Annotated in this window: 50 protein-coding genes and 7 pseudogenes (2 of these 57 cut by a window edge); 30 read left to right on the top strand and 27 right to left on the bottom strand. The window is 67.5% G+C overall.

What is annotated here, in order from left to right; translation table 11 throughout:
• The 3 genes in view from BLW27_RS02140 to BLW27_RS02150 are tightly spaced (each overlapping or abutting the next) and all read left to right on the top strand, a layout consistent with a single transcriptional unit that may run on beyond the window.
• Nucleotides 1–79, top strand: partial view of an IclR family transcriptional regulator gene (locus tag BLW27_RS02140; RefSeq protein ID WP_089878491.1) — the 3' portion only. It extends 746 nt beyond the left edge of the window; 79 of the gene's 825 nt are visible here — the last part of the coding sequence; its start codon lies beyond the left edge, outside the window; its stop codon occupies nt 77–79.
• A complete protein-coding gene (locus tag BLW27_RS02145; RefSeq protein ID WP_089878495.1) occupies nt 76–1,365 on the top strand; it encodes an aspartate aminotransferase family protein in 1,290 nt (429 codons plus the stop codon). The genes BLW27_RS02140 and BLW27_RS02145 overlap by 4 nt, the downstream gene beginning before the upstream one ends.
• Nucleotides 1,362–2,300 (top strand): phosphotransferase enzyme family protein, encoded by a 939-nt coding sequence (locus BLW27_RS02150; protein WP_089878500.1) that lies wholly within the window; start codon nt 1,362–1,364, stop codon nt 2,298–2,300. The genes BLW27_RS02145 and BLW27_RS02150 overlap by 4 nt, the downstream gene beginning before the upstream one ends.
• 101 nt (nt 2,301–2,401) lie before the next feature.
• Here the strand turns inward: BLW27_RS02150 and pqqE are convergent.
• The 7 genes and pseudogenes from pqqE to BLW27_RS02185 form a co-directional block, all read right to left on the bottom strand.
• Nucleotides 2,402–3,511, bottom strand: a pseudogene (gene pqqE, locus BLW27_RS02155) (pyrroloquinoline quinone biosynthesis protein PqqE).
• Nucleotides 3,512–3,531: 20 nt separating this feature from the next.
• The gene (gene pqqD / locus BLW27_RS02160) at nt 3,532–3,807 is read right to left on the bottom strand and encodes a pyrroloquinoline quinone biosynthesis peptide chaperone PqqD (RefSeq protein WP_089878503.1); all 276 of its coding nucleotides are present in this window, start codon (nt 3,805–3,807) and stop codon (nt 3,532–3,534) included.
• Nucleotides 3,807–4,570: pseudogene (gene pqqC / locus BLW27_RS02165) on the bottom strand (pyrroloquinoline-quinone synthase PqqC). Before pqqC ends, pqqD begins: the two are co-directional and overlap by 1 nt.
• Nucleotides 4,567–5,135: pseudogene (locus tag BLW27_RS02170) on the bottom strand (MBL fold metallo-hydrolase). The pseudogenes pqqC and BLW27_RS02170 overlap by 4 nt, the downstream one beginning before the upstream one ends.
• A 24-nt stretch (nt 5,136–5,159) precedes the next feature.
• Nucleotides 5,160–5,258, bottom strand: a complete 99-nt coding sequence (pqqA, locus tag BLW27_RS02175) for a pyrroloquinoline quinone precursor peptide PqqA (protein WP_089878506.1) — start codon at nt 5,256–5,258, stop codon at nt 5,160–5,162.
• Between the two features lie 123 nt (nt 5,259–5,381).
• The gene (locus BLW27_RS02180) at nt 5,382–6,053 is read right to left on the bottom strand and encodes a response regulator transcription factor (protein WP_089878509.1); all 672 of its coding nucleotides are present in this window, start codon (nt 6,051–6,053) and stop codon (nt 5,382–5,384) included.
• Nucleotides 6,050–7,639: a sensor histidine kinase gene (locus BLW27_RS02185; RefSeq protein WP_245710742.1), complete on the bottom strand. Its 1,590-nt coding sequence runs from the start codon at nt 7,637–7,639 to the stop codon at nt 6,050–6,052. Before BLW27_RS02185 ends, BLW27_RS02180 begins: the two co-directional genes overlap by 4 nt.
• A 175-nt stretch (nt 7,640–7,814) precedes the next feature.
• Between BLW27_RS02185 and BLW27_RS02190 the strand changes: the two genes are divergently transcribed.
• Nucleotides 7,815–8,027, top strand: a complete 213-nt coding sequence (locus BLW27_RS02190; RefSeq protein ID WP_089878513.1) for a hypothetical protein — start codon at nt 7,815–7,817, stop codon at nt 8,025–8,027.
• 7 nt (nt 8,028–8,034) lie between these two features.
• On the opposite strand, the gene BLW27_RS02195 is transcribed toward BLW27_RS02190, so the two are convergent.
• Both BLW27_RS02195 and BLW27_RS02200 read right to left on the bottom strand, forming a co-directional pair.
• Complete coding sequence (locus tag BLW27_RS02195; RefSeq protein ID WP_089878518.1) at nt 8,035–8,823, bottom strand: ABC transporter permease; 789 nt, start codon at nt 8,821–8,823, stop codon at nt 8,035–8,037.
• A pseudogene (locus BLW27_RS02200) lies at nt 8,820–9,544 on the bottom strand (ABC transporter ATP-binding protein). Before BLW27_RS02200 ends, BLW27_RS02195 begins: the two are co-directional and overlap by 4 nt.
• A gap of 245 nt (nt 9,545–9,789) precedes the next feature.
• Here BLW27_RS02200 and gfa point away from each other — a divergent pair.
• The 6 genes and pseudogenes from gfa to BLW27_RS02230 form a co-directional block, all read left to right on the top strand.
• A pseudogene (gfa, locus tag BLW27_RS02205) lies at nt 9,790–10,419 on the top strand (S-(hydroxymethyl)glutathione synthase).
• A 217-nt stretch (nt 10,420–10,636) separates the two neighbouring features.
• Nucleotides 10,637–11,362 carry a LuxR C-terminal-related transcriptional regulator gene (locus BLW27_RS02210; protein WP_089878520.1) on the top strand — a complete coding sequence of 242 codons (726 nt, stop codon included), beginning with the start codon at nt 10,637–10,639 and terminating at the stop codon, nt 11,360–11,362.
• Nucleotides 11,363–11,366: 4 nt separating this feature from the next.
• Nucleotides 11,367–12,533, top strand: coding sequence for an FIST N-terminal domain-containing protein (locus tag BLW27_RS02215; RefSeq protein ID WP_089878522.1), 1,167 nt, complete (start codon nt 11,367–11,369; stop codon nt 12,531–12,533).
• Nucleotides 12,530–14,791 (top strand): ATP-binding response regulator, encoded by a 2,262-nt coding sequence (locus BLW27_RS02220; protein WP_089878524.1) that lies wholly within the window; start codon nt 12,530–12,532, stop codon nt 14,789–14,791. The genes BLW27_RS02215 and BLW27_RS02220 overlap by 4 nt, the downstream gene beginning before the upstream one ends.
• Nucleotides 14,792–14,879: 88 nt before the next feature.
• Entirely contained in the window at nt 14,880–15,476 is a 597-nt protein-coding gene (locus tag BLW27_RS02225; RefSeq protein WP_245710743.1) for a hypothetical protein, read from the top strand.
• Nucleotides 15,473–15,820 (top strand): annotated as a pseudogene (locus BLW27_RS02230) (hypothetical protein); the annotation flags it as partial. The gene BLW27_RS02225 and the pseudogene BLW27_RS02230, both read left to right, overlap by 4 nt.
• Before the next feature lie 19 nt (nt 15,821–15,839).
• Here the strand turns inward: BLW27_RS02230 and BLW27_RS02235 are convergent.
• Nucleotides 15,840–16,646 carry a quinoprotein dehydrogenase-associated SoxYZ-like carrier gene (locus BLW27_RS02235; protein WP_089878525.1) on the bottom strand — a complete coding sequence of 269 codons (807 nt, stop codon included), beginning with the start codon at nt 16,644–16,646 and terminating at the stop codon, nt 15,840–15,842.
• 121 nt (nt 16,647–16,767) lie between these two features.
• Between BLW27_RS02235 and BLW27_RS02240 the strand changes: the two genes are divergently transcribed.
• The gene (locus tag BLW27_RS02240) at nt 16,768–17,700 is read left to right on the top strand and encodes an MBL fold metallo-hydrolase (RefSeq protein ID WP_245710744.1); all 933 of its coding nucleotides are present in this window, start codon (nt 16,768–16,770) and stop codon (nt 17,698–17,700) included.
• Here BLW27_RS02240 and BLW27_RS02245 read toward each other — a convergent pair.
• Both BLW27_RS02245 and BLW27_RS21905 read right to left on the bottom strand, forming a co-directional pair.
• Complete coding sequence (locus BLW27_RS02245; RefSeq protein ID WP_177177796.1) at nt 17,697–18,296, bottom strand: hypothetical protein; 600 nt, start codon at nt 18,294–18,296, stop codon at nt 17,697–17,699. The two genes, BLW27_RS02240 and BLW27_RS02245, sit on opposite strands and share 4 nt — an antisense overlap.
• Nucleotides 18,296–18,427 (bottom strand): hypothetical protein, encoded by a 132-nt coding sequence (locus tag BLW27_RS21905; RefSeq protein ID WP_281242698.1) that lies wholly within the window; start codon nt 18,425–18,427, stop codon nt 18,296–18,298. The genes BLW27_RS02245 and BLW27_RS21905 overlap by 1 nt, the downstream gene beginning before the upstream one ends.
• Nucleotides 18,428–18,593: 166 nt before the next feature.
• Here BLW27_RS21905 and BLW27_RS02250 point away from each other — a divergent pair, with 166 nt between their 5' ends.
• The 7 genes and pseudogenes from BLW27_RS02250 to BLW27_RS02280 all read left to right on the top strand — a co-directional run bounded on the left by BLW27_RS02250 (nt 18,594) and on the right by BLW27_RS02280 (nt 23,914).
• Nucleotides 18,594–19,721: an S-(hydroxymethyl)glutathione dehydrogenase/class III alcohol dehydrogenase gene (locus BLW27_RS02250; RefSeq protein WP_089878527.1), complete on the top strand. Its 1,128-nt coding sequence runs from the start codon at nt 18,594–18,596 to the stop codon at nt 19,719–19,721.
• Between the two features lie 9 nt (nt 19,722–19,730).
• Nucleotides 19,731–20,555, top strand: a complete 825-nt coding sequence (fghA, locus tag BLW27_RS02255; RefSeq protein ID WP_089878529.1) for an S-formylglutathione hydrolase — start codon at nt 19,731–19,733, stop codon at nt 20,553–20,555.
• Nucleotides 20,556–20,582: 27 nt separating this feature from the next.
• The gene (locus BLW27_RS02260; protein WP_089878531.1) at nt 20,583–20,894 is read left to right on the top strand and encodes a c-type cytochrome; all 312 of its coding nucleotides are present in this window, start codon (nt 20,583–20,585) and stop codon (nt 20,892–20,894) included.
• A 168-nt stretch (nt 20,895–21,062) separates the two neighbouring features.
• Nucleotides 21,063–21,961, top strand: a pseudogene (locus tag BLW27_RS02265) (ABC transporter substrate-binding protein).
• A 12-nt stretch (nt 21,962–21,973) separates the two neighbouring features.
• Nucleotides 21,974–22,726, top strand: coding sequence for an ABC transporter permease (locus BLW27_RS02270; RefSeq protein WP_089878533.1), 753 nt, complete (start codon nt 21,974–21,976; stop codon nt 22,724–22,726).
• Complete coding sequence (locus BLW27_RS02275) at nt 22,723–23,313, top strand: ABC transporter ATP-binding protein (protein ID WP_177177797.1); 591 nt, start codon at nt 22,723–22,725, stop codon at nt 23,311–23,313. Before BLW27_RS02270 ends, BLW27_RS02275 begins: the two co-directional genes overlap by 4 nt.
• 259 nt (nt 23,314–23,572) lie before the next feature.
• Entirely contained in the window at nt 23,573–23,914 is a 342-nt protein-coding gene (locus tag BLW27_RS02280) for a DUF2794 domain-containing protein (protein WP_089878741.1), read from the top strand.
• Nucleotides 23,915–23,940: 26 nt separating this feature from the next.
• On the opposite strand, the gene BLW27_RS02285 is transcribed toward BLW27_RS02280, so the two are convergent.
• From BLW27_RS02285 to BLW27_RS02295, 3 genes are all read right to left on the bottom strand, one after another.
• The gene (locus tag BLW27_RS02285) at nt 23,941–24,768 is read right to left on the bottom strand and encodes a C40 family peptidase (RefSeq protein ID WP_089878537.1); all 828 of its coding nucleotides are present in this window, start codon (nt 24,766–24,768) and stop codon (nt 23,941–23,943) included.
• Nucleotides 24,765–26,159 (bottom strand): leucyl aminopeptidase family protein, encoded by a 1,395-nt coding sequence (locus BLW27_RS02290; RefSeq protein WP_089878539.1) that lies wholly within the window; start codon nt 26,157–26,159, stop codon nt 24,765–24,767. The genes BLW27_RS02285 and BLW27_RS02290 overlap by 4 nt, the downstream gene beginning before the upstream one ends.
• A gap of 67 nt (nt 26,160–26,226) precedes the next feature.
• Nucleotides 26,227–26,604 (bottom strand): hypothetical protein, encoded by a 378-nt coding sequence (locus BLW27_RS02295; RefSeq protein WP_089878540.1) that lies wholly within the window; start codon nt 26,602–26,604, stop codon nt 26,227–26,229.
• Between the two features lie 149 nt (nt 26,605–26,753).
• Between BLW27_RS02295 and BLW27_RS02300 the strand changes: the two genes are divergently transcribed.
• Nucleotides 26,754–27,398 carry a carbonic anhydrase gene (locus tag BLW27_RS02300; RefSeq protein ID WP_089878544.1) on the top strand — a complete coding sequence of 215 codons (645 nt, stop codon included), beginning with the start codon at nt 26,754–26,756 and terminating at the stop codon, nt 27,396–27,398.
• Here BLW27_RS02300 and BLW27_RS02305 read toward each other — a convergent pair.
• Together BLW27_RS02305 and BLW27_RS02310 are read right to left on the bottom strand one after the other, a co-directional pair.
• Entirely contained in the window at nt 27,395–27,730 is a 336-nt protein-coding gene (locus tag BLW27_RS02305) for a hypothetical protein (protein WP_089878547.1), read from the bottom strand. The genes BLW27_RS02300 and BLW27_RS02305 overlap by 4 nt on opposite strands.
• A 478-nt stretch (nt 27,731–28,208) precedes the next feature.
• On the bottom strand, nt 28,209–29,231 hold the full coding sequence (locus BLW27_RS02310) for an aspartate-semialdehyde dehydrogenase (RefSeq protein ID WP_089878745.1): 1,023 nt from the start codon (nt 29,229–29,231) through the stop codon (nt 28,209–28,211).
• Between the two features lie 287 nt (nt 29,232–29,518).
• Between BLW27_RS02310 and BLW27_RS02315 the strand changes: the two genes are divergently transcribed.
• Nucleotides 29,519–31,393 (top strand): polysaccharide biosynthesis protein, encoded by a 1,875-nt coding sequence (locus tag BLW27_RS02315; protein ID WP_089878549.1) that lies wholly within the window; start codon nt 29,519–29,521, stop codon nt 31,391–31,393.
• A gap of 24 nt (nt 31,394–31,417) precedes the next feature.
• Here BLW27_RS02315 and BLW27_RS02320 read toward each other — a convergent pair whose 3' ends face one another.
• Complete coding sequence (locus BLW27_RS02320) at nt 31,418–32,269, bottom strand: LOG family protein (protein WP_089878552.1); 852 nt, start codon at nt 32,267–32,269, stop codon at nt 31,418–31,420.
• Between the two features lie 138 nt (nt 32,270–32,407).
• Here BLW27_RS02320 and dapD point away from each other — a divergent pair, with 138 nt between their 5' ends.
• The 7 genes from dapD to BLW27_RS02355 all read left to right on the top strand — a co-directional run bounded on the left by dapD (nt 32,408) and on the right by BLW27_RS02355 (nt 39,465).
• Nucleotides 32,408–33,235 (top strand): 2,3,4,5-tetrahydropyridine-2,6-dicarboxylate N-succinyltransferase, encoded by an 828-nt coding sequence (gene dapD / locus BLW27_RS02325; protein WP_089878556.1) that lies wholly within the window; start codon nt 32,408–32,410, stop codon nt 33,233–33,235.
• A 60-nt stretch (nt 33,236–33,295) separates the two neighbouring features.
• A complete protein-coding gene (locus tag BLW27_RS02330) occupies nt 33,296–33,550 on the top strand; it encodes a GlsB/YeaQ/YmgE family stress response membrane protein (protein WP_089878559.1) in 255 nt (84 codons plus the stop codon).
• Nucleotides 33,551–33,609: 59 nt separating this feature from the next.
• Nucleotides 33,610–33,954: a hypothetical protein gene (locus tag BLW27_RS02335; RefSeq protein ID WP_089878562.1), complete on the top strand. Its 345-nt coding sequence runs from the start codon at nt 33,610–33,612 to the stop codon at nt 33,952–33,954.
• 63 nt (nt 33,955–34,017) lie between these two features.
• Nucleotides 34,018–35,160, top strand: coding sequence for a succinyl-diaminopimelate desuccinylase (gene dapE, locus BLW27_RS02340; protein WP_089878565.1), 1,143 nt, complete (start codon nt 34,018–34,020; stop codon nt 35,158–35,160).
• On the top strand, nt 35,157–35,588 hold the full coding sequence (locus BLW27_RS02345) for a GNAT family N-acetyltransferase (protein ID WP_089878570.1): 432 nt from the start codon (nt 35,157–35,159) through the stop codon (nt 35,586–35,588). The genes dapE and BLW27_RS02345 overlap by 4 nt, the downstream gene beginning before the upstream one ends.
• Before the next feature lie 108 nt (nt 35,589–35,696).
• On the top strand, nt 35,697–37,991 hold the full coding sequence (rnr, locus tag BLW27_RS02350; RefSeq protein WP_089878573.1) for a ribonuclease R: 2,295 nt from the start codon (nt 35,697–35,699) through the stop codon (nt 37,989–37,991).
• A 112-nt stretch (nt 37,992–38,103) separates the two neighbouring features.
• Nucleotides 38,104–39,465, top strand: a complete 1,362-nt coding sequence (locus BLW27_RS02355) for a lytic murein transglycosylase (RefSeq protein ID WP_089878577.1) — start codon at nt 38,104–38,106, stop codon at nt 39,463–39,465.
• Nucleotides 39,466–39,554: 89 nt separating this feature from the next.
• Here the strand turns inward: BLW27_RS02355 and BLW27_RS02360 are convergent, their stop codons facing one another.
• The 7 genes from BLW27_RS02360 to carB form a co-directional block, all read right to left on the bottom strand.
• Complete coding sequence (locus tag BLW27_RS02360) at nt 39,555–40,037, bottom strand: RNA pyrophosphohydrolase (protein WP_089878579.1); 483 nt, start codon at nt 40,035–40,037, stop codon at nt 39,555–39,557.
• Complete coding sequence (locus tag BLW27_RS02365) at nt 40,034–40,489, bottom strand: SRPBCC family protein (RefSeq protein ID WP_089878583.1); 456 nt, start codon at nt 40,487–40,489, stop codon at nt 40,034–40,036. Before BLW27_RS02365 ends, BLW27_RS02360 begins: the two co-directional genes overlap by 4 nt.
• Nucleotides 40,490–40,557: 68 nt before the next feature.
• Nucleotides 40,558–41,901: a S41 family peptidase gene (locus BLW27_RS02370; protein WP_089878586.1), complete on the bottom strand. Its 1,344-nt coding sequence runs from the start codon at nt 41,899–41,901 to the stop codon at nt 40,558–40,560.
• 7 nt (nt 41,902–41,908) lie between these two features.
• Entirely contained in the window at nt 41,909–43,027 is a 1,119-nt protein-coding gene (locus BLW27_RS02375) for a murein hydrolase activator EnvC family protein (RefSeq protein WP_089878589.1), read from the bottom strand.
• The gene (gpmI, locus tag BLW27_RS02380) at nt 43,024–44,583 is read right to left on the bottom strand and encodes a 2,3-bisphosphoglycerate-independent phosphoglycerate mutase (protein ID WP_089878592.1); all 1,560 of its coding nucleotides are present in this window, start codon (nt 44,581–44,583) and stop codon (nt 43,024–43,026) included. Before gpmI ends, BLW27_RS02375 begins: the two co-directional genes overlap by 4 nt.
• A gap of 164 nt (nt 44,584–44,747) precedes the next feature.
• Nucleotides 44,748–45,341, bottom strand: a complete 594-nt coding sequence (locus BLW27_RS02385) for an EF-hand domain-containing protein (protein ID WP_177177798.1) — start codon at nt 45,339–45,341, stop codon at nt 44,748–44,750.
• Between the two features lie 316 nt (nt 45,342–45,657).
• Complete coding sequence (gene carB / locus BLW27_RS02390) at nt 45,658–48,999, bottom strand: carbamoyl-phosphate synthase large subunit (RefSeq protein ID WP_089878599.1); 3,342 nt, start codon at nt 48,997–48,999, stop codon at nt 45,658–45,660.
• Nucleotides 49,000–49,225: 226 nt separating this feature from the next.
• Here carB and BLW27_RS02395 point away from each other — a divergent pair, with 226 nt between their 5' ends.
• Nucleotides 49,226–50,053 carry a manganese catalase family protein gene (locus BLW27_RS02395; RefSeq protein ID WP_089878602.1) on the top strand — a complete coding sequence of 276 codons (828 nt, stop codon included), beginning with the start codon at nt 49,226–49,228 and terminating at the stop codon, nt 50,051–50,053.
• Nucleotides 50,054–50,170: 117 nt separating this feature from the next.
• On the opposite strand, the gene BLW27_RS02400 is transcribed toward BLW27_RS02395, so the two are convergent.
• Nucleotides 50,171–51,400, bottom strand: a complete 1,230-nt coding sequence (locus tag BLW27_RS02400) for an SAM-dependent methyltransferase (protein ID WP_089878605.1) — start codon at nt 51,398–51,400, stop codon at nt 50,171–50,173.
• Between the two features lie 166 nt (nt 51,401–51,566).
• On the opposite strand from BLW27_RS02400, the gene aspS reads away from it, so the two are divergent.
• On the top strand, nt 51,567–53,348 hold the full coding sequence (gene aspS, locus BLW27_RS02405) for an aspartate--tRNA ligase (protein ID WP_089878608.1): 1,782 nt from the start codon (nt 51,567–51,569) through the stop codon (nt 53,346–53,348).
• A gap of 79 nt (nt 53,349–53,427) precedes the next feature.
• On the opposite strand, the gene BLW27_RS02410 is transcribed toward aspS, so the two are convergent.
• Nucleotides 53,428–54,141 carry a response regulator gene (locus BLW27_RS02410; protein ID WP_089878611.1) on the bottom strand — a complete coding sequence of 238 codons (714 nt, stop codon included), beginning with the start codon at nt 54,139–54,141 and terminating at the stop codon, nt 53,428–53,430.
• Between the two features lie 132 nt (nt 54,142–54,273).
• Here BLW27_RS02410 and mce point away from each other — a divergent pair, with 132 nt between their 5' ends.
• Nucleotides 54,274–54,517: the 5' portion of a methylmalonyl-CoA epimerase gene (gene mce, locus BLW27_RS02415; protein WP_089878615.1), read on the top strand. It continues 161 nt past the right edge of the window; only the first 244 of its 405 coding nucleotides appear in the window; the start codon lies at nt 54,274–54,276; its stop codon lies beyond the right edge, outside the window.

The raw sequence follows: 54,517 nt of genomic DNA on the forward strand, positions 1-54,517 counted from the left end.
GCCGCCCGCGCTGGCCGAGATCTGGGACCGCGACCTGGCCGGTCCGGGCCAACCGCACGACAGGGGATCCGCTGCATGACCAGAAGCACCGGCAAGATGCTGGCCGATCGCGCGCGCCTTTTGGGGCCGAACGTCTCGACCTTCTACGAAGACCCGGTGCACTTCGTGAAGGGCGAGGGCGTCTGGCTGTGGGACGCTGACGGGCGCCGCTACCTCGACTGCTACAACAACGTGCCCCATGTCGGGCACTGCAACCCGCGCGTGGTCGAGGCGATCTGCCGGCAGGCGGGCACGCTCAACACCCACACGCGCTACCTGCACGACATGATCCTCGACTATGTCGAACGGCTGACCGCGACGATGGACGTCGCGCTGGAATCGGCGATCCTGACCTGCACCGGGTCCGAGGCGAACGACATCGCCCTGCGCATGGCCGAGGGCATGACCGGCAAGCGCGGCATCATCGCCACCGACGCGACCTATCACGGCAACACCGCGCTGGTCTCGCAGCTCAGCCGGTCCAACGTGCCGCGCGTGGGCTTCGGGCTGGAGGGCTACGTCCGCTTCGTCGACGCGCCCGACAGCTATCGCAATCCCGATCCCGACGGCACGCTGTTCGCGCAATCGGTCGCCCGCCAGATCGCCGCGCACGAGGAGGCGGGCACCGGCTTTGCCGCGCTGATCGTCTGCCCGTATTTCCTGAACGAGGGCTTTCCCGACCATCCCGACGGTTGGCTGAAACCCGTGGCCGAGGTGGTGCGCGAGGCCGGCGGCCTGCTGATCTGCGACGAGGTGCAGTCGGGCTTCGGCCGGACGGGCACGCATTTCTGGGCGCACCAGAAGATGGGGATCGTGCCGGACATCGTGACGCTGGGCAAACCCATGGGGAACGGCCATCCGGTGGGCGGCGTCGTCACCCGGTCCGAGATCCTCGCCACCTTCCGAAAGGGCTATCGCTATTTCAACACCTTCGGCGGCAACCCCGTGTCCTGCGCCGCCGCGCTGGCTGTCTTGGACGAGATCGAGGCCGAAGGGCTGGTGGAGAACGCGCGCAAGGTCGGCCTCTACGCTGGCGAGCAGCTGGAACGCCTGCGCGACAAGCACGAGGTGATCGGCGACATCCGCGGCTCGGGGCTGATCTTCGGGGCGGAAATGGTGCTCGACCGCGACTCGCGCGAGCCCGCCAGCGACTTCACCGACCGGATCATCAACGCGATGCGTCACCGGGGCATCATCCATTCCAAGCTGGGCCGCCACAAGAACACGCTGAAGATACGCCCGCCGATGCCGTTCTCGCGCGAGAATGCCGATCTCCTGTTCGACACGCTCGACGCGGTCCTGGCCGAGACGCCGCTGCACCCATGAGCGATGTGGTCGACAAGGCGCTGTCCCTGTGGGGGATGGCGGGGGCGCATAACCGCCTGATCGCCGCGCGCGAAAACAGCGTGTTCCGCGTGGACCACGGCGGAGTCTCATTCGCCCTGCGCCTGCACCGGCAAGGCTACCGCAGCGACGCCGAGCTCTGGTCCGAACTGGAGTGGATGGCGGCGGTGGCCCAAGGCGGCCTGCTGGTGCCGTCGCCGGTCCGCTCGGCCTCGGGGCATCTGCTGGAAGATGTGAGCGGCGTCCAGGTCGACATGCTGTCCTGGCTGCCGGGGCAGCCGCTGGGCGAGTCCGGTCTTCTGGACGATCCGCAGGCGCGCCGCGACGTCTTCAGCCGGATCGGGCACGAGATGGCGCGGCTGCACGCGATCTCGGACAAGTGGAAGGCGCCCGAGGGGTTCACCCGCTGTGCCTGGGATCGCGACGGCTTGCTGGGCGCCGATCCGCTCTGGGGCCGGTTCTGGGACAATCCGGCGCTCTCCGAAGGGGAGCGCACGCTGTTCCGACGTGTACGAGACGAGGCCGACCGGCGTCTTGAGAGCATCGAGGACGGGCTCGACTATGGCCTGATCCACGCCGATCTCGTGCGGGAGAACGTCATGGTCGACGGAAGCCGCGTGCAGCTGATCGACTTCGACGATTCCGGCTATGGCTTCAGGCTCTTCGACCTGGCGACGACGCTGGTGAAGTTCACCGACGCGCCGGATTATCCGGCGCTGCGCCACGCGCTGGTCGAGGGCTATCGTTCCCAACGGGGCATCGATACGACGCACCTGGATTTCTTCGTGCTGTTGCGCGCGTTGACCTATGTCGGCTGGATCATCGACCGCATGCACGAAGGCGGCGCGAGCGAGCGCAATACCCGCTACCTAGGAGCCGCGCGCGCGCTGGCGGATCAAGTCCTCGGGATTCGGTAACGGGCGCATCCAAAGTGTCGTTGGACGAAGGGTTCGCCTAGGCCTCCGACTATTTCGCATTCGCGCGGTCTTTCGCGAAGCCCTGTCGCAGACCGTCGCTGCTAACCGCCTGAGCCGAGCTTTCGGTACGTCATCAGCTCGGCCGTGGAGACGCGTTCGGCGGGTGCGGCGACGGCCTGATCATCGGCCTCGTGGGCCTCGCTTTCCGCCCGTTCCTTCAGCCATGCATGATGCTCGGATTTCGTGCAGACCGGATCGGTGGCCGTGGCATTGCCCAGCAAGGCGAAGGTCTGGCAGCGGCAGCCGCCGAAATCCTTGGTCTTGCGGTCGCAGGACCGGCACGGCTCTTCCATCCAGTCGGTCCCGCGATAGGCGTTGAAGGCGCGTCCGTTGTACCAGATGTCCGATAGTGAGCCGTCCTGCACGCAGTCGAATTGCAGGTGAGGGATGGTCTGCGCGGCGTGGCACGGCAGGACCAGCCCCTCGGGCGTGATGTTCAGCCCGGTGCTGCCCCAACCGCCCATGCAGCGTTTCGGAAAATCCTCGTGATAATCCGCCGGCACGTAATCGATCACCAGCGTACCCTTCAGTGCCGCGCGCGCCTCGGCCACGATGCGGGTGGCTTCCTATGCCTGCGCGCGGGTGGGCATCAGGGCGGCGCGGTTCTTCAGGGCCCAGCCGTGGAACTGGACGGTCGCCGCCTCGATCCGGCGCGCGCCCATCTCGACGGCCATCTCGAGCGCGCGCGGCAACTGGTGCAGGTTGTGCCGGTGCAGCACCGCGTTGAGCGTGAGCGGAAAGCCGATGGCGCCGATCCATTCCGCCACCTGCATCTTGCGGGCGAAGCCGCCCCTGTAGCCGCCGACGGCGTCGGCCATCCCGGCGGTGGTGCCTTGCAGCGAAAGCTGGACATGATCCAGCCCCGCCTCGTCCAGTTCTTCGAGGCGGCGGCGGGTCAGCCCGATGCCGGAGGTAATGAGATTGGTGTAAAGGCCCGCCTCGCGGGCAGCAGCCACGAGCTAGGTCAGGTCGCGGCGGGAAGCGGGTTCGCCCCCCGAGAGGTGAAGTTGCAGGACGCCAAGATCGGCCGCCTCTCGAAAGACGCGCGTCCAGGTCTGCGTGTCGAGTTCTTGCGCCTGCCGCGTCAGCTCGACGGGGTTCGAGCAGTAGGGACACGACAGCGGGCAGCGATGGGTGAGTTCGGCAAGCATCGCGACAGGGGGCTGGATCGTCACGGGGCGATCTCCAGAAAGCGGCGGGCGCGCAGCGCGTTCAGGAAGCCCGCGCTGTCCTCGGCAATCTGGCTAGCCGGTGCATCGTATCTTGCGGCGAGCGACGCGGTGATCTCGCCGAAGCTGCGGATGCCGTCGACCTCGGCCAGGACGGCGTGTCCCACCATGTCGAGCGTGATGGCCCTTTCCGGGGCCAGAAGCACCCAGGTGTCGCGTACCCTGTCGTGGTGCAGGCGGACGCCGCGTGGCAGAACAGGGATCTCGGCAGGCTGCATCACGAAGCCAGCCGCTGTCGAAGACCCGTGCCCGGCTGCCATGCGCCGGGCGGGATGCGCCCCGGCTCGACATAGGCGCCCCACAGAGCGTCGAGCTGGGACCAGAGCACGTCGGTCTTGAAGGTCAGCGCCCCCGCCGCCGCGTCCTGCCGTTCCGCCGTGTCAGCGTGGTCGAGCACCCACGCCAGCTTGAAGGCCACGTCCTTCGGCGCCTCGGTCAGCCGGTTGCGGAAGTAAGACAGCGCGCTGTCATCGGCGAAGGCATAATTCCGCAACAGCCCTCGATCCTGTTTGCGTGGATCTTCGGCGCGAAAAGCTCAGTCAGCGATGAGGCCACCGCCTCCAGTAGCGTCTTTTCGCGGACGTATCTGACATAGGCATCGACGGCGAAGCGCGTGGTGGGCAGAACCCCGTCGCACGAGGCGACGTAGTCCGGGTCGAGCCCGACCGCCTCGGCCAGCCGCAGCCACCGGCGAATGCCGCCCTCGTTCTCGTCCGTGCCGTCATGGTCCTCGATCCGCGAGCGCCAGGCGCGGCGCAGCGCCGGGTCGTCCACGCGGCTCATGAAGGCGGCGTCCTTCTTGGGGATCGAATGCTGGTAGTAATAGCGGTTGATGACCCAGGCCCGCACCTCGTCCGGTGTGCAGCCACCGCCGTGCAGCCGATCGTGAAAGGGGTGCAGATCGTGATAGCGTTCGGCCCCGATCCGGCGCAGGCGGGCCTCGAATTCGTCGCGGGACTGGGGGGTTCGCTGTGGGCTCATGCCGTCATCTCCATGCCATCGCGTCCGACGATCCAGCCGGCGGCCTCGGCTTCGGCGCGTTGCTCCGAGTCCGGGCGCAGGACGGGGTTGGTGTTGTTCATGTGGACAAAGACCTTTCGGCCGATCGTCATGTCCGCGAAGGACGCGATCGAGCCGTCTGCGCCCGAGATCGACATGTGCCCCATGCGCTGCCCGGTCTTCTGTCCCAGCCCGGCGCGGATCATCTCGTCGTCCTGCCAGAGCGTGCCGTCGAAGAAGAGCAGATCGGCGCCTTCCAGTCGCGCGCGCAGGTCATCGGTCAGAACGGCGCAGCCCGGCACGTATTCGGCGCGCTTGCCGCCCGACCGGAGCGAAACGCCCACGGTCGTCTCGCCGATCAGCCCGGTTTCCACGGCGAGGCGTTGAGGATCGCCCAATCCGCCTCGTTCGCGGTGACCGCCAGTGAGGATTGCGTCTGTTGCGGTATCCGCCCCTCGCGGGCAAGACGGCAATTCTCGCAGCCGCAATTCCACTGCGGCAGACCACCGCCCGCCGCAGCTCCGAGTATGTGCGCGCGAAGCGTCATGTCGATGATCCGCGCGCCATCCGATCAGAACAGGACGTCGCGTCCTTCCTCGCTGTCCGGGCCGTACATGTTGATTTCCATGCCGCATTCGATTTCGCGGGCGACGGGCTTCGACCATGCCATTTCTGGATCTCCTCCAATGGATATCAGTCCTTGGATGCTGGCATGCGACAGCCATTCCGGGCGATTCTTATTTTGTGAGAGCGGCACCGACTTCAGTCGGTGGCGGCCCGCTCATCGTAGAAATCAGTCGATCTTCGGCGCTTGCCCGTCGAGGCGAAAACCCTTGTTGCGCTGCGTCAGGATGGCGAATCCGAAGTCCTGCCCGGCAAGCTTCTTGCGCAGGTAGCCGATATAGACGTCCACGACATTCTCGGTGCCGGAGCCCTCGCGCGCCCAGAGCGTATCGAAGATCTCGCTGCGCGGCAGCGGGCGCTCGGCGTTCCGGGCCAGCAAGAGCAACAGGTCCGCCTCCCGTTCGGTCAGGACGGCGACGCGGTCGCCGCAGCGAAGCGTCCGCTCGGCCGTGTCGAACCGGGCCACGGGATGGGCGCGGGCGCGCATTTCCTGCACGCGGAGGCGCGCAACGAGTTCGTCGAAGGAAAAGGGTTTGACCACGTAATCGTCGGCGCCGGCCTCCAGGCCGGCCGTCCGGTGCTCGACCTCGGACAGCGCGGAAAGCATCAGGATCGGAAGCGCGGCACCGGCCCTGCGCGCGTCGCGAACTAGGTCGATACCGCTGTCGGCGCCCAGCATCACGTCGACGATCGCGGCGGCAAGACCGTCGTCGGCCAGCCGGGCCAGCGCACGGTCGGCGCGGTTCTCGGTCTCGGTCAGGTAGCCGCGCAGCGTCAGGCCCCGGGCAAGTGCCGAGGTTATGTCGGGGTCGTCGTCTACGATGAGGAGCCGGCCGGTCATGGCTGGAATCTAACGCGCGGCGCGGGGCATGCGAACCGATACTTCGGTCCCCGGTGCGGGGCTAGGGCCACATCGCGCGGCACGGGGCTTCGGACCGCGATGCTGCCGCCCTGCGCTTCGATCACCCACTTCGCCAGCGCAAGGCCGATGCCGAACCCGCTTTGATTCCCACTGCCCTGCGCGAACCGCTCGAACACCCGGACCTGCTGCGCGGTGGCGATCCCGGGCCGGTTGTCGATGACGCCGATCCGGACGGTCTCGTCGACTTCGACTCTCATGCGGATCTGACCTCCATCGCGGGCGTGGTGGATCGCTTTACGGACGAGGCCCGCCAGCACCTGCCGCAGCCAGTTCGGGTCGCCCGCCACGCTGGCCGAAGGCACCGCGTCATCGACGCCGAGTACGATCCCGGCGCTGTCGCATTCGGGACCCACCTCGTCGACCACCTCCGCGATCAGGTCCGGCAGTGGTACCGGGCAGATGTCCAGCCGCAGCTCGCCCGTGTCGGACCGGGCGACGCGCAGCAGATCGTCGATGCGGCGGTTCAGGCGGGCGGCACGGGTCTCGATCGTGGCGAAGGCTTCGCGGCTTTCGGGATTGGCCTGCCGGCCGATCTGCGCCTCCATCAGGATGACGGTCAGCGGGGTGCGCAACTCGTGGCTGATGTCGGCGAAGAGGCGGCGGCGCGTCTCGTCCACCCGTTCCAGCCGGGCGTTGGCGTCACGCAGTTCCCGTGTGCGCCGATCGACCGTATCGTTGAGGCGCGACCACTCGGCCTGCACGGCCTGCTGGCGCCGGGCCAGCGCCTGCGCCATGCGGTCGGTCTCGGCGTAGAGCAGGCCGATCTCGTCGTGGCGCGTGTCGGGCAGGGCGATGGCGAAATCCTCCTGCCCGATTTGCCGCGCGGCCAGCCTGAGCCGGTCGAGCCGCCGGATCTGCGACCGGATCAGGCCGAAATAGAAGGCCAGCACCATGACCAGCGCCAGCGCGGCCATCACGATGGCAAGCGCCGACAGCGTGCCTCGCAGCCGTTCGACCCGTTGCAGCGCCTCGCGGCGCAACAGGGCTTCGGTGTTCACGGCCTGGTTCAGCAGCGGGTCGAAGCTGGACGCGAAACTTTCGAGATACGCGCGCAGGCCGTCGGGTTCCTGCCCCGGGCGGGCCAGACCGCGCACCGTGCTGTCGAGCAGCGCGCGCATCCGCGCGAGGCCCAACGACTGGGTGCCGTACCGCGACTGCTGGTCGAGGCCGCCGTGCTCGGCGGCTTCGACTGCGCGTACCAGATCGGCCTCGAGCTGTTCGAACGTGGCGTGGATGTTCTGGACCACCGGCGCGCTGCGCTCGGCGCGGGCGTCCGGCGGCAATCCCGACTGCACCGCTTCGGTCGCGATCACGAGGAAGGTCGAGACCTGGGTCGACAGGATCGCGTAGCGCGACATGCGGACCTCGGCGGCCAGGGCGGTATCGATTCCGTTCGCGACGCGCGCCATGCCGACGTACAGAGTCATCGCGGTCAGCACCGTGCCGGCGGTCAGCAGCGCCGCGCCGGTGGCAAGGCGCGCCCGAAGCGACAGGCGCGGCCTCATCCGGCTGACCCGCTTCGTCCGGCGCCCGCTGCGCGCGCAGAACGGCGTTCAGGGTTGAAAAATCGGGCGGCGATTCATGTCATCGGCTGGGAACAGGGGAAACGTTGGCCGGATGACGCGCGCCTGCCGTAGCCGGGAGTTTGTCACCAGGGGACATGTTGGACTGGAGAATTGCATGGTAGAACTGCTTTTCGTGACCTGCATGGCCGGTGGGCCGGCTACCTCGGAGCATTGCCGGGAACGCAGCCTCGTCTTCACCGAAGCGACGCCGACGACCTGCATGATGCACGCCCAGCCCCACCTGGCCGAATGGGTGGTGAACCATGCCGGTCACCGCATCCAGAGCTGGACGTGCCAGGTCGTGGTACCGGGCGAGCGCGAGGCCTGACACGGCCTCAGCCCTTGCGCTTCATGAGGCCGCGCGCCGGATCGTAGCCCCAGAACGCGACGAGCGAGAAGACGACCGACGCCAGCAGCACCCACAGCAGCGCCTCGGCGTTGAACCGGGTGTAGAGCGCGAAGCGGATCAGCTCGACCACGTGGGTGAACGGGTTGATCGCACAGAGGTCATGCAGGAGCGGCGAGCTTTCCCGCATCTTCCACAGCGGGTAGAGCGCCGAGGAGAGGAAGAACATCGGGAAGATGACGAAGTTCATCACCCCGGCGAAGTTCTCGAGCTGGCTGACGAAGCTGGACAGCACCAGCCCCAGCGCGCCCAGCATGATCCCGCCCAGGAACAGCGCCGGCAGGACGGCGACGTAGCCCCAGCCGGGCATGGTGATGCCGAACAGCGCCGCGATGCCGAGGAAGGCGTAGACCTGCAGCACCGAGATCGCGCTAGAGGCAACGAGCCGCGAGAACAGCAGCCACCAGCGCGGCAGCGGGCTGGTCAGAAGCAGGCGCATCGACCCCATGTTGCGGTCGTAAACCAGCGAGAGCGAGCTTTGCATCCCGTTGAACAGCAGGATCATCGCGCAGAGGCCGGGGACGATGTAGGTCTCGTAGGTGATGTAGGTCTGGTAGGGCGGGATGATCGACACGCCGAGCGCTGCGCGAAAGCCCGCGGCGAAGATCAGCAGCCACACGAGCGGCCGCACGAGCGCCGACAGGAACCGTTCGCGCTGGTGGACGAAGCGCAGGAATTCGCGGCCGACGATGGCGCGCAGGGCCACGAGCCAGGTCATACCGGCGTTCCCGTGCGGCTCAGGAACCAGTCCGACAGGGGCTGGTCGCCGCGGATCTCGCCGGTTTCGCCGCCGGCCAGGATCTCTCCGCGATGCAGGACGAGCAGGCGGTCGCTGTCGCGCACCTCGTCTGTCAGGTGCGTCGCCCACAGCACGCAAAGCCCGTCGTTCCGGGCGAGGTCGTGAACGTGCGCGGTGATGCCGGCGCGCGCGGCGGCGTCGAGGCCGACCGTCGGTTCGTCCAGCAGCAGGACCTGCGGCTTGTGCAGCAGGGCGCGGGCCAGCTCGGTCCGGCGGCGGTGGCCGCCGTTCAGCGCGCGAACCTTCTCGTCGGCGCGTTCGAGCATGTCGAGGCGGGCCAGCGCGGCCTCGATCTGTGCCGGGACCACGCGGCGGGGCAGGCCGTGCAGCGCCGCGAAGTATGACAGGTTCTGGCGCACGCTGAGGTCGAGGTCGAGCGTCGGCTGCTGGAAGACGACGCCGAGATCGGCCAGCGCCTTGCGCGGGGCCCGGCGCAGGTCGCGTGCCCGGCGACCGAGATGCGACCCTCGGGCGAAACCAGAAGCCGCGTCAGCAGCGAGACCAGCGTCGACTTTCCCGCTCCGTTTGGCCCCAGCAATGCGCAGAAACGCCCCGGCGCCAAGTCGAACGAAACGCCCTTGAGCGCCTCCTTGGCACCGTGGCGGAACTTGAGGTTTTCCACGTGCAGGCCGGGGGGCATCGGTGGGCTCGGATCTGGAACGGAACAAAGGCGAGGATGGAGGGGGGGGCGTGCCGGATGCAAGCGGCGCGCGCCCGCCGCCGGGCCGACTTTCGGAGGTATCCTGGCACGGGATGCGCGGGGAAGGAAAGCGCCCGGCGCTCGCGGCGCCTAAGACTAAGCGCTGAATTGTCGGAACGCTGCCGTCTTGGGAGAATGATCCCGGGCGCCACGCGGAAGAGGCGCCGACAACGGGAGGAACGACCATGGGACTACTGGACATCTTCTCCAGAAGCGACGCAGGCAAGGCCGCTGCGCCGAAGTACACGCATGTCAAGATTCACCCCCAGGTGGACAACGGCATCCCGCCGAAAAAGCCCGGCTTCAGCGGCGGCACGCTGAAGTGCAAGTGCACCAGCAGCCCCGTGGTCGTGGAGGTCGATGCGCAGACGGCGCACAATCACGTCTGCGGCAGCACCAAGTGCTGGAAGCCGAAGGGCGCGATATTCAGCCAGATCGCGGTCGTCCCGCGCGACAAGGTCCATGTGAAGGAAAACGCCGAGAAGCTGCACGTCGTGGATCCGTCGGCCGCGATTCAGCGTCACGCCTGCCGGGATTGCGGCGTGCACATGCTGGGCCGGATCGAGGACACCAACCATCCGTTTCACGGGCTCGACTTCGTGCACACCGAACTGTCCCCGCAAAAGGGCTGAGCGGCACCGACCTTCGCGGCCTTCGTGTCCTCGATCATCGAATCTCGTGTCGAGCCATCCCGGATGGATGAAATCCGCGGTCGCCTGACGGAGCTGGGGCTAGAACCCTATGATTGCCTTTCGCCGCCGCTGATTGACGTGATCGCGAAGCATGTGGCCAAGCAAAAAGCCGCCGCTGCCTGAGCGACCGAGGGCGGACCCGTATACGACCGGCGAAGATGTTGCTGTGACCGAAGTCGCGGCCTTGCGCAAAGGCCGCAGGCGCCGCCGCGTCGTACGCGCCCGCGCGCCTTGGACGATGTTCCGCGCCCCGGGGCGGCAAGGACAGGCCGAGGCTGTAATGCGTCACTGTTGCAATACATCCCAGCTTGGATAGCCTTCCCGCAGGGGAGGAACTGAAATGCAACATTTCAAGGTGAACGGGCCAACCGAGTCGATCTCGTCCGTCCTGATCGTTGACGATCACCCGCTCTACAGCGATGCCTTGGCGGGTGCTCTGGAAGGCGTGTTCCGTCCGTGCCGGATCGAGAAGGTCGGCTCTCTTGGTGCCGCCATCGAGGCGCTGGATGCCGGATTCGAGCCGGACCTGATCATGTTCGATCTGAAGCTTCCCGACGTGAACGGCATCTCCGGCTTCGTCGCGCTCAGGGCCCGCGTGCCGGACACGCCGATCCTGGTGATATCGTCCCTGACCTCGCGAACGCTGGTCGAGGCGCTGATGCAGAAAGGCTGTGCCGGGTTCTTGCCGAAAGATGCGCCGGTCGAGGAGCTCCAGACCGTGCTGGCCGAGATCGCCAAGGGTCGTAAGCACGTGCCGAGCGACTACCGGAGCAAGGCGCCGATCGGTGTTCAGGACAGCGCACCTGAAAACGTGCATCAGAACCTGGCGTCGTTGACGCCTCAGCAGCAGAAGGTCATGCAGCTGATCTGTGACGGTAAGCCGAACAAGCAGATCGCCTACGAGCTGGACTTGGCCGAGGCCACGGTGAAGGCGCACATCACGGCGTTGCTGCGGCGGTTAGGCGTGCGGAACCGCACCCAGGCCGCTCTGATGGTCGAGGCCACGCGCCAGGAGGCGTTCGGCGGCGAGGAGGAGCCGGAAGCCCGCAGCTTCCTGAGACGATAGGCCGATGCGCGATGCCGAATATGACGACGGTTGCCCGCGCCATGTGAGCGTGGCGCAGTCGTTCTCGCGCGACGCGGAGACCGCCGCACGCGAAGCCTGTGCGCAGATCGATCCCGGGGACGTCTGCTTCGTCCTGGCCTTCGTTCCGGACGGTCTGGATTGCGATGTGCTTGCCGGGGCGCTTGGCCGTGAGCTGGACGGAGTGCCCGTGTTCGGGTGCACGACGGCAGGGCAGATCACGGCCGACGGCTACCAGAACGAGGCGCTGCTGCTGATCGGTTTCCGCCGGGAACACTTCCGCTGCGCGTCGACGCTCATCGAGCCGCTCAAGCCGCTGTCGATCGCCGCGATCATGGAACAGGTGCGCGAGGCGAATACGCGGTTCACGCATACGGCGGGCTGGAGCCGACTGGCCCTGGTCTTTGCCGACGGGCTGTCCAAGCAGGAGGATCTTCTGGCCTCGGTCCTGGAAACGATGCTGGAGGGCACTCCCGTCTTCGGCGGCTCGGCCGCTGACGGACTGAACTTCCGGCGCACCCGCATCCTTCGGAACGGCGCTTTCCACGACAACGCCGCGCTGTTGCTGCTGATCGAGACGAACCTGCGCTACCAGGGGCTCAGCTTCGACCACTTCCTGCCGGAGGGGCGCGAGCTGGTGATCACCGCCGCCAATACCGAAGAGCGCCTGGTCCATGAGATCAACGGCGCCTCTGCGGCGCAGGAATTCGCGCGTCTGGTCGGATGCGCGGTCGAGGACCTGTCACCCCAGGTTTTCGCCGAGAACCCGATGCTGGTCCGCCACAACGGCAACCACTATGTCCGCGCGGTCAGCGACGTGCGCGAGGCACAGACGCTGTCCTTCCTCGCCGCCATCGACGAGGGACTGGTCATGGTTCTGGGGCGCGGGAAGGCGATCATCGAGACGCTGGACTTCGAACTCGACGCGCGCGACCCGGCGGGCGAGAAACCGGATTTCATCCTGGGATTCGACTGTGTCCTGCGCCGGCTGGAAATCGAACAGAAACAGCTTGGCGCCGCGGCCAGCGAGGTATTCCGCAGACGGCGTGTCTTCGGCTTCAACACGTATGGCGAGCAGCATTGCGGGATGCACATGAACCAGACCTTCGTGGGCGTCGCCTTCTTCGATCCCGACAGGAGCCGGTTGCATTGAGCCTGATCGACCCAACGGAACCGATGGAGGTCCAGCTCGCGCGGCAGGGCAAGATCATCGAGGCACTAGTTCGGCGGGCAACGCGCGAGAACGACGTTGGTCAGAACGCCTACAGCGCGTTTCAATCCGCGATGGAGTTGCAGACGCGGGTCGCCGCCCGCGACCGGGATCTGGCCCGTGCGACGACCGAACTGGAAAGCGTGCGGGTCGAGCGCGAACGCACGCGCAAGAACCTCGACCAGGCGCTTTCGGCGATGGGCGAAGGCTTCGCGCTGTTCGCAAATGCGCAGCTGGACGTCTGCAACGACCTGTTCCTGAACCTGCTGCCCGACATCTCAGGCCGCGTGGTGCAGGGCATCGCGCTGTCCGATTACGTCGACCTCGTGAACCAAAGCCGGCACGTCGTGTCCATCGACCGGCGGATCGAGCCGGTCGAAGACGGCGTACCGTCGCTGTCCTCCGTGCTCGAGCTGACAGATGACCGCTGGTACCAGGTCGCGATGCAGCGCACATCGCCCGACAGCATGGTCCTGCTGCTGACCGAGATCACCGCCATCGTGCGGCGGAACCGCTCCGAGAAGGAGCACCTGATCGACAAGCAGGCCGCCTACCTCCAAGCGATGTTCGAGAACATGACCTCGGGGATGTGCAGCTTTTCCGCGGCGGGCGATCTGGTCATCCACAACAAGCGGTTCCGCCAGATGACCGGGCTTTCCTTCACCGCGCTGCAGAAGAGGATCACGCTCACCCAGCTTCTGCGGTTGCTTTCCAGCAGGGGCTACATCGCCGAAGGGCCGCTGCAGCAAGTCGATGCCTGGCGCGTCGAGCTGACGCGGGAAGGACACCTGCGCCGCCAGGTGCGCAACCATTCAGGCGAGGTCTTCGATCTGCAAGCCAACATGCTGCCCGACGGCGGTTTCCTGATCGAGCTGAAGGACATCACGCTGGAGATCCGCGCAACCGAGACGCTGGAAGGCAGGGTGAAGGAGCGCACTCTGGAGTTGACCAGGACCAACGAGCGCCTGACCCAGCAATACGAGGCCAAGGCCCGCGTCGAGGAAGAGCTGCGCCTTGCCAAAGAGCGTGCCGAGGCGGCGGTGTCGTCGAAGACGCGGTTCCTCGCGGCGGCGAGCCACGACCTGCTGCAGCCGATCAATGCCGCCAAACTGCTGATCGCGACGCTTCGGCAGAATGCCGACGGAACCGATTTCGCGCCGATGATCGACCGGCTGAAAGGCGCGTTCTCGTCGATGGAGCAGCTACTGCGCGCGCTGCTGGACATCTCGCGGCTCGACAGCGCCGAGCAGGACGCGGTCAACCCGGCGGTGCTTTGCCTCGGGCACGTCATGCAGACGGTGTTCGAGGATCAGATGCCGCTGGCGCAGGAAAGGGGTGTCGATCTGCGGATGGTGCCCTGCATGGCCGAGGTGCGCTCTGACCCGGTCTATCTGCGTCGTTCTGTTCAGAACCTTGTCGTGAACGCGATCCAGTATTCGCGACCGGGCGGGCGCGTGTTGCTGGGCTGCCGCCGCAGCGAAGACCGGGTCGTGCTGCAGGTCTGGGACACCGGGATCGGCATCGGCGAAGCCGACCAGAGTCGCATCTTCGACGAATTCGCCCGCGCCGGGAACGTGCCGGCCGGATCGGGGGTTGGACTGGGTCTGTCGATCGTCGAGCGCACTTGCCGGCACCTGGGTCATCGCCTGTGGATGTCCTCGGAAATCGGCGTCGGATCCGTCTTCTGCATCGAATTTGAAACCGTCGGCCGCGCCGAACCTGCCAGGGACGACCTGCAGCCGCCGACGGTTTCCGGCAATTTCCTGGCGGAACATATCGCGATGGTGGTCGAGAACGACGAGGACGTGCTCTTCGCGACGACGCAGACGCTTCAGGCCTGGGGGGCGGCGGTGCTGGCAGCGAGATCCACCGACGAGGCGTTGCGCCACGTGCGCGACATAAGCATGCCGCCGGACATCGTGCTGGTCGACTACCAGCTCGACAACGGCGACACCGGCCTTGACGCGATCCGGCGCATCCGCGCCGCGACGCACACGCACGTGCCCGCCATCATGATCACGGCGGACCGCCGCGAGGCCCTGCTGCGCGCCGGCAGCGAAGAGGATTTCGTGGTGATGACCAAGCCCGTCCGGCTGTCGCGCCTGCGGCCCCTGATCGAGTGGAAGCTCAGCGAAAGTGCCGCAGCGATTGCGCCGAAAGTCGACGGTGACACCGGGGATCGAGTCCCTAGAGTCGACTGAGGGAGGAACCATTCAATGCGAAACGCTCTGACTGCGACGGCTGTCGCGCTGTGCCTGGCGACCCCGCTGCCCGCCTTGGCGGCGAGCGGTGAGGAAACCTACGATCTGCTGTTCCGCGGGGGGCACGCTGGACGCGGTTCCCATGGATCAGGCGCTGGTCTATCGGCGCGAGGTCGAGAGCCGGCTCAAGCCTGAAGCGGCAGAGCGCGATACCGGCAGCGTGGTGCTGGACATCCGGGAAGGTGACGCGCCGATGGCCGATCTCCGGTTCCGGCAGGACGACAAGTACCGCGGCCTCGGCAGCTTTCCGGCCAGCGTCGGCAATCCGATGATCATGTATTTCTACGAATCCGTGGTGCGGGACATGGCCGAAGCGGCGGGCGGAAGCCCGTTCTACATCCGCAACCGCGTGAAGGATGCGTTGGTCCAGCCATCCGACATCGTCGAGGGAGAGGCGGCGGTCGATGGCCGGACGGTCGAGACCCGCACGATCACCCTGCACCCCTTCCACGGCGATCCGAATGCCGACCGGATGCAAGGTTTCGGCGATCTCGCCCTGACGGTGACCATGTCGGAAGAGGTGCCCGGCTGGTATCTCAGCCTCGTCGCCGAAGCGCCGGGTGAGGACGCGCCGGTCTACCGCTCGGCCATCACGTTCGAGTCTCTGCAGGAGGAGGCGCAATGACGCGGTTTGCGGCAGCTGCGCTTTTGCTGGCGTTACCCTGCGCGGCGCAGGCGCAGGACGCGGCGCAGCGCTACAACGACTATCCGACCGCGGCGCGGGCGGATTACGTCTTTGGCTGCATGGCGACCAACGGCAACAGCCGCGAGGTTCTGATCCGGTGCAGTTGCTCGATCGACGAGATCGCGTCGATCCTGCCCTACGTGCAGTATCTCGAGGCCGAGACCGTGCTTTCGATGCGGCGCGTCGGGGGCGAACGGATGGCCGTCTTCAACAGCGCAGTCGCCGCCGAGACCCTCGTCGCCGACCTGCGTCGCGCGCAGGCCGAGGCCGAGCTGGTCTGCTTCTGGATCAGCCCTGCTTCGGTTATCCTTGGACATCCTCGGAAAGGACCTGCTCGAACCGGTTGCCGTCGGTATTCGTGGCCCTGACCGTCAGCGTGGGCGCGCCGTTGTCGTCGTAGGCGAAACGGAAGACCGGGTTCTCCGAGATCGAGATGCCGCCCTCCATCGTGAACAGGCGGTCGTCGCCCTGCCAGACTTCCAAGTGATCGATGAAATGCGCCGGGATGAAAAGCTGCGTGATCTGGTCGCGCTGCAGCCCGGAATAGTTCGGATGCCGCAGCATGATCTGCGCCTCGGGCCGCGGCGTGGACATCTGCGCCTCGCCGAACACGCGCAGCTTCATCTGCCCCATGTTCGCCAGTGCCACCTGCGGGTCGCGCCTCGCCGGGGCCGAACACCCGCCCGACGCCTTGACGAAGCGGCCCGACATGAACAGCCCGTCGGGAGTGTCGGCGATGACGCGGACGTTCGAATACTGGTTCACCCGGACGCGCAATTCGAAATCGATCGGTGCCATCGCCTCGGCGAACGTCAGTTCGGCCGCCACGGGGGCGGGGTTCTCGTCGATGACGATGGTCGCCTTCTCGATTCGGGCGGAAGGGTCGACCTGGCGCAGGATGATCGGCACGGTGGCGGCGTCGTTCGCGCGGTAGGGCGCGTCGAGCGCCAACGGGCTGTCCGCGTCCGACAGCGCCCGGTCGCCGATCACGTCGAACTCCAGCGATTGCCACGTGGCGCTTTCGGTCAACGGGTTCTCGACTGTCCCGTCCGCGAAGGCCGGTGCGTTCAGCAGGGCAAGCGCCCCTGCGAGTACGAGCGTGCGGGCCATGCCGTCTCCTCCTGCGTGGGGTGCGGGGATGGTGCCATGGCGGAACGCGTGCGGATACCTCGCATAAAGTCGGTGTGGCCTTGGCCGCCGTCTCTGGCACGCTGGCAGCAGGAGAAATGGGATGTTCGAGGCGATCATCGTGCTGTGTCTGACCGGGGCGGACGGCCCATGCCGGGATGTGCTTCTGCCGGGCTACGAGGCGTCGGACAGGGCGTCGTGCGAGACGGCGCTTGACCGGCAATTCCCTGATCTGACGGCATTCGTCGCGTTGCGTGTGGCCGCCGCGCCGCATTGCCGACCGGCGGCCGAGGCGCTGCCGATGGTGGCGGTTGCTGAGGGCGTTCACGTGCACCGGGGCTTTGTGGAGGAGCCGGACGGACGGAATCGCGGTGACGTGGCCAATCTCGGGCTCGTGATCGGCGGCGCCTCGGTCGCGGTCATCGACAGCGGCTCGGCCCGGTGGATGGGCGAGGCAGCCTGGCGCGCGATTCGCAACCTGACGGACCTGCCCGTCAGCCACGTGATCCTGACGCACATGCACCCCGACCACGTCTTCGGCGCGAGCGTCTTCGAGATGGCGGGGGCGGACGTGGTCGGTCACGCGCGGCTGCCGCGCGCGCTGGCCGAGCGGCAAGGGAACTATCTCGAAAGCCTCGGCCGCCTGATCGGGCCCCAGGCTCTGCTGGCGACCCGCGCGCCGGGGATCACGCGGACGGTGGACGGCGAAGACCTGATCGACCTTGGTAACCGCGTGCTTGACCTGCGCGCCTGGCCCGCCGCGCATACCGGCACCGACCTGACCGTGTTCGACCGGCAGACAGGCACGCTGTTCGCCGGGACTTGGTGTTCGACGCCCACACGCCCGCGCTCGACGGCAGTCTGCGCGGCTGGCAGGCGGTGCTGGAGGAGTTGCAGGCGCAGGACGTCCAGCGGGTGGTGCCCGGTCATGGCGCGGCGGCTCTGCCCTGGCCCGAGGGGGCCGAGCCGCTGGCGCGCTATCTCAAGACGCTGGCCAGCGACACGCGCGCGGCGATCGCGGCGGGCGAGCGCCTAGGCGACGCGGTCACACACATCGCCGAAAGCGAGCGGCCGCACTGGCAGCTTTTCGACGCCTACAACCCGCGCAACGCGACCGTCGCCTATACCGAGCTGGAATGGGAGTGATCCGCCTTCGTCGATCTCGGCCTGAAGCAGCTGCGCGATGGCGTAGATCCGCTTTTCCAGAAGGGTCGGCGTCTCGCACAGGTAGGTGATGGATTGCTGGCGGTCGGAATAGATCGTCTGGTCCCAGTCGATCTGTTCCTCGAGGTCGTCGACCTTGTCGAAGTCCGGATCGTCCTTCTCCATCTCGACAACCATGTCCTGGCGCGCAGCCTCGATCTGCGCGGCGACGCCGATCTGGCTGGTCGAGAATTCGGCGATGCCGTCTATGATCCGCGTGCGGCGGCGCGACAGCCTGTCGAAGACGCCTTCGAAGACCAGGCCCATAGTCGCGGCGTCGCCGCCATGCGTCTCGGCGAAGGCGGCGATGTCGGGCGCCAGAGCCTCGGGTTCGATCCGGCGGACCGCCAGCTTGCCGGCGAGCTCCTCTATCGCGTCGCTCAGCGCAGCGTCGGCGGGCACTTTCTCGGGGATTGGGTGCGGCCACATCAGGCCAATCGAAAGCCTTTCCACCTTGCGCTGGATGCAGGGCCACGTGGGGTCGGAAAATCGGCGGACAGGGCCATGCCCGGCAAAGCAAGCCAAAGCAGCGCGGCGGCCGCCATTTCGCGCGTCTTCATGGTGGTCTCCTCCGTCGGGCGAAAGGATGCCCGACGCCCCGGCGACTGTCTACGCCGCGGGATGCAAACTATAGTCTGCATTGTCCGGGTATACCCCGGTCCACCATACTTCCCCGAAAGAGGCGCCGGCCGGGAAAGGCTGGCGAAGACTGAAGAAAGGACAGACATGCGCACTCGTGCAGCCGTGGCACTCGAGGCCGGAAAGCCGCTTGAAATCATGGACGTGAACCTGGACGGGCCGAAGGCGGGCGAGGTGCTGGTCGAGATCAAGGCGACCGGCATCTGCCACACCGACGAATTCACCCGTTCGGGCGCCGACCCCGAGGGCATCTTCCCGGCGATCCTGGGCCACGAGGGCGCGGGCGTCGTCGTCGAGATCGGCGAGGGCGTCACCACGCTCAAGCCCGGCGACCACGTGATCCCGCTTTATACGCCGGAATGCCGCGAGTGCTATTCCTGCCTGTCCGGCAAGACCAACCTCTGCACCGCGATCCGCAACACGCAGGGCAAGGGCCTGATGCCCGACGGGACGACCCGCTTCAGCATGCTCGACGGGACGCCGATCCATCACTACATGGGCTGCTCGACCTTCTCCAACCACACCGTGCTGCCCGAGATCGCGCTGGCCAAGGTCCGCGACGACGCGCCCTTCGACAAGATCTGCTACATCGGCTGCGGCGTGACCACCGGCATCGGCGCGGTGATCAACACCGCCGGGGTCGAGATCGGCTCGACCGCGGCGGTCTTCGGGCTGGGGGGCATCGGCCTGAACGTGATCCAGGGCCTGCGCATGGCGGGCGCGGACATGATCATCGGCGTCGACCTGAACGACGCCAAGGAAGACATGGCGCGCAAGTTCGGCATGACGCATTTCGTGAACCCCTCGAAGGTCGAGAACACGGTCCAGGAGATCGTCAAGCTGACCCAGCGCGGCATCGATCACATCGGCGGCGTGGACTATTCCTTCGACGCCACGGGCAACGTGCAGGTCATGCGCGACGCGCTGGAATGCTCGCACCGCGGCTGGGGCGTTTCGGTGATCATCGGCGTCGCTCCGGCCGGGGCCGAGATCAGCACCCGGCCGTTCCAGCTGGTGACGGGCCGGGTCTGGAAGGGCACGGCCTTCGGCGGCGCCAAGGGCCGCACCGACGTGCCGAAATTCGTGGACTGGTACATGGACGGCAAGGTCGAGATCGACCCGATGATCACGCACAAGCTGACGCTGGACCAGATCAACGAGGGATTCGACCTCATGCACGAGGGCAAGTCGATCCGTGCCGTCGTGGAATTCTGAGGAACGGTGATGGACATCGTTTCCGAAAATCGCAGCTTCGGCGGCGTTCAGGGTGTCTACACCCACGACTCCAACACCTGCGGATGCGAGATGACCTTTGCGGTCTATCTGCCGCCGCAGGCCGAGGAGGGCCCGGTGCCGGTGCTGTGGTACCTGTCGGGCCTGACCTGCACGCACGAGAACGCGATGACGAAGGCGGGCCTGCAGGAACATGCGGCCATGCACGGGCTGGCGGTGGTCTTTCCCGACACCAGCCCGCGCGGCGAGGGCGTGGCCAACGACGAGGCCTACGACGTGGGGCAGGGCGCGGGCTTCTACGTCAACGCCACCCGCAGTCCGTGGCGGCCGCATTACCGGATGTACGACTACATCCTGAACGAGTTGCGCGACGTGGTGACGGCCGAGTTCAAGGTGGACGGGCGCCACGGCATCACCGGCCATTCGATGGGCGGGCACGGCGCGCTGACGCTGGCGATGCGCAACCCGGACCAGTTCGACTCGGTCTCGGCCTTCGCGCCGATCGGCAACCCGACGAAAAGCGACTGGGGCCGCAAGCAGTTCAGCGCCTATCTCGGCGATGACGAGGCCAGCTGGGCGGATCACGACGCGACCATGCTGCTCGAAGACAAGGGCTGGAAGGGCGACATCCTTGTCGACCAGGGCGGCGCGGACCAGTTCCTCGACCTGCTCCGGCCCGACGCGCTGGCCGAGATGCTGGCGCGGCGCAGGCAGGCCGGCACGTTCCGGATGCAGAAGGGCTACGACCATTCCTACTTCTTCGTGAACTCGTTCGCCGGCGACCACGTCGCCTGGCACGCCGATCGCCTTTACTGAAACCGAACCGACGGGAAGCCGACCACGATGATCAGACACCTCGCAGCAGCCACCCTTCTCGCCACGATGCCAGCTTTGGCCGTGGCCGAAAGCCATGCGATGGCAGGAGACGCCGCGGCCGGCGAAAAGGTCTTTCGCAAGTGCATGGCCTGCCACGACGTGGGCGCCGACGCGAAGAACAAGGTCGGCCCGATCCTGAACGGGGTGATCGACCGCCAGATCGCCAGCGTCGAGGGCTACACCTATTCGGACGTCCTCAACGCCATGGGCGCGCGCCGACGTGATCGCCCATCTCGCGACGTTCTCGGAGGAGGGCGACAGCGGGTCGTGACCGTTTGATGGCCGTGGCGGAGGGAGGAGGTCCGCCGCCACGGCCTCGACCGGCAGGGCTGGGCAGGTCCGCCCAGCATGCCACCAGGCGGCCCTTTGGCCGCGCAAAGGTAGGAAGACAATGAAACTACTTCGCATGCTAGCGTCGCGTTCGCGACCGCCGTTCCGGCGCAGGAGCTGCCGACGATCCGCGCCGCCACGCTGGCGATCGGCACCGTCAACTGGGAGATGAACACCATCGTCGAGCAAGCCTTGACGAGAAGCACGGCTTCAACCTCGAGATCCAACAATACGCCGACAACGGCGCGACCCGCGTCGCCGTCGAAGGCGGCGAGGCCGACATGGCCGTCGCCGACTGGATCTGGGTCGCCCGGCAGAACGCCGCCGGCAAGGACTACGTGTCCCTCCCATATTCCAAGGCCGTTGGCGGCTTGCTGGTACCCGGCGACAGCGAGGCGCAGAGCCTCGTCGACCTCGCCGGCGGCAAGATCGGCATCGCTGGCGGGCCGTTGGACAAGTCGTGGCTGATCCTGCGGGCCTACGCGCAGCAGGAACACGGCATGGACCTGGCCGCCGAGACCGAACAGGTGTTCGGCGCGCCCCCGCTGATCTTCAAGGCCGGGCTTTCGGGCGAAATGGACGGCGCCATCAACTTCTGGCACTTCCTCGCCAAGATGAAGGCCGGCGGCATGCGCGAGCTGATCTCGGTCGACGAGGCGGGCAGGGCGCTTGGCCTCGACACCGACACGCCGCTTCTGGGCTACTACCTCAAGCAGAGCTTCCTCGACGAGCATCCCGGCCTTGCGCAGGCCTTCTACGACGCCAGCCGCGACGCCAAGGACCTGCTGTCGTCCAGTGACGAGGCGTGGGAAGCTGTCCGTCCGAACATGAACGCCGGCACCGATGCCGAGTTCGAGCAGCTCAAGAGCGACTGGATCGCCGGCATTCCGGCGCGCGGACCGGTCGACATCGAGGGCGCGAACCGGATGCTGGAGCTGATGAACGAGCTCGGCGGCGCCGAACTGGTCGGCGAGGCGACCGAGATTCCCGCCGGTCTGTTCGCCGACGTGGGATAAGCCTTGGGCCCGATGATCGACAAACCCGCGGTGACCTCCGCCCTGTCGATCCTCGGACTTTTCGCGCTGTGGGTCGTCGCGGCGACGCTGAGCGCCTTTCCACAGATCCTGCCGCAGCCCTGGGCACTGCTGGAGCCGTTCCAGCGCGAGATCGCGAACGGGAAGCTGCCTTATCATCTTGGCGCGACGTTGCTGCGGGTGATCTGGGCCTTCTGCCTAGCGATGGCCTTCGGCGTGGCGCTCGGGCTGGCGATGGGACGGTCGGAGCGGCTCAACCGCTGGCTCGACCCCTGGCTGGTGATCTTCCTCAACCTGCCGGCGCTGGTGCTGATCGTGCTCTGCTATCTCTGGATCGGCCTGAACGAGACCGCCGCGATCGTCGCCGTGACGCTGAACAAGATCCCCAACGTCGCGACCTTCATCCGCGAGGGCGCGCGGGCGCTGTCGCCCGATCTCGACGCGATGGCGCAGGTCTACCGCATGTCGTGGATGGCGCGTCTGCGGCATGTCACGCTGCCGCAGCTTGCGCCCTATATCGCCGGGGCCGCGCGGGCAGGGGTTGCGGTCATCTGGAAGATCGTGCTGGTGGTCGAGTTCCTGGGCCGGTCCTCGGGCATCGGCTTCCAGATCCACCTTTACTTCCAGCTGTTCGACGTGAGGATGGTGCTTGTCTACTCGCTGTCCTTCATCGTGGTGATGCTGGCGGTCGAATGGCTGTTGCTGCAACCGTGGGAACGCCGCGTGAGGCGCTGGAGAACGGCGTGACCAGTGTCGACATCCGCTCGAAATCCTTCGGCGGGGTGCCGGTGCTCGGCCGCGTGCGCTTCGACATCGCACCCGGAGAGAGAGTCGCGCTTGTCGGCCCTTCGGGAATCGGCAAGTCGACCGTGCTGCGCATCGTCACCGGCATCGACACGCGGTTCGAGGGGCACGTGGATCGCCCCGAGGCGATGGCCATCGTGTTCCAGGAACCCACGCTGCTGCCGTGGCGCAGCACGATCGACAACCTTTTGCTGACCCACCCCGGCCTTGCGCGCGATGACGCGCTCGCGGCACTCGACCGCGTGGGTCTGAGCGGCAAGGACGGCTTCTTTCCTGGACAGTTGTCGCTGGGCCAGCAGCGACGCCTGTCGCTGGCGCGCGCCTTCGCAGGAAAGCCCGACCTTCTGATCATGGACGAGCCCTTCGTCTCGCTCGACCCCGAGATGGCGGAACAGATGATCGCGCTGACCGAGACGCTGATTGCCGAGACCAAGCCGGCGACGCTGTTCGTGACCCATGCCCATGCCGAGGCCGAGCGGCTCGCCGACCGAGTGCTGGTGCTCGGCGGACATCCCGCCACGCTTGGCTGATCGCGCAGGCCGTCGGCGGTCGGAACGTGCCCCACGCAGGCGCTGCGGTTCGGGCGATTTGTGCTCCTCTGTCCTGAGGCCATCGGCAGCATCCATAGAGGCGAACGCCCGAGCAGTGGGATGGACGCCGCGCTGGGGCCTCTGCGGGCCTCCGCGTCCGCTTGATGACGTCCATCGCATCACCTTTATGCGCCGCGTGCTGGCCGGTGCTGCGGGCAAGACACTTGATTTTAACGTCGTGCAGGGCAACCTTGGAATGATGAACAGCTTTTCAGCGTTTCCTTCGGGTCCGTCGGGGCAATCGGTCGTCTCGTTCCACCGGACCGAACTTTCGGTGATCCTGTCGCTCTACGGCCGCATGGTGGCCGCCGGCGAATGGCGCGATTACGGCATCTCCAGCTTGCGGGACGCGGCGGTGTTCTCGGTCTTCCGGCGCACCGCCGAACACGCTCTCTACCGGATCGAGAAGCGGCCGAAGCTGCGCGCGCGGCAGGGCGAGTACGCGGTGATCGGGATGGACGGACAGGTGATCAAGCGCGGGCATGACCTGAAGACCGTACTGCGCGTGCTGGAACGCAAGCTGATCCGCGCGGTCGAGTAGTAGCGCGGCACCGTCCGGTCGGTGCGTCAGGCCAGCCGCGCATGGCGGGTGACGGCGCCGTCGCCCTGAGCCTCGATCCGGGCGATCGCGCCTTCCCGCGCTTCATATGCTACGGCCATGTGATGCACGTTGGCGTGCAGGATCGTGTCCGGGTCAGCCACCCACGCCACGTGGCCCTTCCAGAACAGCAGATCCCCGCGGCGGGCGGGCGTGCCCGGCGGCTGGGTTTCCCCCAGCGCACGTTCCTGAAGATCGCTGTCGCCGGGGCACGACCTGCCGCACAGCGCCAGCGCAAGCTGCACCAGGCCCGAGCAATCGATGCCGAAGGCGGAGTTGCCGCCCCAAAGATAGGGCGTGCCCACAAGACGTTCGGCCACCTCAACGGGGTCGGCGGCGCGTTCGTCCAGCGGCGAGAGGTGAGCGGCCGGTACGAATCCGTGGGCGGTTTCCGCGAACCGGCCGTGCCTGGTCAAGACTGCCACGCGCGCGCCCATGGGCAGTGCGACCCCCTCGGGCGACTTGATATCAGCGCGCGGATAGACATGCGTCGCGCGGGCGGTCACCCGATGCGTCGGGGCGCAGGTGGTTCCCAGCGACGTCGCCTTCACGTAGCCGACATACCCGTCATCCTCCGACTGCACGAAAGCCCAGTCCGCCTCGCGCTCGAACACAGTCACTGCGGCGCCGGCGAGCAGCTGACGGTCGCGCGGCCCGCCGGGCGCGGCGCACAGATCAACAACCGGCGCAGTAACGCCGGCGGCGCTTCCCTCGACGTAGCGCGGCGCATCGACCCGCCCGCGCAGGGATGCGGCGGCGACCCGTTCATTGGCAGGAGTCAGGCGCCGGTCGCTCATAGTTCCAGCACCGATTCGAGCGCGCCGAGGATGGCGCGCGAGCCTTGGCCCAGCCCGCCCTTCGAGCGACCCGGCGCGGCGACGGGCTGCCAGCCATAGATGTCGAGATGCGCATACCGCGTTCCCGGTTCGACGAAGCGGCGCAGGAAGAGCGCGGCGGTGATTGCCCCCGCCATGCCTCCCGAGGGGGCGTTGTCCAGATCCGCGATGCCCGGCTCGATCATCGCCTCGTAGGGAGTGTGGAACGGCAGGCGCCAGACCGGATCGGCCGCGGCGCGGGCAGCCTGTTCCAGTGCGGCGGCCAGCGGGTCGTCGTCCGTGAAGAACGGCGCGATGTCGGGGCCGACGGCGACCCGCGCGGCGCCGGTCAGCGTGGCCATCGAAATCAGCAGGTCGGGCTTCTCCTCGCAGGCCAGCGCCAAGGCGTCGGCCAGGACAAGCCGTCCTTCGGCATCGGTGTTGTTGACCTCGACCGTCATGCCCTTGCGCGAGGTCAGGATGTCCTGAGGCCGGAAACTGTTTGACGACACCGAGTTCTCGACCGCCGGGATCAGCACGCGCAGGCGCACCGGCAGTTCAAGCGCCATGATTGCCTGTGCCAAGCCCAGCACGTTTGCCGCGCCGCCCATGTCCTTCTTCATCAGACCCATCGAACTGCCGGGCTTCAGGTTCAGCCCGCCGGTGTCGAAGCACACACCCTTGCCCACCAGCGTGACCAGCGGGCCGGTCTCGCCCCAGCGCATGTCGATCAGCCGCGGCGCCTGCGGCCCGGCGCGGCCCACCGCGTGGATCATCGGGAAGTTTTGCTCGATCAATGCGTCGCCGGCAATCACAGAAATCGACGCGTCGAAGGTTTCCTGTACCGCCCGCGCCGCGTTCTCCAGCGCCGCGGGTCCCATGTCCGCAGGTGGGATGTTGATCAGGTCGCGGGTCATCGCCTCGGCCTCGGCGAGGATCTCGATCCGGGCCGAGTCGATCCCGTCCGGTGCGACGAGTTCCGCGCCGGGGGCGTCGGTTGCCCCGCGGCGGTAGCGGGTGAACGTGTAGCACGACAGAAGCCAGCCCAGGCACTCGTTGGCCAGTGCCGCATGGTCGATGCCGCCGCCGGCGATGCGGTAGATGCCCGGTGCCAAGCGTGGCACCGCCGCTGCCAAAGGAAAGCGCAGGCGCGCGCGCTCGCCCGGCGTGCCGTGGCCGACCAGAGCCGCGCAGGGTGCGCCCTCGGGTCCGGGTATCATCAGTGCGGCGCCAATCGCGCCATCGAAGCCCGACGCCTGAACCCAGCGGCGGGTGGTGTCGTCGGCCTGCGCCAGCCAAGCGTCGACCTTGTCCGGAGACAGGACGTGAAGCGGCCAAGCCTCGGACGTGGCGGGGGCGAAGGACAGTGACATCGGCGAAAAGAACCTGTGCTTGGATTTCCGCCGGCATCGTAGGGCCTTCGCCCTTCTTCGCAAGGTATCAGACCGAAAGTTCGGGCGAATTCCACAACCGGCATAGCGACTGCTCGGCGATGCGGGACAAGCGGTTCAGCGTCGCCGCCTCGGCCACCGTGTCGGCATCCTCGATGCACAGGATGACGTCGCGAGACACCTGCGCCATGCCCTTCAGGCCGATTTGCTCGGCGACCGGGCACAGCGCGCGCAGCGCCTTTTGAAGGTCTTCGCGCGGGCCGTCTATCGACAGGCGCTGGATGTGAAACAGGCGCTGGCTGATATCTTCCATCGCGCGGCAGACGATGTCCTCGGCCCCGTAGGGACCCAGGTCGCTGCGCAACACTTCGAGCGGTTCCGCATCGACGCGCGGCAGTTCCTTCGGAGCAAGAAAGATTACACTCACAACTTCCCCTTCACGGTCGCACCCCCACGGCTGCACACGGTGTGCCAGAGCAGGGTTCCCGAAAGGTTGATCCGGCGGGGTGATTTCGCTCGAATTTCCACTGAATTCAGCGTATTCGGATCGGCGACATCCCGAACCGGAGACGCGACATGCACCGCGTGCGCCCGCTGCCCGCCTATCTCGTCCAGCGCTATCATGGCTGGAAGGCCACCGGCTACCAAGAGAACCGCGCCTGGTACAAGCGTCTGGCGGCCGAGGGCCAGCGCCCCCGCGCGATGGTGATCTCATGCTGCGATTCGCGGGTTCACGTGACGTCGATCTTCGGCGCGGATCAGGGCGAGTTCTTCATTCACCGCAACATCGCCAATCTGGTCCCGCCCTTCGAGCAGGACGGCGCGCAGCACGGCACCTCGGCGGCGCTGGAATACGCGGTCACGGCGCTGGCGGTCGCGCACGTGATCGTGCTGGGCCATTCGCAATGCGGCGGCGTGCAGGGCTGCATCGACATGTGCGAAGGCCGTGCGCCCGAGCTCGAGAAGGAGACGTCCTTCGTGGGGCGCTGGATGGATATCCTGCGCCCGGGCTACGAACGCGTCCGAGAGACCGAGGGCGACAAGGCCGGCGCCCTGGAAAAGGAAACGGTCCTTGTGTCCCTGCGCAACATGATGACCTTCCCCTTCGTGCGGCAAGCGGTCGACGAGGGGGGGCTGACGCTGCATGGTCTCTGGACCGACATCGGCGAGGGCGGCCTGGAATACTGGGACGCCGCTGACGAACAGTTCAAGCCGGTCTAGCGGTTTCCGTCCTGCCGAAGCACGCCCGAGCGGCCGTCGCGACCGGCGCTGATCGACGCGCGTCCCAGCCGCCGTGCGAGAAGCCGCAGCGGCATGCCCAGGCAGCGCCCGGTGCAGATCGGCAGCCCGCTCTCGTTCAGGACGACCAGTCGACCTTCGCGAAACCCCAGGCCGTAACCACGTTCCGCCAGCCGGCACGCCAAGTCGTTCCAGGACTCGGCGGCGTCCACGATGGGGCGCAGAAAGGCGCGCAGCAGCATCAGGGTTTCGGAATCCAGCGGCGCCGGAAGTATCGAGCGCTCCTTGAAATCGTTGGCGGAGGGTATGTGCATCGTCGTCGCTCCCAGAACAGGGCGTCAGGCTTGCAAGCGACTAGGGCGAAACTTCGACGGCAGCGCGCCGAAGCGCGGATCTCGAAAGGAAAGGTTAACGGATCGTTGCTAGAACGCCCCAATGTCCCTGACCCAAACCACGCTTTGCTTGCCTGTCCCGCTACGCCCGCCCGGTTCCGGTCGGCCCGTGGACCCGAAGCAGGATGCCGCGGATCAACCGCAGAGGAGCTTGGCCCCGCAGGCGCGCAGGCTGGCGCGTCAGCGATTGATTCCTAGCCGCAAAAGTGCCGATCCGGCGTCCGCGCATGATTTCGAGATTGAGATTCCCGCCAGGAATGCGCCCGCTTCGACCCGGCTTTGCGTGCAAAGCCGTCGGTTCCCGGCGGCGACGGTGGGCGGGATGAGCGGTCGACGAAATCGAACCGCGGCCCAGACGTCGGCTCCGGTGACCGGAGCCGACGACGGATCATTTGGACGCTCAGCCCTTCTTCAGGACGCGCTGACCGAAGACTTCGGCGATCTGCACCGCGTTCAGGGCGGCGCCCTTGCGCAGGTTGTCGCTGACGCACCAGAAGTTCAGGCCGTTGTCGATCGTGCTGTCCTGGCGGATCCGACTGATGAACGTGGCATAATCGCCCACGCAATCGATCGGCGTGACGTAGCCGCCGTCCTCGCGCTTGTCGACCACCATGATGCCGGGGCTTTCGCGCAGGATGTCGCGGGCCTCGTCCTCGTCGAGGAATTCCTCGGTCTCGATGTTGATCGACTCGCCGTGGCCGACGAAGACCGGGACGCGCACGCAGGTCGCGGTGACCTTGATCGACTTGTCGAGGATCTTCTTGGTCTCGGCGACCATCTTCCACTCTTCCTTGGTCGAGCCGTCTTCGAGGAAGACGTCGATATGCGGAATGACGTTGAAGGCGATCTGCTTCTGGAACTTCTTCGGCGGCACCTCGGTGACCGGGTTGTAGACCGCCTTGGTCTGGTCCCACAGCTCGTCCATGCCTTCCTTGCCGGCGCCGGACACCGACTGGTAGGTGCTGACCACCACGCGCTTGATCCTGGCGCGGTCGTGCAGCGGCTTCAGCGCCACCACCATCTGCGCGGTCGAGCAGTTGGGGTTGGCGATGATGTTCTTCTTGGAATAGCCCATCACGGCGTCGGCGTTCACTTCCGGAACGACCAGCGGAACGTCCGGGTCGTAGCGATAGAGCGAGCTGTTGTCGATCACGACGCAGCCGGCCTTGGCCGCCTTGGGCGCGAATTCCTTCGTCGCGTCCGAGCCGATGGCGAACAGCGCGATGTCCCAGCCGGTGAAGTCGAAGGTGGCAAGGTCCTGCGTCTTCAGCGTGCGGTCGCCGAACGACACCTCGGTCCCCAGCGAGCGGCGCGAGGCCAGGACGGCGATCTCGTCGACCGGAAATTCGCGTTCGTGCAGGATGTTGAGCATTTCGCGGCCCACGTTGCCCGTGGCGCCGGCGACGACGATCCTGTAACCCATGTGGTCCTCCATTCGGTCACGCCCGGCAGTCTTGTGGCCGGACAGGTTGACGCGCGTCATATAGCACCCCCATGGCATGCGAAAGGCCCCTGCGCCCGGCCGCAGCGTCCGCCGGCGCGAATCCCCTGGGCGGGAACCGGCCGAAGCGCCCCGCCGCGATGTGCCGGGGAGGGGCGCAGGCTTGTCTATTCAGGCCGTGATAACCTAAGGTTGAACAGCGACCGCGACGGCCTTGGGAAGAGCTGGGCGGATATGCAGGCCCGAAAACGGGTCGAGGGGGCAGGGGCATGATCTACCGACTGGTGACCGCGATGACGCGCCGGCAGAAGCAGTGCGTCTTCGCCGCGATGGACGCATTGGTAGCCGCGGCAGCGGTTCTGGTTTCCGTCGTGCTGGTCGCTTCGTTGCGTGGCGAGGCGGCCGCGCTGGCGCAGGCGATGCCGTTGGCGCTGTGCGCGGCCTGCGCCGCCGTCGTCCTGTCCTGGTCCCTCGGCCTGCCGCAGGTCAAGTTGAACGCCTTCGAGATGCGCAGCGCCGCCCGTGCCGCGCTGCTGGCGCTGTTCGTGACGGTTGCGGGCATCGGGCTCGACGCAATCCTGAACACCGGCTTCGCGATCGGCCAGCACGTGATCGCCGGGCTGATCCTGCTGATCCTGACCGTCAGTTGGCGACTTCTGCTGCTCAACGTCACGAACGAGATCTACCGCCGGGGCAAGCCGCGCATGCGGGTGCTGATCTACGGTGCCGGTCAGACCGGACGGCAACTCGCCGCGGCGCTGCGCCATGACGAGAAGATCTATCCCGTGGCGTTTCTCGACGACAATCCAACGCTGCAAAGCCTCGTGATCGGCGGGCTGCGGGTTCACGCGCCCTCGGCGGTCGAGGATCTGGTGCGCAAGAAGACGATCGACCGTATCGTCCTTGCGATGCCGTCGATCAACACGCCTGCGCTCGCGCGTATCGCACATGGCCTGCGCAATGTCGGGGCCGAGGTGCACGCGCTGCCGTCCTTCGCGCAGATGGTCGGGCAAAGCGGCGTGCCGATGCGCGCGGCGCCGGTGCCGCTCGATTCGCTGCTGGGGCGCAGCCGTCTGGAATCCGACCTGCCGCTTGTCGGCGACACGTATTCGGGCCGGCGCGTCATGGTGACCGGGGCCGGCGGCTCGATCGGGTCCGAGCTTTGCCGCCAGATCCTGGCCTGCAATCCGCACTGCCTCGTTCTGGTCGACCAATCCGAGCTGGCGCTCTACACGATCGAAAAGGAACTAACCGAACTTGACGCCGCGCCCGAGATCGTGCCGGTTCTCGGCTCGATCCTGGACGGGCCGACGATGACGAACGTGATGCGGCGGCACCGCATCGACGTCGTCCTGCACGCCGCCGCCTACAAGCACCTTCCGCTGGTCGAGGCGAACCCGATCGCGGGCCTCGAGAACAACGTCCTAGGCACACGCGTCCTGGCCGAGGCGGCGCGAGAGACCGAAGTCGAACGTTTCATCCTGATCTCCTCCGACAAGGCGGTGCGCCCCACCAACGTCATGGGCGCATCCAAGCGGCTGGCCGAACTGGTGGTGCAGGACCTCGCGACGCGTTCGGGCCGCACGCGGTTCTCGATGGTGCGCTTCGGCAACGTTCTGGGATCGAGCGGGTCGGTCGTCCCGCTGTTCGAGGAGCAGATCGCCCGCGGCGGCCCGGTGACGCTGACCCACGCCGAGGTCACGCGCTACTTCATGACCATCGCCGAGGCGGCGCGCCTGGTGCTGCTGGCGGGCTCTTTCGCGCGCGGCGGCGACGTCTTCGTGCTGGACATGGGCGCCGCCGTTCCCATCCGCAGGCTGGCGCGCCAGATGATCGAGGGGGCCGGGTTCTCGGTGCGCGACGCGGACAACCCCGATGGCGACATCGAGATCCGGATCACCGGCCTGCGCCAAGGCGAGAAGCTGCACGAGGAATTGCTGATCGCCCCGGACATGCTGACCACGCCGCACGCCAAGATCATGCGCGCACAGGAGAGCTACCTGTCCGAGTTCGAGACGGCGAACGCCCTGCGCGCCCTGCGCGACGCGATCGACGACCGGGACGAAGCCGCGGCGCGCGCGGTCATCGGCCGCTGGGTCGAGGGTGTGGCCGCGCCCGCGCACGGGGGCGCAGCCAGCCTCTGAACGCGACGCCGATCTGGTCGGCTTCTAGCGCTGCTCTCTCCCGGGGATCTCGTCGCGCTTCGGCGCGGGCTTCCATTCGTCGATGGTCTTCGCGGCTTCGTCGGCGCTTTCGACGAAGCGGAACAGTTCCAGATCCTCGGGGCTGATCGTGCCGGCATCGACAAGCGCATCCCAATTGATGATCTTCTCCCAGAAGGCGCGGCCGAACAGCAGGAAGGGCACGCGGTCCATCCGACCGGTCTGGATCAGGGTCAGCGCCTCGAACATCTCGTCCAGCGTGCCGAAGCCGCCGGGGAAGACGCAGATCGCGCGCGCGCGCATCAGGAAATGCATCTTGCGGATCGCGAAGTAGTGGAAGTTGAACGCGAGGTCCGGCGTCACGTAGGGGTTCGGCGCCTGTTCGTGCGGCAGCACGATGTTCAGGCCGATCGACACGCCGCCGGCCTCGTCGGCGCCGCGGTTGCCGGCCTCCATCACGCCGGGGCCGCCGCCGGTGCAGATGACGTAGTCGCGATTGCCCGACGCGACCGAACGTTCGGTCATTAGCCGCGCGAAGGCGCGGGCCTCGTCGTAGAAATGCGACAGCTCGGCCAGGGTCTGCGTGCGGGCGGTGTGCCGGTCCGCCGGCGCCGGAATGCGGGCGCCGCCGAACAGCACGATGGTCGACTCGATCTCGTGCTGGTCGAGCAGCATCTCGAACTTCAACAGTTCGAGTTGAAGCCGAACCGGCCGCAGCTCCTTGCGGAACAGAAACTCGTCGTCGGCGAAGGCCAGCCTGTAGGACGGCGACCGCGTCTGGGGCGTATCCGGCACGCCGGCGGCGGTCGTGCGGTCGTCTCGTGCATCCCGGAACGCGCTGTGGCGGTCGTCGTCCATTGTCTTCTCCTCGTATCGGTGTCCCACGCCTAGCGCCTCGTCCGGTAAAGGGGAAGCCGGTGGGCCGCCGCCGGTGCATTGTCGCAGGGGCAATCCGGCGCTATAGCCCCTCGGAACCATCCGCAAGGGGACAGGACCATGTCGAACGCACAGCTTGAGACCGCCATCGAGGCCGCCTGGGAAAACCGCGCCGAGATCACGCCCGCCACCAAGGGCGAGACGCGCGAGGCCATCGAGGCCACGCTCGAGGCGCTGGACAGCGGCAAGCTGCGCGTGGCCGAACGTGGCGCGGGCGGAGAGTGGACGGTCAACCAGTGGGCCAAGAAGGCCGTGCTGCTGGGCTTTCGCATCAAGGACATGGAAATCCAGTCGGGTGGCCCGCAGGGCGGCGGCTGGTGGGACAAGGTCGACAGCAAGTTCAAGGGCTGGGGCGACGACGACTGGAAGACCGCCGGCTTCCGCGCCGTCCCGAACTGCGTCGTGCGCAAGTCGGCCTACATCGCGCCGGGCGTGGTGCTGATGCCGTCCTTCGTGAACCTGGGCGCCTATGTCGACGAGGGCACGATGGTCGATACCTGGGCTACGGTGGGCAGCTGCGCGCAGATCGGCAAGGGTGTCCACCTGTCGGGCGGCGTCGGCATCGGCGGCGTGCTCGAGCCAATGCAGGCCGGTCCCACGATCATCGAGGACAACTGCTTCATCGGCGCGCGCTCCGAGGTGGTCGAGGGCGTCATCGTGCGCGAAGGCTCGGTCCTGGGGATGGGCGTCTATATCGGCCAGTCCACCAAGATCGTCGACCGCGAGACCGGCGAGGTCTTCATGGGCGAGGTGCCCCCCTACTCGGTGGTGGTGTCCGGCTCGATGCCCACGAAGAACAACCTGAACTTGTATTGCGCCGTGATCGTCAAGCGCGTGGACGAGAAGACACGCTCGAAGACGGGCATCAACGAGTTGCTGCGCGACTAGGGAACCGCTCACCGTTTCGTTACGTTGCGCCCACGCCATCGGTTCAACGGGAGAGACGAAATGGAAGGACTTGGTTGGTTCGCAGCCATCATCGTGGGCGGCCTTGCAGGCTGGATCGCGGAAAAGATCATGGGGGGCGATCACGGCCTCCTGACGAACATCGTGCTGGGCATCGTGGGCGCGATCGTCGCGAACTTCCTGCTGGTGCTTATCGTGGGCTCGACGTTGGGCGGCTGGATCGGCCAGTTGATCGTCGGCGTCATCGGCGCGTGCATCCTGATATTCGCCTGGCGCGCGATCAAGGGCCGCACCTGACCCTTTCGCCACATGCTGCGACACGGTAAGGCTGGCCCCGTAAAGAAGCGGGGCCGGCCATGACCGACAAGTCTGCGCAGAAGACGAAAGAGGCGAGGGCACACCAGGTCTACACGCTGGTGGTCGAAGTGGGGCGCACCAAGGGTGACGGCCTGCCGGACGGCGCCAAGGGCGCCGCGCTGATGTGCTATGCCTCCGGCGTGGACGAGGCCGAAGCGGTCCGCGAGACCGTTGCGATCCTCAAACAGGCAGACATGGCCCCGCTGGACGTGACCGGCTACGGCACCGAGGCCGAGCGTCGCGCCGAGGGCCACGAGATCGACGACGAGGAAGCTGCCCTGATGGCGCGCGCGCTGGAAGAAAACGCAGTCATCGTCGCGCAGGTCACCCCCTTCCACGACTGATATCCGGCATTTGCCAATCCCGTCGCGCCACGCTAGCCAAGGGCGAAACGCGAAGGAGCCGCCATGCCCGTCGACCCCGTGGACCTGACCGCGCGCCTCGTGCGCTGCCCGTCCGTCACGCCGGACGAGGGCGGCGCGCTGGATCTTTTGCAGGCGCTGCTGACGGATGCTGGATTCGACTGCACCCGCGTCGACCGCGGCGGCGTGTCGAACCTTTTTGCCCGATGGGGACCGCGTGGCCATGCCCGCACCTTCGGGTTCAACGGCCACACCGACGTCGTTCCGATCGGCCGGGCCGAGGATTGGACCCATGATCCGTTCGGCGCCGAGCGGGAGGACGGTTTTCTGTACGGCCGCGGCGCCACCGACATGAAGTCCGGCGTCGCCGCCTTTGCCGCCGCCGCCGTGGATTTCGTCACCGAAACCCCGCCCGAAGGCGCCGTGGTGCTGGCGATCACCGGCGACGAAGAGGGCGATTCAGTGGACGGCACTGCCGCGCTGCTCGACTGGATGGGCGAGGCGGGCGAGCGCCTGTCGGTCTGCCTTGTCGGCGAGCCGACATGCCCCGAAACGATGGGCGAGATGATCAAGATCGGCCGCCGCGGCTCGCTCAACGCCTGGATCACGGTTCGGGGGAAACAGGGCCATTCCGCCTATCCGCACCGGGCGCTGAACCCGCTGCCGGCAATGGCGCGGCTGGCGGACCGGCTGTCCTCGCACGCGCTGGACGACGGCACGGACCACTTCGACCCGTCGACCCTGGCGTTCGTGACCATCGACACCGGCAACCGCGCTACGAACGTCATCCCGGCCGAGGCGCGGGCAACGCTGAACATCCGCTTCAACGATCGGCATGACGGCGAGAGCCTGACGCGGTGGCTGCGCGAGGAAGCGGCGGCGGTCGACGCGACCTTCGGCACCACGACCGAGATCGGCGTCAAGGTCTCGGGCGAGGCCTTCCTGACGCCGCCCGGACCGCTGTCGGACCTCGTGGCGGCCGCGGTCGAGGCGGAGACCGGCATTGCGCCCGTGCTGTCCACCAGCGGCGGCACGTCGGACGCGCGCTTCGTCAAGGATCACTGCCCGGTGGTCGAATTCGGGCTGGTGGGCAAGACGATGCACGCCGTCGACGAGCGCGTCGAGATTGCGCAGATCGGCCAGCTCAAGGCGATCTATTCGCGCATCCTGATAGAGTATTTCGCATGAGCGTCACCATCGCCGAGACGACGGACATCGACGCCTGCCATGCGCTCCGCCGTACCGTCTTCATCGACGAGCAGGGCGTGTCCGTCGCCGAGGAGATCGACGGCCGCGACGCCGAGGCGGTGCACCTGCTGGCCAGCGTCGACGGCGTGCCGGCGGGCACGGCGCGCATCCTGTTCGACGGCGAAACGGGCAAGATCGGCCGCGTCTGCGTGCTGCGGCCCCATCGCGGAACGGGCCTGGGGGCAGCGCTGGTAAAGGCCGCAGTCGAGGCGATCCGGGCACGCCCGGACACGCACATCGCGGCGCTGGGCGCGCAACTGCCGGCGCTGGGCTTCTACGAGCGCTTGGGCTTCGTCGCCTACGGCCCCGTCTTCGACGACGCGGGCATCGACCACCGGATGATGAAGCGCGATCTTCGTGCGTCGTAGGGGCCCGCATGGCTTCAGGATAAAGAAACAATAGGACCGGCATCTTCGCCCGGCTAGATGGCCGCAATTGCCCATGACGACGTCGGGCACGCATGCTACGTGCAGCGTATGACACGCATTCCCACGAAGACGGACATCCTCGACTGGATCTCCGAGAACCCCACGCTGACCTCGAAGCGCGACATCGCCAAGGCCTTCGGCATCAAGGGCGCCGCGCGCATCGACCTCAAGCGCGTGCTCAAGGAGCTCGAGCACGAGGGGCATCTCGAGAAGCGCAAGAAGACCTATCGCGATCCCGACCGCCTGCCGCCCGTAAGCGTGCTGGAAGTGCAAGCGCCGAACGCCGACGGCGACCTGTTCGCGCGCCCGCTGGAATGGCACGGAGAAGGGGTCGAGCCGATCGTGTTGATCGTGCCGCGCCAGAGCGATCCGGCGCTGGGCGAGGGCGACCGGATCCTCGCGAAACTGCAGGTGGTGCACGAGGAAGACCACAACTACGAGGCACGGCTGATCCGGCGGATCGGGTCGAGCCCGAGCAAGGTCGTGGGCATATTCCGCAAGGGCGCCGAGGGCGGCCGCATCGTACCGATCGAGAAGGGCAGCAACAAGGAGTGGGTGGTCGCCGCCGACGCCACCGGCGGCGCGCAGGAGGGCGAGCTGGTCGAGGCCGAGCAGGCTGGGCCGAGGGGCCGCATGGGCCTGCCGCGAGCGCGAATCCTGCTGCGGCTGGGTGATCCGACCGCGCCGCGGGCGGTGTCGCTGATCGCGATCCACCAGCACGGCATCCCCGACGATTTCCCCGAGGACGTGCTGGCCGAGGCCGACCGGATGAAGCCGGCCGGGCTGGCGGGCCGCGAGGATCTGCGCGACCTGCCGCTGGTGACGATCGACCCCAGAGATGCGCGCGACCACGACGACGCGGTCTTTGCCGAACCCGACGACGATCCGAAGAACCCCGGCGGGCATGTCCTGTGGGTGGCCATCGCGGACGTCGCGCACTACGTGCGCCCGGGATCGAAACTGGACGCCGAGGCGCGGCGGCGCGGCAATTCCAGCTATTTCCCCGACCGGGTCGTGCCCATGCTGCCCGACCGGCTGTCGGGCGACCTGTGCTCGCTGCACGAGGGCGTCCCGCGCGCTTGCATCGCCGCGCGCATGGTCATCGACGCCGAGGGTGAATTGCGGCGCAAGAAGTTCGTCCGCGGGCTGATGCGCTCGCCCGCCTCGCTGACCTACGAGCGTGTGCAGGCGGCGATGGACGGCCGGCCCGACGACGAGACCGGCCCGCTGCTCGACCCGGTGATCCGCCCGCTTTACGCCGCCTACGCCGCGCTGAAGGCCGCGCGCGAACGCCGTCAGCCGCTGAACCTGGAGCTGCCCGAGCGCAAGATCGCGCTGGACGACGAGGGGAAGGTCAGCTCGGTCGACTTCGCCCAGCGGCTGGATGCGCACAAGCTGATCGAGGAATTCATGGTGTTGGCCAATGTCGCGGCCGCACAGGTGCTGAACGAAAAGGACGTGCCGCTGCTGTTCCGCGTCCACGAGGAGCCGCCCGCGGACAAGCTGGAATCCCTGCGCGACACCGCCGAGGCGGCGGGCTTTTCCCTCGCCAAGGGCCAAGTGCTGAAGACCGAGCACCTGAACCGCCTGCTGGATCAGGCGGCGGGGTCGGACGACGCCGACCTGATCAACATGTCGACCCTGCGGTCGATGACGCAGGCCTATTACAGCCCGAAGAACTTCGGGCATTTCGGGCTCGCGCTGCGGGATTACGCGCATTTCACCTCGCCCATCCGGCGCTACTCGGACCTCGTGGTGCATCGCGCGCTGATCACCGCCCATGGCTGGGGCGATGACGGGCTGAGCCCGGCCGAGATCGAGAGGCTGGAAGAGACCGCGCAGCACATCAGCGACACCGAGCGCCGTTCGATGATGGCCGAACGGGACACGACCGACCGCTACCTGGCCGCCTACCTGTCGGATCGCGTGGGCGCCGAGTTCACCGGCCGCATCGCGGGGATTGCGCGCTTCGGCGTCTTCGTGAAGCTGGACGAGACCGGGGCCGACGGGCTGGTGCCGATCGGTACGCTGGGGCGCGAGTTCTTTCATTTCGACGCCGACAGCGGCACGTTGATGGGCGCCGATTCCGGCCGGGTCATCGCCATCGGGATGCGCGCCCGCGTGCGCCTCGTCGAGGCAGCGCCGGTGACCGGCGGCATCGCCTTCGAGATGCTCGAGATCGAGGACGAAGCCTATGGCGGCGGGGCGCGTCGCGTCTCGGGACCGAAGGGGCGCGGACGCAGGCCCGGCACGGCGCCGCCGCGGCGCAAGGCCGCCAAGGCCGGCAAGAAGGACGCCAAGGTCAAGCGCAAGGTCAGCCGCCAGCGCCGCGAAAAGCGCTAGTCGGCCGGCGGGATTTAGCGCTTCACGGTAAACGTGACTTCGCACGATCCGGTCTTGTCGATAGAATGCGGACAAACCCGGGAAAACATCGGGCAGAGCGGAGAATACCGATATGGGCGTGACTTTCATCGTTGCGGCGCTGGCCGGCGGACTCGTCGCCGGGGGTGCCTGGGCCGGACCTCTCGAGCGGTCCGAACGTCCGGTTCTGCGCGCGGGCGCAGAAACCGTATCGCGGGCGTCCTTCGCAGCGATGGCGCCGGGCACCTCTCTGCGCCCCACGGCGCGGATTCGCGCCGCCGTGCTTGCCCCCGAGGTCGAGCGGGCCGCGCTGGTCCAGCCCTCGGGCTCGGACGCCGGTCTGCGCGCCTGGATCGAGGATTTCACGCCACGCGCGCGGGCGCAGGGGATTGGCGACGACACGCTGCGCGCGGCTTTCGCCGCCGTGCGCTACGACCCGGACGTCATCCGCCGCGACAGCAACCAGTCGGAATTCACCAAGACGCTGTGGGATTACCTCGGCAGCGCGGTTTCCGACACGCGCATCGCCAACGGCCGCGCGGCCCTGCGCGAGCACGACGCCCTGCTGCGCGCGATCGAGACACGTTACGGCGTACCGAAGGAGATCGTCGCGGCGATCTGGGGGCTGGAAAGCGCCTATGGCGCATTCCGAGGCTCGGACCCGGTGATCGGGTCGATGGCGACGCTGGCCTATGATGGCCGCCGCGCCGCCTTCTTCGAGGAGCAGTTGATCGCCGCGTTGCAGATCCTCCAGGAGGGCCACACGACACCCGACCGGATGACCGGGTCCTGGGCTGGCGCGATGGGCCACACGCAGTTCATGCCGACCTCGTTCCGGCAGCTGGCGGTGGACTGGACCGGCGACGGGCGGCGCGACATCTGGGGCGATGACCCGGCCGACTCGCTGGCCTCGACCGCGCATTACCTCGACAAGAACGGCTGGGTGACCGGCCAGCCCTGGGGGGTCGAGGTGCGCCTGCCCGAAGGGTTCGACTTCGCCCAGGCCGGGCGCGACGAGAAGCGCATGCCGTCCGAATGGGCGCGGCAAGGGGTGCTGGGCGTCGAGGGACGGCCGGTGAACGACTATGGCCGCGCCTCGGTTCTGGTGCCCGCCGGGCACCGCGGCGTCGCCTTCCTGGTCTTCGAAAACTTCAGGGTGATCGAGCGCTACAACGCCGCCGACGCCTACGTCATCGGCGTCGGTCACCTGGCCGACCGGCTGGCCGGCGGTGCGCCGTTCCAGGGCGACTGGCCCGAGGGTGACCGCGCGCTGACGCGCGACGAGCGGATGGAACTGCAGCAGCGGCTGAGCGCGGTCGGATTTGATACGCGCGGCGTGGACGGGCGCATCGGGCCGATGACCCTGAACGCGGTCCGGAACTTTCAGCGCAGCCGGGGCATGGTGCCTGACGGCTATGCCGATCCGGCGCTGTTGCAGAAGTTGCGCAACCTCTGAAGCCCAACCTCTGAAGCCCAACCGAAGGGCCCAAGGGCAAAGGCCGCGGACGCAGGGGCGTCGGCCCTACGGTTGACGGAGGCGAAACGCTACAGCCGGTCGACGAATTCGGCGAGAACGGCCTCGTAGACCGGCCGCTTGAACGGCACGATCTGCTCGACCACCGCGTCCGGTTCCAGCCAGCGCCATTCGGAGAACTCGGGATGCTCGACCGCGATGTTCACCTGGGCGTCGGTGCCGTGGAAGCGCAGCAGGAACCACTTCTGCTCTTGCCCGCGATAGCGGCCCTTCCAGATGCGCGGCACCAGATCGTGCGGCAGGTCGTAGGTGATCCAGCCGGTGGTCTCGGCCTCGATCGTGACGAGGCTCGCGGGGATGCCGGTCTCTTCCTCGAGCTCGCGCAGCGCGGCGGTGCGGGGGATCTCGCCCGGGTCGATCCCGCCTTGCGGCATCTGCCAGGCGGGAATGTCGCTGTCCAGCCGCTGCCCGACGAAGACCTGGCCGTCCGCGTTGACCAGCATGAGGCCGACATTGCGGCGGTAGGGAAGGCGGGCGATCTCGTCCGGGGTCATGAAACATCCTGTGCGTGTGAAGCGCCCAACAGGCGGCGTCGGACCCGGTGGCGCGTGCGATACATGTAGCCCGCCCACAGCGACACCGGCAGGCCCATTTTCCCGGCGGATATCTCGATCCGCTCGGTCAGGCGCGCGCCCTTGTCGGTGCCGGACACCGACAGCCAGTGTTCCCATCGGTCGATCCCCGCGCCGTATTCCAGCGTATGGAAACTGCGTGTAACATCGTCGCGGTCGAGCACCTCGATCACGTAGGGCCGCCAGGGCAGACGGCCGAAGGGCGACACCGCGATGTTCAGGCATTGGCCACGCGTCAGGCGCCCCTCGGGCAGACCACGGAAGGTCACGAGCCCGTTCGACAACGGCTCCAGCATTGCCAGGTCGGTCACCAACCGCCACAGCCGGTCGGGATTGGCCTCGTAGTCATAGCTGAGTGAGACCGTGCGCGTCATCGGCGGGCCGCTCGCGTCTGAAGATGGAAGATAGGGGCGGCGCGCAGCTGCGCACCGCCCCGAACCGGTCACTGCTGGGGCTGCGGAGCCAGCGCGGTCAGGCCCTTGAGGATGTCGATGGCATAGGCCAGCTGGTAATCCTCTTCGCGCAGGGCGGCGGCCGCCTCGGCGCGCGCGCGGTCCTCCTCGATCTGGCGGGCCTCTTCGTCGGACAGTGAGTCGTTGTCCAGGCGCCCGCGCAAATCGGCTTCGGAGCGGCCGAAGGCGTCCTCTTCCTCCTCGGAAGCGTCTTCGTCCGGCCGGGCGGGCGGCTGCTCGACCACGATGTCCGGGCTGACGCCCAGCGCCTGGATCGAACGACCCGACGGCGTGTAATAGCGCGCCGTGGTCAGGCGCATGGCGCCTTCGCCGCGCAGCGGCATGACTGTCTGGACCGACCCCTTGCCGAAGCTTTTCGTGCCCACGACGATCGCGCGACGATGATCCTGCAGGGCGCCCGCGACGATTTCCGACGCCGAGGCAGAGCCGCCGTTTATCAGCACGACGATCGGCTTGCCGTTGGCCAGATCGCCCGGCGTGGCGTTGTAGCGGTCGCCGTCGATCGGGTCGCGGCCGCGGGTCGACACGATCTCGCCCTTGTCGAGGAAGGCATCGCTGACGCGGATCGCCTGGCTCAGCAGGCCGCCCGGGTTGTTGCGCAGGTCCAGCACGATGCCGTTGACCGCGTCTTCGCCGCCGGCTTCCTCGATCCGCTCGGCAAGGCCCTCGGCGAGGTTGGGATAGGTCTGGTCGTTGAACGTGGTCACCCTCAGCACCACGGTGTCGCCCTCGATCCGGGTGCGCACGGCGGTCAGGGTGATCGTGTCGCGGATGATCGACACGTCGAAGGGCTCTTCAACGCCCTCGCGGACCACGGTGATGATGATCTCGGAACCCACCGGTCCGCGCATCATGTCCACGGCCTCGTCGAGGGTCAGGCCCAGAACGGATTCGCCATCCACGTGGGTGATGAAGTCGCCCGCCGCGACCCCGGCCTCGTCGGCGGGGGTGTCGTCGATCGGCGAGACGACCTTGACGAAGCCCTCTTCCTGCGTGACCTCGATGCCCAGCCCGCCGAATTCGCCGCGCGTCTGGACGCGCATGTCCTCGGCGTCGTCGGGCGGCAGGTAGCTTGAATGTGGGTCGAGCGAGGTGAGCATGCCGTTGATGGCCGCCTCGATCAGGTCTTCCTCGTCCACCTGTTCGACATATTGCGCCCGTATGCGCTCAAAGATGTCGCCGAACAGGTCGAGTTGCTCGTAAACCGAGGTTTTGCTTTCGGTCTCCTGCGCCAGCAGCGGGCCGACGAACTGTGTCGTCGCCACAACCGAAAGCAGCGCGCCGCCGAACGCGGCCATCGCGAATTTCCTCATGTGCAGATCATCCCTTGTCGGTTGCGAACCAGCGCCGCGGATCGACGGGTTCGTCGCCTTCCCTGACTTCCATATAAAGCGTTTCGCTGCCCGGGGCACCCCCCCCCTCACCGGAAGGTGACACGCCGTCGGCCGCCACCGAGCCACCCATCAGGCCCACCGGCCCCCCCGCCGGCAGTACTTGCCCGGCCTCGACATAGGCGGCGTCTAGACCCGCCAGCACGAATAGAAGATCGGCGCGCGGCTCAAGGATGACCACCAGCCCGTAATCCAGCAACGGCCCGGCATATCGGACGGTCGCAGCCGCGGGTGCCGTGACCAGCGCGGCGGGCTGCGTGGCGATCACGAGGCCGGGCCGGCGCACGCCGGCGGCGTCGGCTTCGCCGGGCTGGCGCAGCACGGTGCCGCGCACGGGCATCGGCAGCGGCCGCAGGTTTTCAAGGTCGGCGGGTTCCTCGGGCGCGGTCGGCTGGCCCTGCGTCAGCTGCGACAGCCCGTCTGCGAAATCGTCCAGCGTCTCGGTGGCCGAGATCAGGATCGCGGTGCGCACCGGGTCGTCGGTGAAGCGGCGCGGCAGCCCCGTGCGGTCGGCGATCGCCTGGCTGAGCGCGGTGCGCGCCTGCTGTACGCCCGACAACCCGCTGGCGAGGTGGTCGGCCGCCTGCTGCTGCAGCGTCCGAAGCTCGGTCACCTCGGCCAGGTCGGCGCGCAGGTCGGCGGCGCGGGCCTCCAGCGCGGGCGTGACCGAAGCCAGCAGCAGCCCGGCGCGGACGGTGCCGCGCGGCCCCTGCGGATGGGCCAGACTTCGTGGGCCGGCCTTGTCGCCCACCGCGCCGAGCACGCCCAGCAGCTGCGCGATCTCGCTCTCGCGCGCCTGCAATTCGCGGCTGAGCGCCGTTTCGCGGATCGTGGCGGCGCGCAGGCCCACCCGCATCGCGGCAAGCCCGTCCTCGTAGGCGCGGACGGTACGGGTCAGTGCGGCCACGCGGTCGCGCGAGCGGTCGGCGCTTTCCAGAGAGGCGGCGGCCTCTTCGATCGCGCGGGCGGCGGCGCGGGCCTGCTCGCCCGCATCCTGGGCATGAACGGGCGCTGCCAGCAGGGCCAGGATCAGCGCGACGCGCGTCATTCGATCAGGCTTTCCCCCGTCATTTCCTCGGGCTTATCCAGCCCCATCAGCTGCAGCAGCGTCGGCGCCACGTCGGCCAGCCGACCGTCGCGCAGGCGCGCGCCGTCGGGGCCGCCATGCAGGATCACCGGCACTAGGTTGGTGGTGTGCGCCGTGTGCGGCCCGCCGGTCTCGGGATCGACCATGACCTCGCAGTTGCCGTGATCGGCGATGATCAACATCGCACCGTCGGTCTTCCCGAGCGCCTCCAGCGCGCGACCGAGGCCCGCGTCGACCGCCTCGCAGGCGGCGATGGCGGCGTCGAGATCGCCGGTGTGCCCGACCATGTCGGGGTTGGCGTAGTTCACCACGATCAGATCGTAGCCCACGCCGATCGCCTCGACGAAGCGGTCGGTGACCTCGGCGGCGCTCATCTCGGGCTGCAGGTCGTAGGTGGCGACCTTGGGCGACTTGGGCATCGCGCGGTCCTCGCCCGGTTCGGGCGTTTCCTGACCGCCGTTGAGGAAGAAGGTCACGTGCGGGTATTTCTCGGTCTCGGCCAGCCGAAACTGGCGCAGGCCGTGCTTTGCGACCCATGCGCCCAGCGTGTTCTTCAGCTCGCGCTTGGGGAACGCGGTGTCCATGTATGTCTTGTGGCGGTCGGAATACTCGACCATCCCCAGCAGGGCCGACAGTGGAGGCTTGTCGCGCTCGAAACCGTCGAAATCCGGATCCCCGATGGCGGCGAGGATCTCGCGCGCGCGGTCGGCGCGGAAGTTCAGGCAGAAGAAGCCGTCGCCCTCGGCCACGCCCTCGTGGCCGTCGATGACCGTCGCGGGGATGAACTCGTCGGTCGTGCCCTTGTCGTAGCAGGTGGCGATTGCCGCCTGCGCGTCCGAGGCGTGCTGCCCTTGGCCGCGGATCATCGCGTCGTAGGCGGTCTCGACCCGCTCCCACCGGTTGTCGCGGTCCATGGCGTAGTAGCGGCCGATCACCGTGGCGATGCGGGCGCCCTCGGGCAGCGCGGCCTCGAGCGCGGTGAGGAAACCGTCGGCGGATTTGGGCGCCACGTCGCGGCCGTCGGTGATGGCGTGGATCAGGACCTGCAGGCCCCGGTCGCACAGCAGCTTTGCGGCCGCGTTGAGGTGGCTGAGATGCCCGTGCACGCCGCCGTCCGAGACGACGCCCATCAGGTGGACGCGGCCGCCGGCATCGCGGACCGTGTCGGCGAAGCGGAGGATGGCTTCGTTTTCGAAGAAGCTGCCGTCCTCGATGGCGAGGTCGATCTGGCCCAGGTCCATCGCGACGACGCGGCCGGCGCCGATATTGGTGTGCCCGACCTCGGAGTTGCCCATCTGGCCGCGGGGCAGGCCCACATCGGGGCCGTGGGTGGTCAGCCGGGCATGGGGACAGGTTTCCATCAGCCGGTCGATGGTGGGGGTCTTCGCCAGGTGAGGCGCGTTGGCTTCCGTGTCGGCGGACAGGCCCCAGCCGTCGAGGATGGTCAGGATGACGGGCTTGGTCACGGGCGGCCTCCGGTCTGGTTGCCGGACCGGTCTAGCAGGGGCGCGCGACATTGTGGAGAGGGCGCGGCGCCGCGCGCCGCCGAGGGGCAGCAGGGGGTGTCCCACGGTGGGACATCCCTGCGGTGTAGAAGAATCAATAGCTTACAGAGACGGATTCATGATCTGTCAACGAATCCGGGGCGGCGGGCGCTGCCGGCGCCGCCCCGAAGCAAAGATCAGCGCTTGCCGTTTCCGTTGCCGCCGCCGTTGCCGCCGCCGTTGCCGCCGCCGTTGCCGCCGCCGCCATTGCCGCCGCCATTTCCGCCGCGCGACTTTCCGGTGTCGCGCGCGCTGGCGGTGGTTTCGGTTTCGGCGTTACGCTTGCCGGCGGCGCTGTGCGCGCGCGGGCCGCCGCGCTCGCCCTTGGGATCGTCCGAGCGGCGCACCTCGTCCAGGGTCACGACGCCGTCGCCGTCCGCGTCGAACTTCGCCAGCGCAATCTGCGCCTCGGCGCTGAACGCGTGTTCGAGTTCGCCTTCGTCGAGCGTGCCGTCGCCGTCCAGGTCGATATCGTCGAAGGTCAGCTGACCCTCTTCGCCCTCGACGGTGGATTCGCCGCCCGCGGCCTCTTCGGCGCTAAGCATGCCGTCGCCGTCGGTGTCGTAGGCGTCCAGCGTGGAGCTGCCGGCCTCGCCGAAGCTGGCATCCAGCTCGGACGAGCTGAGGGCGCCGTCGCCGTCGGTGTCGATCTCATCGAAGGTGGCGGCGTGGGTCGCGGTTGCCAGGAAGCTCGTGGCAAGCAGGATGGCAGTGGTGTGTCGGAGTTTCATGCTGGGTCCTCTCATTTCAGATCCTCGAAAGGTCTATGGCCAATCTGACAACGCTGTCTGAAAGCCTTGGGCGAAAGAGGTCCGCCGATGCCTAAATTGCAAGCTTTCGCTGCTAAACTCGCGGGTGAGGGTCGTAAACCCGGGTTTAAGCGCCAGCAGGGCATGAACGATCGCCCGGGGATCCGAACCCGGTCCTTCGGGTGCGTCGGCGCGCGGCCGCCGACGCAAGAAAAAAGGGGCGTCGCCGCCCCCTCTTCAGGTCACTTCCAGACGCTGGGCTGCGGCGCATGCCGGGCCTGCGGCCCGATTCCGGGTCTTACCCCTGCAGCGGCTTGACCACCAGTTCGCCCTCTTCGCGTTCCTTGATCGCCAGGGCCGCGGCGTGGGCGCCGGCGGCGGTGGTGAAGTAGGGGATCTTGTCATACAGCGCGACGGAGCGGATCTCGCGGCTGTCCGACACGGCGGCGGCGTTCTCGGTGGTGTTCATCACCAGGTCGATGCCGCCGTCCTTCAGCATGTCGACGATGTTGGGCCGGCCCTCGTAGACCTTCTTGACGGTCTCGGCCTCGATGCCGGCGCCGCGCAGGAAGTCGGCGGTGCCCGAGGTGGCGACGATGCGGAAGCCGAGATCGGTCAGGATACGCGCGGTCTCGGCCATCTGGTCGGTCTTGTCGCCGTCGCGGATCGAGAAGAACACCGAGCCGGAGGCGGGGAGGATGTTGCCCGCGCCCATCTGCGCCTTGAGGAAGGCGCGCGGGAAGGACCGGTCCCAGCCCATGACCTCGCCGGTCGAGCGCATTTCCGGTCCCAGCAGCGTGTCGACGCCGGGGAAGCGGGCGAAGGGCAGCACGGCCTCCTTGACCGAGAACCACGGCATCATCGGGTCGGCCAGTGTCATCGGGTCGGCCAGCGGCAGGACGGTGTCGTAGTCGGCATCGGCCGGGTAGGGCGCGCGCATCGGGAAGTCGGCCAGCTTCTCGCCGGCCATGATGCGCGCGGCGATGGACGCGATGGCGCTGTCGGTGGCCTTGGCGACGAAGGGCACGGTGCGCGAGGCGCGGGGGTTCACCTCGATCAGGTAGACGTCGCCGTCCTTGATGGCGAACTGCACGTTCATCAGGCCGACGACGTTCAGCCCCTTGGCCAAGGCCACGGTCTGGCGCTTGATCTCGTCTAGGGTAGCGGCGTCGAGCGAGTAGGGCGGCAGCGAGCAGGCGCTGTCGCCGGAATGCACGCCGGCCTCTTCGATGTGCTGCATGATGCCGGCGACGTGCACGTCGGTGCCGTCGCAGATCGCGTCGACGTCCAGTTCCACCGCTCCGGCAAGGTAGCTGTCGAGCAGCACGGTGCTTTTGCCCGAGACCACCACCGCGTCGCGGATGTAGCGTTTCAGGCTGGCCATGTCGCGCACGATCTCCATCGCGCGGCCGCCCAGCACATAAGAGGGCCGGATCACCAGCGGGAAGCCGATCTGCTCGGCGATGGCCAGCGCCTGTTCGTCGCTGGACGCGATGGCGTTCTTGGGCTGGCGCAGGTTCAGGCGGTTCACGAGGTCCTGGAACCGCTCGCGGTCCTCGGCCAGGTCGATCGCGTCGGGCGTGGTGCCGAGGATCGGGATGCCGGCGGCCTCGAGGTCGCGGGCAAGCTTCAGCGGGGTCTGGCCGCCGAACTGGACGATGACACCGTGCAGCGTGCCGTTCTCCTGCTCGACGCGCAGGATCTCCATCACGTGCTCGAAGGTGAGCGGTTCGAAATAGAGGCGGTCCGAGGTGTCGTAGTCGGTGCTGACGGTCTCGGGGTTGCAGTTGACCATGATGGTCTCGTACCCGGCGTCGCTGAGCGCGAAGCAGGCGTGGCAGCAGCAATAGTCGAACTCGATCCCCTGGCCGATGCGGTTCGGCCCGCCGCCGAGGATGACGACCTTCTTGCGGTCGGAGGGGCGGGATTCGCATTCCACCTCGCCCATCATGGGGGCCTCGTAGGTGGAATACATGTAGGGGGTCTGGGCCTCGAACTCGGCCGCGCAGGTGTCGATGCGCTTGAAAACGGCGACCACACCGGCGTTGGTGCGGGCCTGCCGCACTGCCATCTCGGTCTGCCCGGTCAGCGCGGCCAGGCGCATGTCTGTGAAGCCCATCATCTTGAGCGCGCGCAGGCCGTCGGCGTCGGTGGGCAGGCCGTCGCGGCGGATTTCGGCCTCGGTCTCGACGATCTCGCGGATGCGGGCCAGGAACCACGGGTCGAACATCGTGACGGCGTGGATGTCGTCATCGGACGTGCCCAGCCGCATGGCCTGGGCGATGACGCGGATGCGGTCGGGGGTCTGGCGCGACAGGGCCTTGACGATGGCGGCCTCGTCCTGGCCTTCGCCGAGGCCGGGTATGTCGATCTCGTCGAAGCCCGACAGCCCGGTCTCCATCGACGCCAGCGCCTTCTGGAGCGACTCGTGGATGGTGCGGCCGATGGCCATCGCCTCGCCCACCGACTTCATCGCGGTGGTCAGCGTGGGTTCCGAGCCGGGGAACTTCTCGAATGCGAAGCGGGGGATCTTGGTGACGACGTAGTCGATGGTCGGCTCGAAGCTGGCCGGCGTGACCTTGGTGATGTCGTTGTCGAGCTCGTCCAGCGTGTAGCCGACAGCGAGCTTGGCAGCGATCTTGGCGATCGGGAAACCGGTGGCCTTGGACGCGAGCGCGGAGGAGCGCGACACGCGGGGGTTCATCTCGATCACGACCATGCGGCCGTTTTCGGGGTTCACGGCCCATTGCACGTTGGAGCCGCCGGTCTCGACCCCGATCTCGCGCAGGACGGCGATGCTGCCGTTGCGCATGATCTGGTATTCCTTGTCGGTCAGCGTCAGCGCCGGGGCGACGGTGATGCTGTCGCCGGTGTGCACGCCCATCGGGTCGACGTTCTCGATGGCGCAGACGATGATCGCGTTGTCCGCCTTGTCGCGGACGACCTCCATCTCGAACTCCTTCCAGCCCAGAAGGGATTCGTCGATCAGGATCTGCCCGACCGGAGAGGCGTCCATGCCCGAGCGGCAGTAGTGGATGTAATCCTCGCGGTTGTAGGCGACGCCGCCGCCGGTCCCGCCGAGCGTGTAGGCGGGGCGGATGATCGCGGGCAGGCCGACGATGTCGAGCGCGGCAAGCGCCTCGGCCACGCCGGCGTCGAGATCGCGCTTGCCGTTCGGCTTGAGCGGCGCGGTCACGATGGTTGCGGCGGGGTTTTCCAGGCCGATGCGGTCCATCGCCTCGCGGAACAGCGCGCGGTCCTCGGCCATTTCGATGGCCTCGCGGCGTGCGCCGATCATCTCGACGCCGTGCTCGGCCAGCACGCCCATCTCCTCGAGCTTCAGCGCGGTGTTGAGACCGGTCTGGCCGCCCATCGTGGGCAGCAGCGCGTCGGGCTTTTCCTTGGCGATGATCTTGGCGACGACCTCGGGCGTGATCGGCTCGATGTAGGTGGCATCGGCCAGGCCCGGGTCGGTCATGATCGTCGCGGGGTTCGAGTTCACCAGGATGACGCGATAGCCTTCCTCGCGCAGGGCCTTGCAGGCCTGGGCGCCGGAATAGTCGAACTCGCAGGCCTGCCCGATGATGATGGGCCCGGCGCCGATGATCATGATGGACGAGATATCGGTGCGTTTGGGCATGGGTCCCCCGGGGTGTCGGTCAGGTCAGGAAAGGTCGGGCAAATTGGCGGCGTTATAGACAGCACACCCGCCCGTGCAAGCGCAATCCCCGGTGGTCCACGGCGGGCGGCGGTGGCGGCCGTCCGCGACCCCGGCGATTTTGGCGGAACACGGGGGGCGATGTCTTGTTGTCGGAGCAGCGGCAGTGCCGGGCTGCCCAAACCGTATCAGTTCAAAGGACATCCCGATGTTTCATCATTCATCCAAGCTTCAGTACCAGGTCCGCGTCGACAAGCCGGATCCGATCTTCGCCAAGCACCTGCAGCAGGCGATCGGCGGCATCGAGGGCGAGATCCGTGTCGCCATGCAGTACTTCTTCCAGGCGATGGGCGCGCGCGGAAACCCGAAGTACCGCGACATGCTGATGATGACCGCGACCGAAGAGCTGTCGCACATCGAGTTCCTGGGCCACGCGGTGGCGCTGAACCTGGAAGGGGCGCCGGTGACGACCCAGGAGATGGCCGCGCAGGATCCGGTGGTCAACGCGATCCTCGGCGGGACGAACCCGCGCCACATCCTGTCGTCGGGCCTGTCGGCGATGCCGGTCAACTCGAACGGCGTGCCCTTCGACATGAGCCACGTCTACGCCACCGGCAACCTGGGCGCGGACATGCTGGCCAACGCCACCGCCGAGGCCGGCGGCCGCGTGCTGGCATCGCGCCTGTACAACATGACCGACGACGCCGGCATGAAGGACATGCTGTCCTTCCTGATCGCGCGCGACACCATGCACCAGCAGCAATGGCTGGCCGTGATCGAGGAGCTGGGCGGCATGGAAGGCCAGCTGCCGATCCCGAACTCGACTCCGCAGGAGCACGAGAACACCGAGCACAGCTACTACTTCCTCAACACCTCGCTGGACGAGCCCACGCCCGAGGGACGCTGGACCAAGGGCAAGTCGCTGGACGGTCGCGGCGAGTTCTCGATCAAGGAAAAGCCCGAGCCGATGGGCCAGAACCCCGATCTGGGCAAGGCACGCCCCGGCACCGGGACGCAGATGGAACAGCAGAAGTAAGGCCACGGGGCGCCGGTTCGGGCGCCCCGGACGTCCGGGACGAACGACAAGCGCGGCGCCGGACGACCGGCGCCGCGTCTTTTGTCGGACCGTGTATCTGTGTCGGGCCGCAGGCCGCTATTCCGCCGCGCGGGCCGCCGGTTCGGACCCATCGCGGTACAGATAGTCGCGCGTCGTGGGCACGGCGTATTGCTTGCGGCCAAGCTGGAACTGGAAGACCCCCTGCCACTGCTCCTCGAACGCCATCTCGCAGGCGACGAGGTAGAAGCGGAACATGCGCACGAAGCGTTCGTCGTACATCTTGCGCACCGTGTCGATGTTGGCCTCGAACCGCTGGTGCCAGTGGTGCAGCGTCGGGCCGTAATGGCCGCGCAGGATCTCGATGTCCTGGGTGTACAGCCCCGACCGCTCCACCGGGGGCATGAGTTCGGACAGCGAGGGGACGTAGCCGCCGGGGAAGATGTACTTCTCGATCCAGGGATTGGTGGGCGAGGGCGCCTCGACGTTGCCGATCGTGTGGATCAGGGCGACGCCGTCATCGTCCAGAAGGTCGTGGACCTTGCCGAAATAGTCGCCGTAATGCGGCAGGCCAACATGCTCGAGCATGCCCACGCTGACGATCCGGTCGAACCGCTCGGCGACGGTGCGGTAATCGCGCAGCTCGAACGTGACCTTGTCCGACAGGCCGGCGGCCTCGGCGCGCCTGGTGGCCGTGTCGTGCTGGTTGCGCGACAGGGTGACGCCCGTGACCTGCGCGCCGAAATCGCGCGCCAGCGTCAGCGCCATGCCGCCCCAGCCGCAGCCGATGTCCAGCACGCGCATCCCCGGCTCGATCCGCAGCTTGCGCGCGATATGGGCCTTCTTCGCCGCCTGCGCTTCCTCGAGCGTCATGTCGGGACGGGCGAAATAGGCACAGGAATACTGCATGTCCTCGTCGAGGAAGAGACGGTACAGGTCGTCCGAGATGTCGTAGTGATGCGCCACGTTCCTGCGCGCGCGCAGCGCGTCGTTGCGCTGCACGAAGCGGCGCGCCGCCTTCCGGCCGGCCTGGTAGGTGTTGTACCAGCCGGGCAGGCCGCCCAGCCGCTGGTTGCGCACCAGAAGCGTCAGCAGGTCGTAGAGCCTGTCGCCCTCGACCACCAGCGTGCCGTCCATGTAGCGCTCGCCCAGGGCAAGAACCGGGCGTGTGGCCAGCGCCTTGACCGCCGCGTCGTCGGTGAGGTGGATCGCCTCTTCGGGCGCCTCGCCGGTGCCGAACCGGTCGACCCGACCGTCCGGCCAGGTCACCCGCAAGGTGCCGTATCTCATCATCTGCCGGAGGAACCGGCCTAATGCGTTCTGCCACATCGCCACATCATGACCCCGCGATTGCATCACTGGAACGTTTACCGATTTTCATCCTAGGCGATCGGGGCAATTCGGGCAATTCTCTCGGGCTTCCCTTGACTTTGCGGGCGCGGGGCGGTGTATCGGCGGCTGAATTCCCGGCAGTTTCACACCGAAAGGCCCCGTCATGCACGCCTTCCGCAGCCACACCTGCGCCGATCTGAACAAGGCCCATGTGGGCGAAACCGTCCGGCTTGCGGGCTGGGTCAACCGCATCCGCGATCACGGCGGCGTGCTGTTCGTCGACCTCCGCGATCACTACGGCATCACGCAGGTGCTGTGCGATCCCGACAGCCCCGTCTTCGCCGAGGTCGAGAAGCTGCGCGCCGAATGGTGCGTGCGCATCGACGGCGTGGTGAAGGCGCGCGACGCAAGCCTGGTCAACCCGCGTATCCCGACTGGCGAGATCGAGGTCTACATCAAGGACCTGACCGTGCTGGGCCGCTCGGACGAGCTGCCGCTGCAGGTCTTCGGCGACCAGGAATACCCCGAGGAAACCCGCCTGCGGTACCGCTATCTCGACCTGCGGCGCGAGGCGATGCAGCGCAACATGACGCTGCGGTCCGACGTGGTGGCGGGCATCCGGCGGCGCATGTGGGACAAGGGCTTCCGCGAGTTCCAGACGCCGATCATCACCGCCAGCAGCCCCGAGGGCGCGCGCGACTTCCTGGTGCCGAGCCGTCTGCACCCGGGCAAGTTCTACGCGCTGCCGCAGGCGCCGCAGCAGTTCAAGCAGCTGATCATGGTGTCGGGCTTCGACAAGTACTTCCAGATCGCGCCCTGCTTCCGCGACGAGGATCCGCGCGCCGACCGCTCGCCCACCGATTTCTACCAGCTCGACCTGGAAATGTCGTTCGTCGAGCAGCAGGACGTCTTCGACACCGTGTCCCCGGTGATCGCCGGCGTGTTCGAGGAATTCGGCGGCGGCAAGGTGGTGGACGATCCGGCGACGTGGCCGCAGATCCCCTATGCCGAGGCGCTCGAGAAATACGGCACGGACAAGCCCGACCTGCGCAACCCGATCCAGATGCAGGTGGTCAGCGAGCATTTCCGCGACTCGGGCTTCGCGATCTTCGCCAAGCTGCTGGAGCACGAGGGCACGCAGATCCGCGCCATCCCCGCGCCGGGCGGGGGCTCGCGCAAGTTCTGCGACCGGATGAACGCGTTCGCCCAGAAAGAGGGCCTGCCGGGGATGGGCTACATCTTCTGGCGCGACCAGGGCGAGGGGATCGAGGCGGCCGGCCCGCTGGCCAAGAACATCGGCCCCGAGCGGACCGAGGCGATCCGCCAGCAGTTGGGCCTTGGCGTCGGCGATGCGGCGTTCTTCCTGGGCGGCAAGCCGGCGCAGTTCGAACGCGTGGCCGCCCGCGCCCGCGACACGATTGGCGCCGAGCTGGGCCACGTGGACGAGAACCGTTTCGCCTTTGCCTGGATCGTCGATTTCCCCATGTACGAGGCGGACGAGGAAACCGGCGCCATCGACTTCAGTCACAACCCGTTCTCGATGCCGCAGGGCGGAATGGACGCGCTGCAGGGCGATCCGCTGAGCGTGAAGGGCTTCCAGTACGACCTGGCCTGCAACGGCTACGAGCTGGTCAGCGGCGCGATCCGCAACCACCGCCCCGAGATCATGTTCAAGGCCTTCGAGATTGCCGGCTACGGCGAGGAGGAGGTGCGCAGGCGCTTTGGCGGGATGGTCAACGCGTTCCGCTTCGGCGCGCCGCCGCATGGCGGTTGTGCCGCGGGCATCGACCGGATCGTTATGCTGCTTGCGGGCACGTCCAACATCCGCGAGGTCATCATGTTCCCGATGAACCAGCGCGCCGAGGACCTGATGATGAACGCGCCGAGCGAACCCACGACCGACCAGCTGATGGAGCTGGGCCTGCGCGTGATCCCGCAGGACTAGCGCGGGCCCGACGGGCGACGGACGGGAAAAACGGGCGAGCGTGGCAGCGCTTCGCCCGTTTCTCGTTCCCGGGCGGCAATCACATCGCCGCGCGGTGGGTCAGTCGGTCCTGCACAAGCGCGGTCATGTGCGCCAGTTCGGGCTGCGCCGGTTCGCGGCGCTTGCGCTTCTCGGCCAGCGAGATCGCCGCCGAGTACAGCAGGTCGTCGCCGGCGCTGCGGGCCACGCCCGACAGGAACTGCACGACGTAGTCGACGGTGGCGCCGTCGGTCGCGGTCAGGATATCGGCGGCATGGGCCATGTCGTCGCGGTAGGCGACCGGGTCCGGGTCCACGGCGTCGCGGCAGACGACGCGGGGGCCCGGCGGGTGACGCTCGGCCGGCAGGACCTTGAGCACGGCCTGCTGGAAGGCGCCGACCGAGGCGATCGGCTTGGGCAGGAAGCCGTCGGCGCCGGCGGCCAGCGCCACCTCTTCGCCGAAGCTGTCGCCCGAGGTGCCCAGGATCACGTCGACCCGCGGGACGGCGGCCGCAAGCTCGGCGATCAGCTCGGCCCCCGAGCCGTCGGGCAGGCCGAGGTCGATGATCACCGCGCTGGGGCGGTAGACCTTGAGATGACGCTTGGCCGAGGCGATGCAGTCGGCACGCCGGATCCGCGCCCCGGACCGCAGGCACAGAAGGCGCATCGCGTCGCAGGCAAAGCGGCTGTCTTCCACGACCAGGACGGTCAGCCCCAGCAGCGGCCGCGAAGCCGTGGGCCGCAGATGTGCGTAGAGTTGATCGGTCTTGTCCATGTTCCCCTCCATGGGCGGTGGCGATTCGACTTTGCGCCGGCATGGCTAACAAGCGGTTAAAGGACGCACCGGACTTGCCGTGCAGGGGGCGAACGGGCCATATGCGCCACGAACGCAGCCACGGAGAGCCCCATGATCGGCCGTCTCAACCACGTCGCCATCGCCGTCCCCGACCTGGACGCCGCCGCCGCGCAGTACCGCGACACGCTGGGCGCGCAGGTCGGCGCGCCGCAGGACGAACCCGACCACGGCGTGACGGTGGTCTTCATCGAGCTGCCCAACACCAAGATCGAGCTGCTGCACCCGCTGGGCGTGGACAGCCCGATCGCGGGTTTCCTCGAGAAGAACCCCGCGGGCGGGATGCACCACGTCTGCT

Origin of the sequence: Citreimonas salinaria, from assembly GCF_900107235.1 — a bacterium.
GTDB lineage: Bacteria > Pseudomonadota > Alphaproteobacteria > Rhodobacterales > Rhodobacteraceae > Citreimonas > Citreimonas salinaria.

What these genes read in the sequence shown, in the direction of transcription:
- BLW27_RS02145 (WP_089878495.1), top strand. Translation starts at nt 76, where the DNA reads ATGACCAGAAGCACCGGCAAGATGCTGGCCGATCGCGCGCGCCTTTTG.
- BLW27_RS02150 (WP_089878500.1), top strand. Translation starts at nt 1,362, where the DNA reads ATGAGCGATGTGGTCGACAAGGCGCTGTCCCTGTGGGGGATGGCGGGG.
- pqqD (WP_089878503.1), bottom strand. Translation starts at nt 3,807, where the DNA reads ATGCAGCCTGCCGAGATCCCTGTTCTGCCACGCGGCGTCCGCCTGCAC.
- pqqA (WP_089878506.1), bottom strand. Translation starts at nt 5,258, where the DNA reads ATGGCATGGTCGAAGCCCGTCGCCCGCGAAATCGAATGCGGCATGGAA.
- BLW27_RS02180 (WP_089878509.1), bottom strand. Translation starts at nt 6,053, where the DNA reads ATGACCGGCCGGCTCCTCATCGTAGACGACGACCCCGACATAACCTCG.
- BLW27_RS02185 (WP_245710742.1), bottom strand. Translation starts at nt 7,639, where the DNA reads ATGAGGCCGCGCCTGTCGCTTCGGGCGCGCCTTGCCACCGGCGCGGCG.
- BLW27_RS02190 (WP_089878513.1), top strand. Translation starts at nt 7,815, where the DNA reads ATGGTAGAACTGCTTTTCGTGACCTGCATGGCCGGTGGGCCGGCTACC.
- BLW27_RS02195 (WP_089878518.1), bottom strand. Translation starts at nt 8,823, where the DNA reads ATGACCTGGCTCGTGGCCCTGCGCGCCATCGTCGGCCGCGAATTCCTG.
- BLW27_RS02210 (WP_089878520.1), top strand. Translation starts at nt 10,637, where the DNA reads ATGCAACATTTCAAGGTGAACGGGCCAACCGAGTCGATCTCGTCCGTC.
- BLW27_RS02215 (WP_089878522.1), top strand. Translation starts at nt 11,367, where the DNA reads ATGCGCGATGCCGAATATGACGACGGTTGCCCGCGCCATGTGAGCGTG.
- BLW27_RS02235 (WP_089878525.1), bottom strand. Translation starts at nt 16,646, where the DNA reads ATGGCCCGCACGCTCGTACTCGCAGGGGCGCTTGCCCTGCTGAACGCA.
- BLW27_RS02240 (WP_245710744.1), top strand. Translation starts at nt 16,768, where the DNA reads ATGTTCGAGGCGATCATCGTGCTGTGTCTGACCGGGGCGGACGGCCCA.
- BLW27_RS02245 (WP_177177796.1), bottom strand. Translation starts at nt 18,296, where the DNA reads ATGTGGCCGCACCCAATCCCCGAGAAAGTGCCCGCCGACGCTGCGCTG.
- BLW27_RS21905 (WP_281242698.1), bottom strand. Translation starts at nt 18,427, where the DNA reads ATGAAGACGCGCGAAATGGCGGCCGCCGCGCTGCTTTGGCTTGCTTTG.
- BLW27_RS02250 (WP_089878527.1), top strand. Translation starts at nt 18,594, where the DNA reads ATGCGCACTCGTGCAGCCGTGGCACTCGAGGCCGGAAAGCCGCTTGAA.
- fghA (WP_089878529.1), top strand. Translation starts at nt 19,731, where the DNA reads ATGGACATCGTTTCCGAAAATCGCAGCTTCGGCGGCGTTCAGGGTGTC.
- BLW27_RS02260 (WP_089878531.1), top strand. Translation starts at nt 20,583, where the DNA reads ATGATCAGACACCTCGCAGCAGCCACCCTTCTCGCCACGATGCCAGCT.
- BLW27_RS02270 (WP_089878533.1), top strand. Translation starts at nt 21,974, where the DNA reads ATGATCGACAAACCCGCGGTGACCTCCGCCCTGTCGATCCTCGGACTT.
- BLW27_RS02280 (WP_089878741.1), top strand. Translation starts at nt 23,573, where the DNA reads ATGAACAGCTTTTCAGCGTTTCCTTCGGGTCCGTCGGGGCAATCGGTC.
- BLW27_RS02285 (WP_089878537.1), bottom strand. Translation starts at nt 24,768, where the DNA reads ATGAGCGACCGGCGCCTGACTCCTGCCAATGAACGGGTCGCCGCCGCA.
- BLW27_RS02290 (WP_089878539.1), bottom strand. Translation starts at nt 26,159, where the DNA reads ATGTCACTGTCCTTCGCCCCCGCCACGTCCGAGGCTTGGCCGCTTCAC.
- BLW27_RS02300 (WP_089878544.1), top strand. Translation starts at nt 26,754, where the DNA reads ATGCACCGCGTGCGCCCGCTGCCCGCCTATCTCGTCCAGCGCTATCAT.
- BLW27_RS02305 (WP_089878547.1), bottom strand. Translation starts at nt 27,730, where the DNA reads ATGCACATACCCTCCGCCAACGATTTCAAGGAGCGCTCGATACTTCCG.
- BLW27_RS02310 (WP_089878745.1), bottom strand. Translation starts at nt 29,231, where the DNA reads ATGGGTTACAGGATCGTCGTCGCCGGCGCCACGGGCAACGTGGGCCGC.
- BLW27_RS02315 (WP_089878549.1), top strand. Translation starts at nt 29,519, where the DNA reads ATGATCTACCGACTGGTGACCGCGATGACGCGCCGGCAGAAGCAGTGC.
- BLW27_RS02320 (WP_089878552.1), bottom strand. Translation starts at nt 32,269, where the DNA reads ATGGACGACGACCGCCACAGCGCGTTCCGGGATGCACGAGACGACCGC.
- dapD (WP_089878556.1), top strand. Translation starts at nt 32,408, where the DNA reads ATGTCGAACGCACAGCTTGAGACCGCCATCGAGGCCGCCTGGGAAAAC.
- BLW27_RS02330 (WP_089878559.1), top strand. Translation starts at nt 33,296, where the DNA reads ATGGAAGGACTTGGTTGGTTCGCAGCCATCATCGTGGGCGGCCTTGCA.
- BLW27_RS02335 (WP_089878562.1), top strand. Translation starts at nt 33,610, where the DNA reads ATGACCGACAAGTCTGCGCAGAAGACGAAAGAGGCGAGGGCACACCAG.
- dapE (WP_089878565.1), top strand. Translation starts at nt 34,018, where the DNA reads ATGCCCGTCGACCCCGTGGACCTGACCGCGCGCCTCGTGCGCTGCCCG.
- BLW27_RS02345 (WP_089878570.1), top strand. Translation starts at nt 35,157, where the DNA reads ATGAGCGTCACCATCGCCGAGACGACGGACATCGACGCCTGCCATGCG.
- rnr (WP_089878573.1), top strand. Translation starts at nt 35,697, where the DNA reads ATGACACGCATTCCCACGAAGACGGACATCCTCGACTGGATCTCCGAG.
- BLW27_RS02355 (WP_089878577.1), top strand. Translation starts at nt 38,104, where the DNA reads ATGGGCGTGACTTTCATCGTTGCGGCGCTGGCCGGCGGACTCGTCGCC.
- BLW27_RS02360 (WP_089878579.1), bottom strand. Translation starts at nt 40,037, where the DNA reads ATGACCCCGGACGAGATCGCCCGCCTTCCCTACCGCCGCAATGTCGGC.
- BLW27_RS02365 (WP_089878583.1), bottom strand. Translation starts at nt 40,489, where the DNA reads ATGACGCGCACGGTCTCACTCAGCTATGACTACGAGGCCAATCCCGAC.
- BLW27_RS02370 (WP_089878586.1), bottom strand. Translation starts at nt 41,901, where the DNA reads ATGAGGAAATTCGCGATGGCCGCGTTCGGCGGCGCGCTGCTTTCGGTT.
- BLW27_RS02375 (WP_089878589.1), bottom strand. Translation starts at nt 43,027, where the DNA reads ATGACGCGCGTCGCGCTGATCCTGGCCCTGCTGGCAGCGCCCGTTCAT.
- gpmI (WP_089878592.1), bottom strand. Translation starts at nt 44,583, where the DNA reads ATGTCGCGCGCCCCTGCTAGACCGGTCCGGCAACCAGACCGGAGGCCG.
- BLW27_RS02385 (WP_177177798.1), bottom strand. Translation starts at nt 45,341, where the DNA reads ATGAAACTCCGACACACCACTGCCATCCTGCTTGCCACGAGCTTCCTG.
- carB (WP_089878599.1), bottom strand. Translation starts at nt 48,999, where the DNA reads ATGCCCAAACGCACCGATATCTCGTCCATCATGATCATCGGCGCCGGG.
- BLW27_RS02395 (WP_089878602.1), top strand. Translation starts at nt 49,226, where the DNA reads ATGTTTCATCATTCATCCAAGCTTCAGTACCAGGTCCGCGTCGACAAG.
- BLW27_RS02400 (WP_089878605.1), bottom strand. Translation starts at nt 51,400, where the DNA reads ATGTGGCAGAACGCATTAGGCCGGTTCCTCCGGCAGATGATGAGATAC.
- aspS (WP_089878608.1), top strand. Translation starts at nt 51,567, where the DNA reads ATGCACGCCTTCCGCAGCCACACCTGCGCCGATCTGAACAAGGCCCAT.
- BLW27_RS02410 (WP_089878611.1), bottom strand. Translation starts at nt 54,141, where the DNA reads ATGGACAAGACCGATCAACTCTACGCACATCTGCGGCCCACGGCTTCG.